Annotated in this window: 51 protein-coding genes and 4 tRNA genes (1 of these 55 running past the window's edge); 26 read left to right on the top strand and 29 right to left on the bottom strand. The window is 74.8% G+C overall.

Translation table 11 applies throughout. The features are described from left to right. Positions 1–108: 108 nt before the first annotated feature. The 4 genes from K5O09_RS06820 to K5O09_RS06805 form a co-directional block, all read right to left on the bottom strand. The gene (locus K5O09_RS06820; protein WP_222172018.1) at positions 109–813 is read right to left on the bottom strand and encodes a response regulator; all 705 of its coding nucleotides are present in this window, start codon (positions 811–813) and stop codon (positions 109–111) included. Next, positions 810–3,416 (bottom strand): DUF4118 domain-containing protein, encoded by a 2,607-nt coding sequence (locus K5O09_RS06815; protein WP_222172017.1) that lies wholly within the window; start codon positions 3,414–3,416, stop codon positions 810–812. Before K5O09_RS06815 ends, K5O09_RS06820 begins: the two co-directional genes overlap by 4 nt. A gap of 174 nt (positions 3,417–3,590) precedes the next feature. After that, the gene (locus tag K5O09_RS06810; protein WP_222172016.1) at positions 3,591–6,179 is read right to left on the bottom strand and encodes a hypothetical protein; all 2,589 of its coding nucleotides are present in this window, start codon (positions 6,177–6,179) and stop codon (positions 3,591–3,593) included. Between the two features lie 162 nt (positions 6,180–6,341). After that, positions 6,342–7,364 carry a hypothetical protein gene (locus K5O09_RS06805; RefSeq protein ID WP_222172015.1) on the bottom strand — a complete coding sequence of 341 codons (1,023 nt, stop codon included), beginning with the start codon at positions 7,362–7,364 and terminating at the stop codon, positions 6,342–6,344. Between the two features lie 562 nt (positions 7,365–7,926). On the opposite strand from K5O09_RS06805, the gene K5O09_RS06800 reads away from it, so the two are divergent. From K5O09_RS06800 to K5O09_RS06780, 5 genes are all read left to right on the top strand, one after another. Further along, positions 7,927–8,568, top strand: coding sequence for a hypothetical protein (locus tag K5O09_RS06800; RefSeq protein ID WP_222172014.1), 642 nt, complete (start codon positions 7,927–7,929; stop codon positions 8,566–8,568). Positions 8,569–8,646: 78 nt separating this feature from the next. Then, the gene (locus K5O09_RS06795; RefSeq protein ID WP_222172013.1) at positions 8,647–9,330 is read left to right on the top strand and encodes a hypothetical protein; all 684 of its coding nucleotides are present in this window, start codon (positions 8,647–8,649) and stop codon (positions 9,328–9,330) included. A 103-nt stretch (positions 9,331–9,433) separates the two neighbouring features. Continuing rightward, positions 9,434–10,888, top strand: a complete 1,455-nt coding sequence (locus K5O09_RS06790; protein ID WP_222172012.1) for a hypothetical protein — start codon at positions 9,434–9,436, stop codon at positions 10,886–10,888. After that, on the top strand, positions 10,885–11,595 hold the full coding sequence (locus tag K5O09_RS06785; RefSeq protein ID WP_222172011.1) for a hypothetical protein: 711 nt from the start codon (positions 10,885–10,887) through the stop codon (positions 11,593–11,595). The genes K5O09_RS06790 and K5O09_RS06785 overlap by 4 nt, the downstream gene beginning before the upstream one ends. Next, positions 11,592–12,182, top strand: coding sequence for a signal peptidase I (locus K5O09_RS06780; protein WP_222172010.1), 591 nt, complete (start codon positions 11,592–11,594; stop codon positions 12,180–12,182). Before K5O09_RS06785 ends, K5O09_RS06780 begins: the two co-directional genes overlap by 4 nt. A gap of 67 nt (positions 12,183–12,249) precedes the next feature. Here K5O09_RS06780 and K5O09_RS06775 read toward each other — a convergent pair. After that, a tRNA-Asn gene (locus K5O09_RS06775) sits at positions 12,250–12,322 on the bottom strand. Positions 12,323–12,376: 54 nt separating this feature from the next. Then, positions 12,377–12,880: a hypothetical protein gene (locus K5O09_RS06770; RefSeq protein ID WP_255596309.1), complete on the bottom strand. Its 504-nt coding sequence runs from the start codon at positions 12,878–12,880 to the stop codon at positions 12,377–12,379. 62 nt (positions 12,881–12,942) lie between these two features. Between K5O09_RS06770 and K5O09_RS06765 the strand changes: the two genes are divergently transcribed. Together K5O09_RS06765 and K5O09_RS06760 are read left to right on the top strand one after the other, a co-directional pair. Next, positions 12,943–13,016, top strand: a tRNA-Ile gene (locus K5O09_RS06765). A 264-nt stretch (positions 13,017–13,280) separates the two neighbouring features. Further along, positions 13,281–14,804: a peptide MFS transporter gene (locus tag K5O09_RS06760; protein WP_222172008.1), complete on the top strand. Its 1,524-nt coding sequence runs from the start codon at positions 13,281–13,283 to the stop codon at positions 14,802–14,804. Between the two features lie 71 nt (positions 14,805–14,875). Here the strand turns inward: K5O09_RS06760 and K5O09_RS06755 are convergent, their stop codons facing one another. The 9 genes from K5O09_RS06755 to K5O09_RS06715 form a co-directional block, all read right to left on the bottom strand. Next, complete coding sequence (locus K5O09_RS06755; protein ID WP_222172007.1) at positions 14,876–15,640, bottom strand: SDR family oxidoreductase; 765 nt, start codon at positions 15,638–15,640, stop codon at positions 14,876–14,878. A gap of 246 nt (positions 15,641–15,886) precedes the next feature. Next, complete coding sequence (locus K5O09_RS06750) at positions 15,887–17,203, bottom strand: aspartate aminotransferase family protein (RefSeq protein WP_222172006.1); 1,317 nt, start codon at positions 17,201–17,203, stop codon at positions 15,887–15,889. 292 nt (positions 17,204–17,495) lie between these two features. Next, positions 17,496–18,662 carry an ABC transporter substrate-binding protein gene (locus tag K5O09_RS06745; protein ID WP_222172005.1) on the bottom strand — a complete coding sequence of 389 codons (1,167 nt, stop codon included), beginning with the start codon at positions 18,660–18,662 and terminating at the stop codon, positions 17,496–17,498. A 116-nt stretch (positions 18,663–18,778) separates the two neighbouring features. Then, positions 18,779–19,549 (bottom strand): ABC transporter permease, encoded by a 771-nt coding sequence (locus K5O09_RS06740; protein WP_222172004.1) that lies wholly within the window; start codon positions 19,547–19,549, stop codon positions 18,779–18,781. Continuing rightward, positions 19,546–20,400, bottom strand: a complete 855-nt coding sequence (locus tag K5O09_RS06735; RefSeq protein ID WP_222172003.1) for an ABC transporter ATP-binding protein — start codon at positions 20,398–20,400, stop codon at positions 19,546–19,548. Before K5O09_RS06735 ends, K5O09_RS06740 begins: the two co-directional genes overlap by 4 nt. Further along, on the bottom strand, positions 20,397–21,344 hold the full coding sequence (locus K5O09_RS06730) for an ABC transporter permease (protein ID WP_222172002.1): 948 nt from the start codon (positions 21,342–21,344) through the stop codon (positions 20,397–20,399). Before K5O09_RS06730 ends, K5O09_RS06735 begins: the two co-directional genes overlap by 4 nt. Continuing rightward, entirely contained in the window at positions 21,341–22,372 is a 1,032-nt protein-coding gene (locus K5O09_RS06725) for a TIGR03842 family LLM class F420-dependent oxidoreductase (protein WP_222172001.1), read from the bottom strand. The genes K5O09_RS06730 and K5O09_RS06725 overlap by 4 nt, the downstream gene beginning before the upstream one ends. Positions 22,373–22,401: 29 nt before the next feature. Then, on the bottom strand, positions 22,402–23,835 hold the full coding sequence (gene hydA / locus K5O09_RS06720; RefSeq protein ID WP_222172000.1) for a dihydropyrimidinase: 1,434 nt from the start codon (positions 23,833–23,835) through the stop codon (positions 22,402–22,404). Positions 23,836–23,866: 31 nt separating this feature from the next. Beyond that, positions 23,867–24,715, bottom strand: coding sequence for a nitrilase-related carbon-nitrogen hydrolase (locus tag K5O09_RS06715; protein WP_222171999.1), 849 nt, complete (start codon positions 24,713–24,715; stop codon positions 23,867–23,869). Between the two features lie 216 nt (positions 24,716–24,931). On the opposite strand from K5O09_RS06715, the gene K5O09_RS06710 reads away from it, so the two are divergent. The 5 genes from K5O09_RS06710 to cofD all read left to right on the top strand — a co-directional run bounded on the left by K5O09_RS06710 (position 24,932) and on the right by cofD (position 30,722). After that, a complete protein-coding gene (locus K5O09_RS06710) occupies positions 24,932–26,329 on the top strand; it encodes a PLP-dependent aminotransferase family protein (protein WP_222171998.1) in 1,398 nt (465 codons plus the stop codon). A 473-nt stretch (positions 26,330–26,802) separates the two neighbouring features. Continuing rightward, a complete protein-coding gene (locus K5O09_RS06705) occupies positions 26,803–27,816 on the top strand; it encodes a putative F420-0 ABC transporter substrate-binding protein (protein WP_222171997.1) in 1,014 nt (337 codons plus the stop codon). Between the two features lie 103 nt (positions 27,817–27,919). Further along, positions 27,920–28,942, top strand: coding sequence for a putative F420-0 ABC transporter permease subunit (locus K5O09_RS06700; RefSeq protein ID WP_255596308.1), 1,023 nt, complete (start codon positions 27,920–27,922; stop codon positions 28,940–28,942). After that, positions 28,933–29,742 carry a putative F420-0 ABC transporter ATP-binding protein gene (locus K5O09_RS06695; RefSeq protein WP_222171995.1) on the top strand — a complete coding sequence of 270 codons (810 nt, stop codon included), beginning with the start codon at positions 28,933–28,935 and terminating at the stop codon, positions 29,740–29,742. The genes K5O09_RS06700 and K5O09_RS06695 overlap by 10 nt, the downstream gene beginning before the upstream one ends. After that, positions 29,739–30,722: a 2-phospho-L-lactate transferase gene (cofD, locus tag K5O09_RS06690; RefSeq protein ID WP_222171994.1), complete on the top strand. Its 984-nt coding sequence runs from the start codon at positions 29,739–29,741 to the stop codon at positions 30,720–30,722. The genes K5O09_RS06695 and cofD overlap by 4 nt, the downstream gene beginning before the upstream one ends. Before the next feature lie 59 nt (positions 30,723–30,781). On the opposite strand, the gene cofC is transcribed toward cofD, so the two are convergent. Further along, positions 30,782–31,462 carry a 2-phospho-L-lactate guanylyltransferase gene (gene cofC, locus K5O09_RS06685; RefSeq protein WP_222171993.1) on the bottom strand — a complete coding sequence of 227 codons (681 nt, stop codon included), beginning with the start codon at positions 31,460–31,462 and terminating at the stop codon, positions 30,782–30,784. Positions 31,463–31,558: 96 nt separating this feature from the next. After that, on the bottom strand, positions 31,559–31,924 hold the full coding sequence (locus tag K5O09_RS06680) for an iron chaperone (protein ID WP_222171992.1): 366 nt from the start codon (positions 31,922–31,924) through the stop codon (positions 31,559–31,561). 187 nt (positions 31,925–32,111) lie between these two features. Between K5O09_RS06680 and K5O09_RS06675 the strand changes: the two genes are divergently transcribed. The 4 genes from K5O09_RS06675 (at position 32,112) to K5O09_RS06660 (ending at position 34,499) form a co-directional block, all read left to right on the top strand. After that, the gene (locus K5O09_RS06675) at positions 32,112–32,330 is read left to right on the top strand and encodes a hypothetical protein (protein WP_222171991.1); all 219 of its coding nucleotides are present in this window, start codon (positions 32,112–32,114) and stop codon (positions 32,328–32,330) included. 83 nt (positions 32,331–32,413) lie between these two features. Continuing rightward, the gene (locus K5O09_RS06670; protein WP_222171990.1) at positions 32,414–32,986 is read left to right on the top strand and encodes an HhH-GPD-type base excision DNA repair protein; all 573 of its coding nucleotides are present in this window, start codon (positions 32,414–32,416) and stop codon (positions 32,984–32,986) included. A 255-nt stretch (positions 32,987–33,241) separates the two neighbouring features. Further along, complete coding sequence (locus tag K5O09_RS06665; protein WP_222171989.1) at positions 33,242–33,613, top strand: YbjQ family protein; 372 nt, start codon at positions 33,242–33,244, stop codon at positions 33,611–33,613. Positions 33,614–33,665: 52 nt separating this feature from the next. Then, a complete protein-coding gene (locus K5O09_RS06660; RefSeq protein ID WP_255596178.1) occupies positions 33,666–34,499 on the top strand; it encodes a cyclopropane-fatty-acyl-phospholipid synthase family protein in 834 nt (277 codons plus the stop codon). 124 nt (positions 34,500–34,623) lie between these two features. Here the strand turns inward: K5O09_RS06660 and K5O09_RS06655 are convergent, their stop codons facing one another. The 3 genes from K5O09_RS06655 to K5O09_RS06645 all read right to left on the bottom strand — a co-directional run bounded on the left by K5O09_RS06655 (position 34,624) and on the right by K5O09_RS06645 (position 37,417). Then, positions 34,624–35,439 carry a coenzyme F420-0:L-glutamate ligase gene (locus tag K5O09_RS06655; RefSeq protein WP_222171988.1) on the bottom strand — a complete coding sequence of 272 codons (816 nt, stop codon included), beginning with the start codon at positions 35,437–35,439 and terminating at the stop codon, positions 34,624–34,626. A 2-nt stretch (positions 35,440–35,441) separates the two neighbouring features. After that, positions 35,442–36,461 carry a TIGR03557 family F420-dependent LLM class oxidoreductase gene (locus K5O09_RS06650; protein ID WP_255596177.1) on the bottom strand — a complete coding sequence of 340 codons (1,020 nt, stop codon included), beginning with the start codon at positions 36,459–36,461 and terminating at the stop codon, positions 35,442–35,444. A gap of 107 nt (positions 36,462–36,568) precedes the next feature. Beyond that, positions 36,569–37,417 (bottom strand): LysR family transcriptional regulator, encoded by an 849-nt coding sequence (locus K5O09_RS06645; protein ID WP_222171987.1) that lies wholly within the window; start codon positions 37,415–37,417, stop codon positions 36,569–36,571. A 190-nt stretch (positions 37,418–37,607) separates the two neighbouring features. On the opposite strand from K5O09_RS06645, the gene K5O09_RS06640 reads away from it, so the two are divergent. The 6 genes from K5O09_RS06640 to K5O09_RS06615 all read left to right on the top strand — a co-directional run bounded on the left by K5O09_RS06640 (position 37,608) and on the right by K5O09_RS06615 (position 46,538). Next, complete coding sequence (locus tag K5O09_RS06640) at positions 37,608–39,071, top strand: MFS transporter (protein ID WP_255596176.1); 1,464 nt, start codon at positions 37,608–37,610, stop codon at positions 39,069–39,071. Positions 39,072–39,294: 223 nt separating this feature from the next. Continuing rightward, positions 39,295–42,000: a valine--tRNA ligase gene (gene valS / locus K5O09_RS06635; RefSeq protein WP_222171986.1), complete on the top strand. Its 2,706-nt coding sequence runs from the start codon at positions 39,295–39,297 to the stop codon at positions 41,998–42,000. 183 nt (positions 42,001–42,183) lie between these two features. Continuing rightward, positions 42,184–42,999: a transporter substrate-binding domain-containing protein gene (locus tag K5O09_RS06630; protein ID WP_222171985.1), complete on the top strand. Its 816-nt coding sequence runs from the start codon at positions 42,184–42,186 to the stop codon at positions 42,997–42,999. 1 nt (position 43,000) lies between these two features. Then, the gene (locus tag K5O09_RS06625; RefSeq protein WP_255596175.1) at positions 43,001–43,843 is read left to right on the top strand and encodes an amino acid ABC transporter permease; all 843 of its coding nucleotides are present in this window, start codon (positions 43,001–43,003) and stop codon (positions 43,841–43,843) included. Further along, positions 43,840–44,613, top strand: a complete 774-nt coding sequence (locus K5O09_RS06620; protein ID WP_222171984.1) for an amino acid ABC transporter ATP-binding protein — start codon at positions 43,840–43,842, stop codon at positions 44,611–44,613. The genes K5O09_RS06625 and K5O09_RS06620 overlap by 4 nt, the downstream gene beginning before the upstream one ends. A gap of 113 nt (positions 44,614–44,726) precedes the next feature. After that, the gene (locus tag K5O09_RS06615; protein ID WP_222171983.1) at positions 44,727–46,538 is read left to right on the top strand and encodes a long-chain fatty acid--CoA ligase; all 1,812 of its coding nucleotides are present in this window, start codon (positions 44,727–44,729) and stop codon (positions 46,536–46,538) included. A 49-nt stretch (positions 46,539–46,587) separates the two neighbouring features. Here the strand turns inward: K5O09_RS06615 and K5O09_RS06610 are convergent, their stop codons facing one another. The 7 genes from K5O09_RS06610 to K5O09_RS06580 form a co-directional block, all read right to left on the bottom strand. After that, a complete protein-coding gene (locus K5O09_RS06610) occupies positions 46,588–47,790 on the bottom strand; it encodes a hypothetical protein (protein ID WP_222171982.1) in 1,203 nt (400 codons plus the stop codon). A 167-nt stretch (positions 47,791–47,957) separates the two neighbouring features. Continuing rightward, positions 47,958–48,293, bottom strand: a complete 336-nt coding sequence (locus tag K5O09_RS06605) for a chorismate mutase (protein WP_222171981.1) — start codon at positions 48,291–48,293, stop codon at positions 47,958–47,960. A gap of 31 nt (positions 48,294–48,324) precedes the next feature. Beyond that, a complete protein-coding gene (gene clpX, locus K5O09_RS06600) occupies positions 48,325–49,611 on the bottom strand; it encodes an ATP-dependent Clp protease ATP-binding subunit ClpX (protein ID WP_222171980.1) in 1,287 nt (428 codons plus the stop codon). A 262-nt stretch (positions 49,612–49,873) separates the two neighbouring features. After that, positions 49,874–50,578, bottom strand: coding sequence for an ATP-dependent Clp protease proteolytic subunit (locus K5O09_RS06595; RefSeq protein ID WP_304518607.1), 705 nt, complete (start codon positions 50,576–50,578; stop codon positions 49,874–49,876). A gap of 40 nt (positions 50,579–50,618) precedes the next feature. Further along, a complete protein-coding gene (locus K5O09_RS06590; RefSeq protein WP_222171979.1) occupies positions 50,619–51,239 on the bottom strand; it encodes an ATP-dependent Clp protease proteolytic subunit in 621 nt (206 codons plus the stop codon). Positions 51,240–51,535: 296 nt separating this feature from the next. Continuing rightward, positions 51,536–52,903, bottom strand: coding sequence for a trigger factor (tig, locus tag K5O09_RS06585; RefSeq protein ID WP_222172639.1), 1,368 nt, complete (start codon positions 52,901–52,903; stop codon positions 51,536–51,538). A gap of 237 nt (positions 52,904–53,140) precedes the next feature. Continuing rightward, a complete protein-coding gene (locus K5O09_RS06580) occupies positions 53,141–53,602 on the bottom strand; it encodes a hypothetical protein (RefSeq protein ID WP_222172638.1) in 462 nt (153 codons plus the stop codon). A 171-nt stretch (positions 53,603–53,773) separates the two neighbouring features. On the opposite strand from K5O09_RS06580, the gene K5O09_RS06575 reads away from it, so the two are divergent. Then, the gene (locus tag K5O09_RS06575; RefSeq protein ID WP_222171978.1) at positions 53,774–55,192 is read left to right on the top strand and encodes an MFS transporter; all 1,419 of its coding nucleotides are present in this window, start codon (positions 53,774–53,776) and stop codon (positions 55,190–55,192) included. A gap of 31 nt (positions 55,193–55,223) precedes the next feature. On the opposite strand, the gene K5O09_RS06570 is transcribed toward K5O09_RS06575, so the two are convergent. Both K5O09_RS06570 and K5O09_RS06565 read right to left on the bottom strand, forming a co-directional pair. After that, positions 55,224–55,799: a hypothetical protein gene (locus K5O09_RS06570; protein WP_222171977.1), complete on the bottom strand. Its 576-nt coding sequence runs from the start codon at positions 55,797–55,799 to the stop codon at positions 55,224–55,226. A gap of 58 nt (positions 55,800–55,857) precedes the next feature. Beyond that, positions 55,858–55,931, bottom strand: a tRNA-Pro gene (locus K5O09_RS06565). A gap of 76 nt (positions 55,932–56,007) precedes the next feature. On the opposite strand from K5O09_RS06565, the gene K5O09_RS06560 reads away from it, so the two are divergent. The 3 genes from K5O09_RS06560 to K5O09_RS06550 all read left to right on the top strand — a co-directional run. Continuing rightward, a tRNA-Gly gene (locus tag K5O09_RS06560) sits at positions 56,008–56,078 on the top strand. A 49-nt stretch (positions 56,079–56,127) separates the two neighbouring features. After that, a complete protein-coding gene (locus tag K5O09_RS06555; protein ID WP_222171976.1) occupies positions 56,128–56,847 on the top strand; it encodes an MSMEG_4193 family putative phosphomutase in 720 nt (239 codons plus the stop codon). A gap of 9 nt (positions 56,848–56,856) precedes the next feature. Further along, on the top strand, positions 56,857–57,374 hold the 5' portion of the coding sequence (locus tag K5O09_RS06550) for a DUF3090 domain-containing protein (protein WP_222171975.1). 34 nt of this gene lie beyond the right edge of the window; 518 of the gene's 552 nt are visible here — the first part of the coding sequence; the start codon lies at positions 56,857–56,859; its stop codon lies off the right edge, out of view.

Below are 57,374 nucleotides of genomic sequence, written 5' to 3'. Positions count from 1 at the left end.
AACGGGCAGAACTATACAGAAACCGGACAGATCGGCAAGTACCGCCCGAGTTCGGACAGTCGCCGCAGGTCACGCACGGGTGCGTTCACATGCTGGATGCCCCGCAGGTCAGGCCGACCCGCCCGAGGGGTCGAACCGGTACCCCATCCCGGGCTCCGTCAGCAGGTACCGCGGGGCGGACGGGTCCGGCTCCAGCTTCTTGCGCAGCTGCGACAGGTACAGCCGCAGGTACCCGGTGTCCGTGACGTGCTCCGAGCCCCAGATCTCGCGCAGCAGCGACTGCCGCGTCACGAGCCGCCCGGCGTTGCGCACCAGGATCTCCAGGATCCGCCACTCCGTCGGCGTCAGCCGCACCGGCTCCGGCGGGCTGCCGTCCCGGGTGGCGGTCGTCGCGGTCAGGTCGATCGTCACGGGCCCCAGGCGGACGAGCGGCTCCGCGTCGGCGCCCGGAGCGGCCGTCGCCCGCCGCGTGAGGGCGCGGATGCGGGCCAGCAGCTCGTCGACACCGAACGGCTTCGTCACGTAGTCGTCGGCGCCCGCATCCAGGGCCTCGACCTTGTCGGCCGACCCCGTGCGGCCCGACAGCACGAGGATCGGCGCGCTCGTCCAGCCCCGCAGCCCGGCGATCACCTCCACCCCGTCCAACCGGGGCATGCCGAGGTCCAGCAGGTACAGATCCGGCTTGTGCTCGATGGCCTGGTTGAGCGCGCTCGTGCCGTCCGTGGCCGTGAGGATCTCGTAGCCCCGGGCGCGCAGCGTGATGCGCAGCGCGCGCAGGATCTGCGGGTCGTCGTCGGCGATGAGGATCTTCACGCGGTGCCCTCCTGCGCGGTACGGGCGTCGAGCGCGGCAGCCTGCCGCAGCGCGATCACCATGGTCAGTCCGCCACCGGGCGTGTCCTCCGGGACGAGCGTGCCGCCCATCCCCTCGGCGAACCCCCGCGACAGCGCGAGGCCGAGCCCCAGCCCGGTGGTGTTGTCGGTGTCACCCAGGCGCTGGAAGGGCACGAACAGGTCGGCCCTCCGGTCGGCCGGCACGCCCGGCCCGTGGTCGACGACCCGGACCTCGACCCGGTCGGCGAACGCGCTGGTCTGCACCCGGACCGGCGTTCCCCGCGGGCTGACGTGCACGGCGTTCGCCAGCACGTTCACCAGCACCCGGCGCAGCAGCGCCGGATCCGCCGACACCGCGGGCAGCGCAGGGTCCAGCTCGAGGTGCACCGCCTCGGGGCCCAGGGCGAGCTCGTCGAGCGCGGCCAGCACCACGTCGTCCACGTCCGTCGGCCGGCACTCCACGCCCAGCGCGCCCGCCTGCAGCCGGCTCGCGTCCAGCAGGTCCGTCACCAGGCCCGTCAACGTCGCCAGGCTCTCCTCCGCCGTCGCCAGCAGCTCGTCCCGGTCCGCGGGTGACCAGTCGACGTCACGCGCGCGCAGGCTGCCGACCGCGGTGGTCGCCGCGGTCAGCGGACGGCGCAGGTCGTGGCTGACGGCCGAGAGCAGGGCGCTGCGCACCTGGTCCGTCTCGCGGAGCGGGCCGATCGCGTCAGCCGTGCGGCTCAGACGCTGGTGCTCCAGGGCCGCGGCGATCTGCGTGACGACGACACCGAGCAGGCGGTTGCCCGCGCCGTCGACGTCGGGGACGACGGCATTGGTGCGACCCGGTACCGCGGAGCCGCTGCGGGCGGGCACGTCCGCGGCACGCGCCGCGCCGGGGTCGAGCGCCCCACCCGGGTCGAGGTCCAGCACCGTGTGGTCGTCCACCGCCAGGTGCGGCGACCCGGGACGCACCGTCCCGGACTGCGCGAGCACGTCCTCCCCGGACCGCAGCCGGACCCCGGCCAGCCCGAACGCCTCCTGCGCGCGCTCGACGAGCGCCCGCAGGGTGTCCTGCCCCCGCAGCACGCCCCCGGCGACGGTCGCGAGCAGCTCGGACTCCGCGCGGGCCCGCTGCGCGACGCGGGTCCGGCGCGCCGCGAGGTCCACCACCGCGCTGACCATGACGCCGTTCGCGACGTAGAGCACCAGCGCGATCGCGTGCACCGGCTCGCTGACCGTGATCGTGTGCGTCGGTTCGACGAACAGGTAGTTGAGCGTCAACCCGGACAGCAGCGCGGTGAACAGCGCCGGCCACAGCCCGCCGACCAGCGCCGTCACCACGACCAGCAGCTGGTAGGCCAGGACGTCGCTCGCCAGAGACGCGTCGCTGCGGCCCGCGACGAGCCCGACCGTCAGCAGCGGTCCGAGCACCACCGACACGGCGAAGCCGAGCGCGCGGCGGCGCGCCGTCAGGGCCCCCGAGAACGCGCCGGCCACACGCGGCAGCGGCAGGCGCCGACCGGCTGCGGCGTGGTTGACGAGGTGCACGTCGATCGCGCCGGCGCGCCGGATCACCGTCGAGCCGGTCCCGGGACCGGTGAGCGCCGCCTTGAGCCAGCTCCGGCGGCTCAGCCCGATGACGAGCTGGGTGGCGTCGTTCGCGCGGGCGAACTGGACGAGCGCGGTCGCGACGTCCTCGCCGACCACCTGGTGGAACGTCCCACCGAGCTGCTCGGTGAGCGCGGCCTGCTCCGCGAGCGCGCCGGGGTCCCCGTCCCGGAGCCCGGTCTGCGCGCTGACGTGCACGGCCAGCAGCTCCCCGCCGGCGGACCGCGCGGCGATCCGAGCGCCGCGCCGCAGCAGCGTCTCGCCCTCCGGGCCGCCGGTCAGCGCGACGACGACCCGCTCGCGCGCTTCCCACGGCGCGTCGATCGCGTGCTCGGCGCGGTACGTGCGCAGGGCCGAGTCGACCTCGTCGGCCAGCCACAGCAGTGCGAGCTCCCGCAGGGCCGTGAGATTGCCGAGCCGGAAGTAGTTCGACAGCGCCGCGTCGACCCTCTCGGCGGGGTACACGTTGCCTTCGGCCAGGCGGTCGCGCAGGGACTGCGGGGCGAGGTCCACGAGCTCGACGTCGTCCGCGGCCCGCAGCACCGCGTCCGGGACGGTCTCCCGCTGCGGGACGCCCGTGATGGTGCGCACCACGTCGTTGAGGGACTCGATGTGCTGGATGTTGACGGTGGTCACGACGTGGATCCCGGCGGCGAGCAGCTCGGAGACGTCCTGCCAGCGCTTGGCGTGGCGCGACCCGGGAGCGTTGGTGTGCGCGAGCTCGTCGACGAGTGCCACCTGCGGGCGGCGGGCCAGCACGGCGTCCAGGTCCATCTCGGACAGCCGCACGCCCCGGTGCTCGACGACGGTGCGCGGCACGACCTCGAGGCCACCGAGCAGGCCGGCCGTGGCAGCCCGCCCGTGCGTCTCGACGACCGCCACGACGACGTCCTTGCCGTCGGCGCGCATGTCGTGACCGGCCTCGAGCATCGCGTACGTCTTGCCGACGCCCGGGGCAGCGCCCAGCAGGACCCGCAACCGTCCCCGCGCCATCCGTCCGTCCTCCGGTCCTGCGCGCCGAGGGCGGGTGCGCGCCACGTGGCCGCGCGGGGCGCCCAGGTCCCCGCGGGGATCGTAGTCGCGTGACCGGTCGGAGGAGGCGGCAGGGGGCGTCGCGGTCACCGGCCGGCCCCTCGCAGGACAGCGGCGGGGCCGGCCGGACCGTCGTCAGGTCGCCGCGTCGACCGCGCGCCGGACGCGCGACCGGTGCACGAGCGCGAGCACCCCGCCCGCCACCAGCAGCAGCGCCGCGACACCCGAGGTCGCCAGGTCCGCCCCGGTCACGGCGAGCGGCGGAGGGCCGGCCGCGCCGGGCGCGGGCGGAGCTGCCGGCGTGGAGGTGGGGGTCGGCGCCGTGACGGTCAGCGTCTCGGACTCCTCACCGCACCGCCCGGCGGACAGCTCGGTCCCGTCGGGCGCCGTCGTGCGCTCCACGAACCCGTACGTGCCCGGTCCGGTCGTCCGGTAGCGGCCCGTCCGGTACTCGCCCGCCCCGTCGGACAGCGGCACCGTGGTCGTCCACACCGGGTCCCGGCACACGAGGTCGTCCCCCGGCCGCGCGTGGAAGAGGTCGACGGTCGTCAGCGCACCGTCCGGCACCGTCCCGGTCACCGTGAGGACGTCCCACACCTCGGTCCCGGCGGCCGGAGCCTCGTCCTCGGCGCGCGCGGTCGTCCGGACGGTCAGGTCCTCGGTGACCGTCGTCGTCTCCGCCGGAGCCCCGCACTCCCCGCGGTCCAGCCGGGTGCCGTCGGCGCGGACCAGCGTCTCGACCCAGTGGACGAGCCCCGGCCGCGCGGGCGCCGGCGCCTCACCCGAGTCGTAGTACCCCGCGCCACGGACCTCCACCGCCTCCGACGTCCACAGCAGCGTGCTCGCGTCGCAGACCGGGGCGGCTCCCGGGTCCTGCGGTCCGTACGCCTCGAACACGAGGTGGTCTCCGGGTGCGGTGGTGCCCGTCACCAGGGCGGTGTCGCGCATCATCCCTCCGGCGACCGCCGAGTCCTGGGCCCGCGTGACCGCCTGCGGGGGAACGACGACCTCCGGGTCCCCGGGGACGTAGAACACCTCACGCAGGTCGTCGAACGCGCTCACGAACGGCGCCACCCGGGAGTCGCCCGCGAACGCGTACACGAACACGAAGTAGTCGCCTCCCGGGTGGGTCGCCGTGGTCGGTGCGACGATCGGCCGGGCCGGGTCGTACCCCACGTCGTAGCGGCCGTCGACCGCCGCCACCGTGCCCTGCCAGTGCACCGGAGCGCCCACCGGGACCTCGGGCCCGTCGGGAAGCGCCGGCAGCGGCCCGTAGACGGTGACCGTCGCCTCGCCGAGGTCGGCACCCCACGGGCCGAGGCCGCCGAACGCGCCGTGGTCGGCGGGGTACCCCGAGACGGTGATCCGGTCGAACGCCCGGCCGCCCGGGGCCACGTTGAACTCGCGCGTCTGCGACTCGTGGCGCAGGTCGAACAGGTTCACGGCGGTCTCGGCCGCCTCGAAGAACGGCGCCCGGAAGTCCTCGCGGACGTGCTTCGCGAACTGGCCGGCGTCAGCCTTCCGGATCGTGACGACCGCCGTGTAGAAGCCGGCGCGGGTCGCCCTGACGCTCCCCGGTGTCGTCACCGTGCCCGGGCCGTCCGCGACGACCCGCACCGTCCCCGCCACGGGCGCACCCGCCGGGGGCTCGGCGGACTGCGGGAGCGGTGCGTCGAAGGGGCCGTACCAGGTCACCTCGGCGGGGACGTCCACGGGATCGCCGTCGACCTCCACCCACCAGTCCCCCGGCGCCGCGCTGAACGCGACGCGGTCCACGAGCGCGTCCCCGTCCGCCACGAGGGCGTCCTGGACCGTCGTGGTCGCCCGCGGCCGGAAGTCGTCGACCACGGGGAACGACGGCCCCGGCGCGACCACCTGCCGGGGGTCGCTCCCGGGGCGGTTGCCGTAGGTGAGCTGGTCCTGCCGGTCGCCCGCCAGGTCGAGGACCGTGATCGTCGTGCGCCACAGGTCTGCGAACTCGACGCGGTAGCCGACGTCGCCGGTGCCGGTCGCGGTCCACGCGAGCGTGACCGGGTCGGCGGTCGTGGTTCCCTCGTACGTCCGCGTCCCGCTCGCGTCGAGCACCGCAGGACCGCTCAGGGTGACCGTGAACGGTGCGCCGACGACAGGCTGCCCGGACGCCGACCGCAGGGCGATGCCGGTGATCGAGCCGGTGCGCCGGCCCCCGCCGGTCGCGGCGCCCGCATCGCCGGCGAACGGTCCGGCCGACGCCGCGGCCTCGGCCAGCAGCGCATCCGCCCGGTCCTTGACCTGCTGCGGCGTCGCCGCCGCGATGAGGGCACGAGCCGCTACCGCGTCGCCCCCCGCGAGGACGCCCGGCCGCTCGTGGCGCTGGTGCGCGGCGTACCCGATCGCCGCCTGTGTCAGGTCGTCGGCGTCGAACCGGTGCCGGGCCAGGAGCGCGGCGAGCACCGGGTCGTCGACGTGGTCGGTGCCCACCGGCACGTCGGCCGGGCCGGAGGCGAGGACGCGGCCCTGCAGGCAGTAGCCGTGCTCGTCCGAGACGGCCGTGCCCTCGAGCGGACCGAGACGGACAGGTCCGTGTCCGTCGGGGTGGATGACGATGCCGTGCGCCGGGACGGCGGCGGATGCCGCGGGAGGGACCGCCACGGTGGCGGCCGCGGCCAGCGCGGTGACGGCGAGGACGGCGCCGAGCAGCGCGGACGGCCGTCTCGGGGCGTGCCAGGATGGGCGTGCTTGCATGTCAGGTCTCCAGAAGAGCTGTCGAGCGGGCAGAGGGGTCCGGTGTGCCAGCACCGGGCCCCTCACGTACGGGGTCGGCGTTCGGGGATCAGGTCACGGCGCCTCCTCGCCGACGACGGCCCCCGACCCCGGACGCGCCCGGCCGGACGCGCCTGCGCCGCGTCAGCACTCCCACGACGCGCCGAACTCGTCGCCGCACCAGGCACCGCCCTCGGTCTCCACGACCGTCGTCCACCCCGGAGGCAGCTCGGGGGCGGCGCCGGAGAGCCCGGTCGGGGTGGTCGACGGCCCCGGGGACGCCGCGGACCCACCCGCGCCGCCGGCCGCCGGGCTCCCGCCGGGTCCGCGCCCGGGCGCAGATCTGGGACCGCTCCCGGTCGCACGGGCCGGGACCCGCGCCGCGCGCTCCGCCGCCTCGCGCTCCGCGGCACGACGGTCCTGCTCCGCCTGCCAGGCGCTCTCGGCCGTCCCGACCGCGGCTCGGGCCGCCGCGAGCCTGTCGACGTGCGAGCGCAGGACGGCGGTCTCCTCCCGCAGCACCGTCGCACGCGCCTCCGCCGCGTCGAGCACCGCCCGGGCACGTCCGCCGGTGCGCGGGGTGGGACGGGGGTCCAGCAGCCGCTCCGCGGACGCGCCGACGGCACGGGGACCCTGGGCGCCCGCCTGCCGCGCGGTGCCGGCCTCGTGGACCGCCGCCCGCAGGGCCGCTCGTGGGGCGTCGTCCAGCACCCTCCCCTCGGAGGCCACGAGCGCCGCCCCTGCCTCCGCGACGGCGGCGCCGAGGCTGGCGTGGACCGCCATGCGCTCGGCGGTCGCCGTGGCGAGCAGCCACCGGGCGTGCTCCTCCCGCACCACGGCGGTCGCGTCCGTCAGGGCCACGACGCGCGCACGCACGGCACCGGCCTGCCGCCCGGCCCGCTCCGCGCGCGCCTGGGGTGAGCCGTTCCCCGGCGGGTCCCACGTCGGTAGCCCGACCAGGAGCGCGCTCAGGTCGCGCCGCGCCCGCTGGTCGTTCACCCGCCCGGCCGACGCAGCGAGCGCCGCGCTGCCGTCACGTCGCGCGACGGTGAGCGAGGCAGCCGCCCGGTCGAGCTCCGCGAGGGCGGTCTCGACCCGGCGCGTCCGGACGACGTCCCAGCGCACGAGCACGACCGACGTGACGAGGGCCGCCGCGAGGAGGATCACCAGGGGCAGGAGGCCGCGGCGACGTCCCGACCGCGGCGACGACGCGCGGCGGTCCGGCGCAGTCCGGCAGGCGTCGCCCGGGTGGTCGACGTGGTCGACGTGGCCGGGGACGGCACGAGGGCCGGGAGAGTCCACGCGCCGGGACGGCACGGGGTGGGGTGCGCTCAAGGATCGCTCCGGTGTCGAGGTCGGGTGAGCGCGGCTGAGGTCCCGACAGTACCGACCGCCCCGGGTCCGTCCCAGCGCGGGCCTCCCGCCTGTGGACCACGGCGTCCCCGCACCGCACGGGAGGCGTGCCGCAGCCGTCCGGACGCGGGGCCGGGCCGTCCGCGGCAGCACCACGCAGTCCGGCACGGCACCACTGAGCACCCGCGCACGCCCCGCCCGGTCACCCCCGGCCCGGACGCCGGGCACCCCGCTGACCTGGGACGACGCGCTCAGCACCACGACACGGCCGACGACCTACCTACGCATGACGCGGGTCACACGGGGCCGCAGCGCCCCGGGAGGGCCTACTGGAGTCGACCCCGGAACGACCGGGACGGATCCCCAGGAGGACCCCATGACCGCACAGAGCACCGACGACCGCTCGCGCCGCCGCAAGGCCCTCGTGGCCTGGGGCGCCCTCGCAGGCGTCGCCGCCCTCGCGACCACCGCCGCGTTCACTGACGTGGCCCGTCTGCAGATCGGCAGCAACGGCCTCGGCGGCGCGGACAGCAGCTACAACATCCAGGTCGGTGCGACCGACGCCCAGGGACAGTTCGTCCCCGGGTGGCAGGAGGCGTCCGGCACGGCCGTGCCGATCGCGCTCGACGGCGCCGAGTCGCTGTTCCCGGGCTCCGGGCCGATCAGCGTCGACATCCCCGTCCGGAACGACTCCCCGACGTACCCGTCGACGCTCGCACTCGAGCTGGCGGACCTGCCCGGCGGCGGCGCGACCGACGCCGACTACCTGTCGAGCCTGCGGTTCGACGTGCACATGCCGTCCACCTCGCGCGAGGCGGAGGAGGTCAGCGCGACCCGCCTGACGTTCGGCGAGCTGTCCCACCTCGTCCTGAACCAGCTGGCGCCGGGCGAGGAGAGCAGCGTGACGCTCTCCGTCAGCCTGCTGACGCAGGCCGAGTCGGGCGCCGCGTTCGACGACAACTCCCTGTCCGGGAAGGGCGCCTACCTGCAGGCGTCGCTGAACGGCTCGTCCATCTGACACCCGCCCTCCGGCGGCCGGGGCGCCAGTCCCGGCCGCCGGTGCGGCCCCCGCACCCACGCCCCAGGAGGAGGACAGATGCGCACCACGGCCCGTCGCCGCACCACGACCCCCGCGCTCTCCGACCCCTCCCGCCCGTCGCCCGCCACCGCACGTCCCGCCGGCCCCGCCCGGCACCGTGCACCCGGCCCCGCACGACGGCCCCGCCGCGCGCTGCTCGCTCTCGGCGGCCTCGCGGGCGTCGTCGTGCTGGCCACCGGGACGACCATCACGCACGCGGCGTTCACCGACACCGCGGAGGCCGACCTCGGCACCGTGGGCGGCGCGTACGACATCGCGCTCGTCGACGGCTCCGGCGCGACCGTGCAGGGCGACGACCACCCGCTCGTGGTGGACACCGTCGTGCCGGGCCCCGACGGGGCGACGGCGATCGAAGTGGACGTGGTGACCACGACCGCCGCGACCGGCACCGTGACGCTGACCGTCGAGAACGCCCGCACCGCCCCGCTGCCGACCGACCCGGGGGTTCCCGGTCCCGGTGCCGACCCGTACGACGTCGCCCGGTTCACCGTGTCGGTGGACGGCCAGGTCGTGGCGTCTGAGCCCGCCGACGGCCTCGGGCCCCTCACGCTCACCGGCTTCGAGACCGGCGTCCCCCGCCGTGTCCAGGTCGCCGCGACGCTCGACCCCGCGCTCGGCAACCCCTACTACTCCGGCCGGGCGATGGTCCTCGGCCTCCGGTTCGACGGGACGACCGGCTGACCTGCCGCCGCCGCGCACCCAGCGGCCGCACCGTCCCGCGCACGGCCCCACGCACCACCCCGGCCCACACGCCCGACCGCCCCGCACGCCCGAAGGAGGACCCGTGACCCACCGCCGCATCCGCCGCGCCCTGGCCGCCGTCGCCGGTCTCGCCGTCGTCGTGCCCGCCGTCGCCGTCGGCACCACCACCGCTGCCTACACCGACCGCGCCGAGGCCGTCACCGAGGTGTTCCGGTCCCCGACGACCCGCTTCGTCCCGCAGCAGACGTTCCTCGCCGGCACCGCGACCGCGCTCCAGGACGACGGCACCGTCGCCGTCTGGGGCTACCGCGGCGGCGGCCTCGCCGGTACCGGCGTCGCGAGCGTCGACTCCGCGGCCCCCGTGAGCCTCGTGACCCTGCCCTCCGACGGGCACCCCGACGGCGCGCGCCGCGCGGTGAAGCTCGCCGGCGTGAGCCTGGACAACTACTTCGCCGCGGACGCCGCCTACACGGGCCTGGCCGCGCTCTCCGACGACGGCCGGGTGTACACGTGGGGCGGGAACCAGGCGGCGCACGTCATGGGCCGCACCGGCAGCGCCGTGCCGTTCACGAAGCCGGGGCAGGTCGCGATCCCGGGCACCGTGGTGGACCTGGTGTCCTCGGCGTCCGTGTTCATGGCGCTGACCTCGACGGGCGATCTGTACACCTGGGGCTACCCGCAGGGGCGCGGCGTGACCGGTCAGGGCTCCCTGACGGCGTCCTCGGCCGCGCCCGCCCGCATCCTCACCGGCGTGCACTCGATCGGCGCCGGCGTGTGGAACGGGTGGGCCGTCCGCGGCAACACCGTCCCCGGCGACCCGTCGACGGGCGTGCTGTGGTGGGGCTGGGCCAACGGCGCGGGGGCGTACGCCGGCTCGCCGTCGGGCGACGACGTCCGGGTCAGCCACGGGACCCCGACGCAGTCGGTCGCGCTGTCGCAGCACACCACCAGCGGCTGCGAGGCCGTCGGCGTGGTCGCCGGGTCGCCGCAGGACACGTGCGGCATCCGGTCGCTGACCGGGCACTACTACGGCAGCCAGGCCGTGCTGGCCGACGGCACCCTGCTCACGTGGGGCAACTACCTCGAGTGGGGCACCGCCAGGGCCGACGGCGGCGTGGTCGCCAACAACCGACCCACCGCCGTCACGCTGGCCCCCGGCGTCACCGCCGTGCAGGTCGCCGCGACCGAGGACTACGTGCTCGTCCGCGGCAGCGACAGCCTCGTGTACGTCTGGGGCCGGTACTCCTACGCCTGGGGCCCGCACCCGACGACCGGCGCGACCTCCGCGGCCAACATCCGCGTCCCCACCCGCATCAGCGCGCTCGGCCCCGTCGAGCACGTCGTGGGGTTCGGGTACTCCGGGGCGGCGCTGCGCGGCGACGGCACGATCGTGCTGTGGGGCGGCACCACCCAGGGCGGCAGCCACAACACGTTCCACCTGGTGCGGGACGGCTTCGCGTCCGCCCGGCCGACCACGGCCACGTCGCACGGCCTGACCGAGCTGGTCATGCCGGGCACCGAGCGGGCCGCCGCATGAGCCGCCACGTCGCCCCCCGCCGGCGGGACCTCCGCACCACCCGCCACGCGCGGTCCCGCCGGCGCACCAGCCTCGTCGCGCTCGTCGGCACGACGGTCGTCACGGCGGCCGTGCTCGGCACCACCGCGCTCACGGCCGCGTCGTACACCGACGAGGCGCACCTGGGCCTCGGGACGGCGGGCGTCGGCTCGGCCCAGCCGTTCGACGTCGTGCTGCTCGCGGCCGACGGGACGGTCCACCAGGCCGCCCCGGGGACGCCGCTGCCGCTGGACCTGCCCGATCACGACCAGCTCGTGCCCGGGCGCACCGTCGATGCGACGCTCCGGGTCGCGAACAACCACCCCGACATCGCCTCCGCGGTCTCCGCCACGCTCGCCGCGGAGCCCGTGCCGGGTACGCCGGACATCACCCCGTTCCTGCGGGTGACGGTGCTGGCCGAGGACGGGACCGTGCTGCTCGGCTCCGGCGCCGACCGGCCCCAGGACGGCGCCCGGCCGGGTACCCCCGCCGACCTCGGCACGCTCGCCCCCCGTGGCGCCGAGCCGCTGCCGGACGCCGGCGCGTGGCTCGACGCGGCGCCCGGCTCCGTCACCAGCCTGACCATCCGGGTGCACCTGCTGGACGACCCCGCCACCGAGGCCCTCAACGGGGCCCAGGCCCACCTGACCGCCCGTCTCGACGCCACGTCCACCGAGGAGGACGCGTGACCACCGCCGCCATCACCCCCGCCACCCTGCCGACCCGCCGTGCGCGGCGCGCGACCGCCGCGGACCGCCGCCCGGGCCTCGCCGCCCGACTGGCGGTGCGCGCCCAGCGCCTGCTGCTGAACGTCGCCGCCGTCGTCGGCGCGCTGAGCCTGCTCGCCGTCGCCGCCTGCCTCGCGCTCGGCGTCCGGCCCGCGGTCGTCGTCTCCGGCTCGATGGCCCCCGGCATCCCCGTGGGTGCCGTCACCCTCGCACGCTCCGTCCCCGCTGACTCGGTGGCCGTCGGCGACGTCGTCACCGTCCCCCGCACCGACGGCCGGGGCCTCGTCACCCACCGCGTCATCGAGACGACCCCCCTGGCCGGCGGCGTCGCCGGCGCCACCGAGCTGCGGCTGCAGGGCGACGCGAACACCGAGCCCGACGCCCAGCCGTACGCCGTCGCGGAGGTCGGGCAGGTGCTCGGGTCGGTGCCGCACGTCGGGTACGCGGTCGTCGCGCTGCAGGAGAACCTGGTGGCCGTCGTGGCCGGACTGCTCACGCTGACCGTGCTCGTGACGTTCCCGGCACGGGCGGCGGCGCGGCGCCGCTGACACGCCGACCCGCGTGCCCGTCGACGCAGAAGACCCCCGCCAGCGGCTCGCTGACGGGGGTCGGGTGCTCCCTCGACTGGACTCGAACCAGTAACCGTCCGATTAACAGTCGGATGCTCTGCCAATTGAGCTACGAGGGATCGCGCGGGAAGAACTCTAGCAGCCCGCCGGGGGTGGTCCGGCCACCGCGCGGCTCAGCCCCGCAGACCTGCCTCGGCCCGCACCCGGGCCTCCGCAGCCTCGAGCAGCGCCGCGACACCGGGGTCGTGCAGGTCGACGCGCCCGGTGCCGATGACCTGCGTGAACAGCTCGTCCCCGTCGCCCCGGCGCAACGCCACCCGCACGGGGCCGGCGCCCGGCACGGTGAGCGTCTCCACGTGGACCACCGAGGACTGCACACGCTCCCGGAACGTCTGCGCGAACGACACGGGCAGCGGCGGCGTCAGCTCCAGCTCCTCGACCGAGCCGGTCACCCAGTGCACCGTGATCGCGGCCGGCTCCGGCGCGAACGAGGCACGGTCCACGTCCGACCACGGGTGCCGCGCGACGTCCTGCGCCCCGAGCACGTGCAGCGCGCGACGCGTCGCCACCAGCCACCGGCCGCCCGATGCCTCCGCCCACGCCAGGACCTTGTCGCCGGGCGGCAGGTCCAGGGACCGGCGGACGTCGTCGGGGAGCGCGCGGCGGCGCGAGAACATCGGCACGGGCACACACCGTAGTCCGCGCCGCTGTGAGCGGCCGGTACCCTGGCCGCCAACCGGGGCCAGTAGCTCAGCCGGTCAGAGCAGCGGACTCATAATCCGTCGGTCGTGGGTTCAAGCCCCACCTGGCCCACCCCCGGCTGCGTCCGGCCCACGCCCGGTCGCCTGCGCCCGCCTCGGCGCGGCCCCGCTGGCGCGCCCGTGACCTGCGTCACCGTCCGCGCGGCCGATCACCGCAGATGCCACGGACGGCTCCGCACCGGGGACCTTCGTCTTGCCGCCCCTCCCGACGTGGCCACATCCTGGACGGCGGGTCCCGCCGGAGCGGCGCGAGCCCCGGGGCCAGGGGTCGCGGGACCTGCGCCCGTCCGGCACGACGAGTGCAGGAGACGACACCATGACCACCCCCTCGACCCCGCAGGGGCGCGCGGCCGGCGAGCTGGCGGGCGACCGCGCGTTCTTCGGCCACCCGCGCGGGCTGATGACGCTGTTCACCACGGAGCTGTGGGAGCGGTTCAGCTACTACGGGATGCGCGCCATCCTGCTGTACTACCTGACGGACGCGGTCGCGGACGGCGGCCTCGGCATCGGTGAGCGCACCGGCCTGGCCCTCGTGTCGATCTACGGCACCAGCGTCTACCTGCTGTCGGTCATCGGCGGCTGGCTGGCGGACCGCCTGATCGGTTCACGCCGCGCCACGCTGATCGGCGGGATCGTCATCGCTGCGGGCCACGTCTCGCTGGCGCTGCCCGCGGCGACGATGTCGTACCTCGGCATCGCCCTCGTCGCGCTCGGGACGGGGCTGCTGAAGCCGAACGTGTCGAGCATGGTCGGCGACCTGTACGCCCGCGACGACGACCGCCGCGACTCCGCGTTCTCGATCTTCTACATGGGCATCAACATCGGGTCGTTCAGCGCACCGTTCCTGGTCGGGGCGGCGCGGGCGTGGGGCGGCTACCACGCCGGGTTCCTCGTCGCCGCGGTGGGCATGGCGATCGCGCTGGTGTTCTTCGTCGCGGGCGGCAGGTACCTGGGCCGTGCGGGAGGCAGCGCGCCGAACCCGGTCCGCCCGGAGGAGCACGCGAAGCTGCTGCGCGGACTCGGCGTCATCGTGCTGGCGGTCGTCGCCGTGGCCGCGGTCGCGGCGCTGGTGTCCGGCGGGTTCAACCTGGACACGTTCATCGACACGATGTCGTACCTGGCGTTCCTCGCGCCGGTCGCCTACTTCGTCGCCATGTACCGGTCACCGAAGGTGACGGACGCCGAGCGGCCCCGCGTCGTGGCCTACATCCCGCTGTTCGTCGCGGCGATGCTGTTCTGGATGATCTTCGAGCAGGCGGCCACGACGCTCGCGGCGTTCGCGCAGAACCGCACCGAGCTGTCGTTCTTCGGCTTCACGATCAGCCCCGAGTTCTTCCAGTCGGTCAACCCGCTGTCGATCATCCTGCTCGCGCCGGTGTTCGCGTGGATCTGGACGAAGACGCACGACCGGCCCCCCACCGCCACGAAGTTCGCGATGGGCCTGGGGCTGGCGGCGGTGTCGTTCCTCGTGATGTCCGCGGCGTCGGCGGTCATCGGCGACGGCAAGGCACCCGCGTGGGTGCTGGTGCTCGTCTACGTCGTCCAGACGCTCGGCGAGCTGTGCCTGTCGCCCGTCGGCCTGGCCGCCACCACGCTGCTCGCGCCGCGGGCGTTCCGCACGCAGGCCATGGCGGTGTGGTTCCTCGCGCCCGCCGCGGGGCAGGCGATCACCGCCCAGCTCATCAAGGCCACCGAGGGCACGTCCGACACGGCGTACTTCGGCGGGATCGGCGGCGTCGCCCTCGTGTTCGCCCTCCTGCTGCTCGCGCTGTCCCCGTGGGTGACGCGGCACATCCGGCGGGCGGACGAGCTCGAGCGTGCCGGGGCGCCGGGGGCGTGACCCGGACGGGCGGTCCGGCGGGTGGCTGACTCCCGCCGGGCCGCCCTGTCGGCGCCCGGGCTCGCGCGCGCTCAGGCGTCGCGGGCGATCTGCGTGTTGCTGACCTGCGCGCGCGGCCGGACCACGAGCGTGTCGATGTTGACGTGGTGCGGCCGCGTGAGGGCGAACGCGATCACGTCGGCGACGTCCTCCGCGAGCAGCGGCTGGTAGCCCTCGTACACCTTCGCGGCGCGCGAGGCGTCGCCGGCGAACCGCACGAGCGAGAACTCCTCGGTCGCGACGTTGCCCGGGGCGATGTCGATGACGCGCACCGGCTCGCCGATGAGCTCCAGGCGCAGCGTCGTCGTGAGCATCCGCTCAGCGTGCTTGACGCCGGTGTAGCCCGCACCGCCCTCGTACGGGGCGATCGCGGCGGTCGACGTCACGACGAGCACGTCGCCGCGTCCGCTGGCCTTCAGCGCCGGGAGCAGCGCCTTCGTCACCCGGAGCGTGCCGAGCACGTTGAGGTCGTACATCCGGCGCCAGCCCTCGACGTCGGCGTCCGCCACCCGGTCCAGGCCGAGCGCGCCGCCGGCGTTGTTCACCAGCGACGTGAGGCCGCCGGTCGCCTCGACGTGCGCGACGAGCCGGGCGACGTCCTCGTCGGAGGTGAGGTCCGCGGGGAACGCCTCCGCGCCCGTCTCCTCCGCGAGGGCGGCGAGCCGGTCGGCACGGCGCGCCACGGCGACGACCTCCCAGCCCTCGGCGCGCAGCCGGCGGACGGTCGCGGCACCGATCCCGCTGGACGCGCCGGTGACGACGGCGCGGAGGGTGGTGCGGGCGGTGGTGCTGGACATGCGGCGGTTCCTTCCGTGGAGGCGACGACGACTGTACCGAGCCCCCTGCCCGCCCCGGGAGCCGCCGACCTGACGAGCCAGGCGCCGCCCCTCCCCCTCCCCCTTCCCCCGGCGAGGTCGGCAGTTGCAGGCGAGGTCGGCAGTCCCGGGTGCCGAACTCGCACCGGAGGTGCCGAACTCGCGGGCGGGGCGGGCGGGGCGGGGTGGGGCGGGGCGGGGTCGGGCGGGGCGGGGTGTGGGGTGGGGCTAGAGGGTGGCGTCCAGGGCGGTAAGGGCGGCGTCGTAGATCGCGAGGGCGCGGGCGACCTCGGTGTCCGTGACGACGCACGGCGGGACGACGTGGATGCGGTTGTCCTGGACGAACGGGAGCATGCCGCCGGCGAGCAGCGCGGACTTCACGGCGCCCATCGCCGCCGCGGGCACGGGCTCCCGGGTGGCGCGGTCGGTGACGAGCTCCAGGGCCCAGAACACGCCGGTCCCGCGGACCTCGCCGACGCAGGGATGCGCGTCCGCGAGCGCCCGCAGGCCGGGCCCGAGCACGTCCGCGCCGATGCGGGCGGCGTTCTCGACGATCTTCTCGTCCTCCATCGCCTCGATCGTCGCGACGACGGCGGCCATCGCGAGCGGGTGGCCGGAGTACGTGAGGCCCCCGGGGAAGACGCGGTCGTCGAAGACGGCGGCCACGGGGTCGGAGATCACCACGCCGCCGGCCGGCACGTAGCCGGAGTTGACCCCCTTCGCGAACGTGATGAGGTCCGGCACCACGTCGTGCTGCTCGAACGCGAACCACGAGCCGGTGCGGCCGAACCCCGCCATGACCTCGTCGAGGATCAGCAGGATGCCGTGCCGGTCCGCGATCTCCCGCACACCGGCGAGGTACCCGGGCGGTGGCACGAGCACGCCGCCGGTGCCGACGACCGTCTCGAGCAGGATCGCCGCGATCGACCCCGGGCCTTCCGACGCGACCACCCGCTCGAGGTGGTGCAGCGCGCGCTCGCACTCCTGCTCCGGGGTGCTCGCCCAGAAATCCGACCGGTACAGGTACGGCCCGAAGACGTGGACGTGACCGCGGGCGTACTCGTTGGGCACCCGCCGCCAGTCGCCGGTCGCGACGACGGCCGCGCCGGTGTTGCCGTGGTACGAGCGGTAGAACGACAGGATCTTGTCCCGCCCGGTGGCCTGCCGGGCCATGCGGATCGCGTTCTCGTTGGCGTCCGCGCCCGCGTTCGTGAAGAAGACCTTCGAGAAGCCCTCCGGTGCGTGCCGCAGGATCGCCTCCGCGGCCCGGCCGCGCGGCAGGACGGCGTGCGCCGGGGCGATCGTCGCGAGCCGGCCCGCCTGCTCGGCGATCGCAGCCGTCACGCGCGGGTGCTGGTGGCCGATGTTGGTGTTGACGAGCTGGCTGCTGAAGTCGAGCATCGTGCGGCCGTCGGCCAGGTGCACCTCGCACCCGGACGCCCCGTCCACCACGAGGGGCGACAGCGAGCCCTGCGCGGACCAGGAGTGGAACACATGCGCGCGGTCGAGCTCGAGCGCGAGCCGGCCGTCGGCGTCGAGAGTCATGGCTGCGGTGGCCTTTCGTGGGGTGCGTTCCGGTGAGCGGCGGCGAGAATCCAGGACACGCCGAGCGGAGAGCCCGGCGCCCGGCGTGTCCTGGATTCTCGGCGACGGGCTGGGTGCGGGTGCGTGTGCGGGTGGGTGCGGATGCGGTTGGGTGCGTGAGCGGGTGGGTGCGGGAGCGGGTGCGGCTGGGCGCGGGTGAGTGGGTGCGAGGGGCACGGGTGCGGGTGCGCGGAACACGGGCGCGAGCGGCCCCGGGCCGCGGACGCGGGGTCCGCGGCCCGGGGCGGGCCGGTCAGTTCCCGCCGGGCTGCAGCTCGACCTCGATGGGCTCGAAGTCCGCGCCCTCGACGTCGACGCCCTCGGCGGTGAGCTCGTCCAGCGCCTGCTGCACGTACTCGTTCGACCACGCGGTCTCCGGCGGGTCGGCCGTGATGATCGTCGCGCCCGTCTCGTTGGACGTCTGCTTGGCCATCTCGACGGTCGCGTCCCACGCGTCGGCGTCGATCATGCCGATGCCGCCCGACGTGGACGGCCAGATGAGCTCGTTGACCTCGTTCGTCATCCAGAGCTGGTGGCTGGTGCCGAGCGTCGAGCCGGCCGCGGTGACGATGTCGGCGGCCTCCTGGGCGTTGTCGCGGGCGAACACCCAGCCCTTGAGGGACGCCTTGATGAACTTCACCGTGGTCTCGGCGTAGTCCGGGTCGTCGGCGAGCCGGCCCGCGTCCGCCCAGATGGCGTCCTGGAGCATGGCGGTGCCCTCGTCGTTCCAGTCGATGACGGAGAAGTCCTCGGGCGTGTAGAGCTCGCCGGTCTCGGGGTTCTCGGTCTCGAGCAGCTGGGCGTACTCGTTGTACGTCATGGCCTGCGCGGCGTCGATGTCGCCCGCGAGGAACGCGTTCATGTCGAACGCCTGCTGGACGATCTCGAAGTCGGTGACCCCGGCCTTGTTCAGCCCGGCGAACAGCTCCCACTCGTTGCCGTAGCCCCAGGACCCGATCGTCTTGCCCTCGAGGTCGGCGACGGAGTCGATGCCGGCGTCGGCGAACGAGACCTGCAACGTCGCGGAGCGCTCGAAGATCTGCGCGACGTCGGTGATGTCAGCGCCCTGCTCGATGGAGCCGAGCACCTTCGGGACCCACGCGATGGCGTAGTCGACCTCCCCGTTGGCGAGCGCGTCCTGCGGGACGATGTCGCCGCCGCTCGGGATGATCTCGACGTCGAGGCCCTCGTCCTCGTAGTACCCCTGGTCCAGCGCGGCGTAGTAGCCGGAGAACTGGGCCTGAGTCAGCCACTGGAGCTGCAGCTTCACCGGCGTGAGCTCGCCGGACGCCGACGTCTCGTCGCCGCCGGACCCGGCCGTGTCGTCGTCGGACCCGCTCGAGCACGCGGTGAGCGCGAGCGCCGCCGCGAGCCCGAGCGCGCCGGCCCCTGCCCACGCGCGACTCCTGGAGTTCCTCATGTCATCCCCTTCCGTCCTGCCTCTGACCTGCGTGACTGGCCCTCCTGACGTCGTCGGCAGGAAGGGGTTGGCCGGCCCGCGGACCCCCGGCCGCGGGACGTGTGGTGGCGGGCGCCTCAGGTGGTGCGCGCCCCGCGGCTCCCCCGTCGCTCGACGGCGAGGGTGACCCCGTAGAACAGCAGCCCGACGACGACGCCGCCGAGCACGTACGCCCACGCGCGGGCGTAGTTGGACCCGGCGGCCGCGGTCGTGATGAACGACCCGATGCCGCTACGCGGGCCGCCGAAGTACTCGGCGACGATCGCGGAGATGACCGCGAGCGAGGACGCCATCCGCAGGCCGGTGAACACGAACGGCAGGGCCGTCGGGATCGTGACCGCCCGCACCGCCTGCCGCGGGGTGGCGGCGTAGGCCCGCATGAGGTCCCGGTGCACGGGCCGCACCTGGCGCAGTCCGCGCAGCGTCGTGACGAACACGGGCACCGCGACGGCGATCGCCACGACGATCTGCCGGCCGGTCTCCACCGACGCGCCGTACATCGTGTACAGCACCGGGGCGAGCGCGACGATCGGCACGACCGCGAGCGCCGCGACGACCGGGTTCAGCAGGGCGTCGACGGTGCGCACGGCCGACGCGAGCACGGCCGCCGCGATCGCGACGACCGCGCCGAGCACGAGGCCGACGAGCGCGTTGGTGCCGGTGACGAGCGCCGCGGACGCGATGGCCGGCAGGTACGTCGTGAGCTCCCCCGCGATGGCCGTCGGGCTGGGCAGCAGGAACGCCGGGACCTCCCCGACGACGACCACCGCCTGCCACGCCGCGAGCAGCGCGACGGCGAGCAGCACGGGCGCGGCGCGGTGCAGCGCGCGCGACCAGCCGCCGCTCACCGGGTCTCCACCCCGCGGCTCGGGACGGTGCCCGCGCCGCCGTGCAGGGCCTCGCGCACCGCTGTCACCGCCGCGAAGTACGCCTCGTCCTCGCGCAGGTCGTCCCCGCGCTCCCCCGACCGCCCGAGCCGCACGTCGACGATGCCCGCGATCCGCCCCGGGCGGGCGGACATCACCACGACCCGGTCGGACAGGAACACGGCCTCGGGGATCGAGTGGGTGACGAACACGACGGCCGCCCGCGTCTCGGCGCAGATCCGCACGAGCTCGGACTGCAGCCGCTCGCGGGTCATCTCGTCCAGCGCGCCGAACGGCTCGTCCATGAGCAGCAGGCTGGGCCGCTCGGCGAGCGCCCGGGCGATCGCGACGCGCTGCTGCATGCCGCCGGAGAGCTGGTCCGGGAAGTGGTCCGCGAAGTCGGCGAGGCCGACCAGCGCGAGCATCTCGTCCGCGCGCTCCCGCCGGGCCGCGCGCCCGACGCCGTGCAGCGACAGCGGCAGCTCGATGTTGGCCCGCACGGTCCGCCACGGCAGCATGCCCGCCTGCTGGAACGCGATGCCGTAGTCGTGCCCGAGCCGCGCCTGCTCCGCGGTCCGGCCGAACACGCTGATCGTGCCGCCGGTCGGCCGGTCGAGGTCCGCGACGAGGCGCAGCAGCGTCGACTTGCCGCAGCCGGACGGCCCGATGAGAGAGACGAACTCCCCCGCGCCCACGGTCAGGTCGACGTGCTCGAGCGCCACCACCGCGGCCCGGTCGCCGCCCGACGCGAACACCCGCGACACCCCGCTGACCTGCACCGCCGGCGCGGTCGTCGGCGCCGCACCCGGGGACGTCACCGCCGGGGCGGTCACGCGGCCACCTCCGCCCGGTGGAACCGGCCCAGGCCGGTGCCGAGCAGGGCGACCGCCCCGGAGGCGACCAGGCCGAGCAGCACGGCGCCGAAGATGGGCGCCCACGGCTTGGCGGGGTCGCTGCTGGCGAAGTTGGCGAACTCGAGGATCATGCGTCCGATACCTCCGGGCATCCCGGTCGAGACCTCCGCGACGACGACGCCGAGCACGGCGCTCGTGGCCGCCAGGCGGAGGGCGGGCAGCAGGTGCGGCACGCTCGCGGGCAGCCGCAGGCGCACGAGCTCCTGGGTCCACGAGGTGGCGTAGGCCGCGAACAGGTCGCGGTGCAGGGCGTCCGGGGAGGTCAGGCCGCGCAGCGCGCCGACCGCCACCGGGAAGAACGCCAGGTAGGAGGCGATGACCGCCACCGACATCCAGGGCTCCCAGGTGAACCCGAGCTCGAGCTTGGACCCCCAGCCCTTGACCAGCGGCGCGAGGGCGATGAGCGGGACGGTCTGGCTCAGCACGACCAGCGGCAGCACGGCCGACCGGGCGATGCGGAACCGCGCCATGAGCAGGGCGAGCAGCAGGCCGACGACGACCCCGATGACCCAGGACACGGCCGCGATCCGCAGGCTCGTGCCCCCGGCGCGGAGCACCGCCAGCCACAGCGGGTCGGCTCCCGGCTGGGCGGTGAGCGGCTCGCCCAGGCGGGCGAGCATGTCGGTGACGTGCGGCATCGCGAGGTCCGTGGTGCGCGGCAGCACCAGGCGCTCCCCGATGCTCCAGCCGGTGTCCGGGACCACGGCCTTGACCAGCTCCCAGACCGCGGCGAGGAGCACGAGCGCCACGAGGCCGAGGGCGACCGGCCGCAGCGCGCGCACGGGACGCGGCCACGCCCGCCGGGCGCGGGGCGCCGGTGCGGCCGCCGCGGTCACCACCGCCGCGTCGACGCCGGCCGTCATGCCGTCGCCACCACGTGCTCGGCCATCGCCGGGATGACGCGCTCGCCGTACATCCGCAGCGTCTCGTCCTTGTTGTCGTGCTGCAGGTACCCCGCGAACTGCGTGACGCCGAGCTCGCGCAGCGCCTGCAGCTTCTCGACGTGCTCGCGCGGGCTGCCGAGCAGGCAGAACCGCTCGACGATCTCGTCCGGGACGAACTGCGTGTGCGAGTTCCCCGCGCGGCCGTGCTCGTTGTAGTCGTAGCCCTGCCGGCCGGCGATGTAGTCGGTCAGCGCCTTCGGCACGGACGACCCCTGGCCGTACTTCGCCACGATGTCCGCGACGTGGTTGCCGACCATGCCCCCGAACCACCGGCACTGCTCGCGCATGTGCGCGCGGGCCGCCGGGGAGTCGCCGTCGCCGACGTACATGGGGGCCGCGACGCAGAACGTGATGGCGTCGGGGTCGCGCCCCGCCGCCTCCGCGGAGTCCCGCACGGTGCGGATCATCCACGCCGCGATGTCCGGGTCCGCGAGCTGCAGGATGAACCCGTCCCCGACCTCGCCGGTGAGCTTCAGCGCGAGCGGGCCGTACGCGGCCACCCACACCTCCAGCTCGGACCCCGTCGACCACGGGAACTGGACCGTGCGGCCGTTGTGCTCGACGGCGCGGGAGTTGGCGAGCTCCCGGATCACGTGGATGGACTCGCGCAGCGTCGCGAGGTTCGACGGCTTGCCGGCCAGCGTGCGGACCGCCGAGTCGCCGCGGCCGATCCCGCACACGGTGCGGTTGCCGTACATCTCGTTCAGCGTGGCGAACGACGACGCGAGCACCGTCCAGTCCCGGGTGGCCGGGTTCGTGACCATCGGGCCGACCTTGACCTTGCGGGTCGCGGCCAGGATCTGCGAGAACACCACGAACGGCTCCTGCCACAGCAGGTGCGAGTCGAAGGTCCACACGTAGTCGAACCCGTGCGTCTCCGCCTGGCGGGCCAGGTCCACCACGCGCGACGCGGGCGGGTCGTTCTGCATGACGACGCCGAACTCCATGCCGGGCCTCCTTCCTGCGGTGGGGACGGTCAGATGAGGTACTGCGACAGGCCGCGCTTGACGTACTGCCCGTGGCCCACGCGGCCCAGGAACGCGCCGCCGTCGACGACGACCTCGCCGCGGGACAGCACCGTGTCGACGTGGCCGTCGACCTCGAAGCCCTCCCAGGCGGAGTAGTCCATGGCCATGTGGTGGGTCTTCCCGACGCCGATGGAGGTGTGGCCGTCCGGGTCGTAGACCACGACGTCCGCGTCCGCGCCGGGTGCGAGGACGCCCTTGCGCCCGTACATGCCGAACATCCGCGCGGGCGTGGTGCAGCAGATCTCCACCCAGCGCTCCAGCGAGATCTCGCCGGTGACGACGCCCTGGTAGAGCAGGTCCATCCGGTGCTCGACGGAGCCGATGCCGTTGGGGATCTTCGAGAAGTCCCCGATCCCCATCTCCTTCTGGTCCTTCATGCAGAACGGGCAGTGGTCGGTCGACACGAGCTGCAGGTCGTTGGTCCGCAGGCTGTTCCACATCTGGTGCTGGTGGCCCTCGTGCTTCGAGCGCAGCGGCGTGGAGCACACCCACTTGGCGCCCTCGAAGTCGCCCCACTCCTTGCCCTGCGCCGCGAGGTGGTCCTCCAGCGACAGGTACAGGTACTGCGGGCAGGTCTCGCCGAACACGTTCTGGCCGCGGTCGCGCGCCTGGGCGATCTGCTCGGCCGCCTGCTTCGCCGACACGTGGACGACGTACAGCGGCGCGCCCGTCAGGTCGGCCAGCATGATCGCCCGGTGGGTGGCCTCCTCCTCGGCCTGCCACGGCCGGGACACCCCGTGGTAGTACGGCGTGGTCTCGCCGCGGGCCAGGTGCTGCTGCACGAGGGTGTCGATGACCGAGCCGTTCTCCGCGTGCATCATGATCATCGCGCCGTTGTCCGACGCCTTCTGCATGGCCCGCACGATCTGGCCGTCGTCCGACAGGAACACGCCCTTGTAGGCCATGAACAGCTTGAAGCTGGTCACGCCCTCGGCGATCAGCTCGTCCATCGCGTGCAGCGACGAGTCCTGGACGTCGGACAGGATCTGGTGGAACGCGTAGTCCACCGCGCAGCTCCCGGCCGCCTTGGCGTGCCACAGCGCGTACTGGTCGAGCGGGTTCTCGTGCGGGTACTGCACGACGAAGTCGACGATCGTGGTGGTGCCGCCCCAGGCCGCCGCCGTCGTGCCGGTGGCGAACGTGTCGGAGGCGAACGTGCCGCCGAACGGCATCTCCATGTGCGTGTGCGCGTCGATGCCGCCGGGGATCACGTACTTGCCGGTCGCGTCGATCACGCGGTCGACCGTCGCGGTCAGGTCGACGCCGAGCGCCGTCGAGCCGGGCTGCAGCAGCGCGACGATCGTCTCGCCGTCGATGAGCACGTCCGCGGCGCCGCGCCCCGTCGCGTTGACGACGGTGCCGCCGGTGATGAGGGTCTTCATGCGGGCTCCTCGCAGGTCCGGGCGCAGCGGGTCAGGGCGCGACGACGGGGCCGTAGGCGTCCGGCCGGCGGTCACGGAAGAACTGCCAGCGCTCGCGCGTCGTGCGGATCTGGTCCAGGTCGAGGTCGCGGATCAGCAGCTGGTTCTCCGACGTCGACCCGACCTCGCCGACGTAGTTGCCGTCCGGGCCGACCGCGTACGACGAGCCGTAGAAGTTGACCGCGTCGTCGCCGTACTCGTTGTCCTCGAGCCCGACGCGGTTGTTCGCGATGACGAAGTAGCCGTTGGCGATGGCCGCGGCCGGCTGCTCGACCTCCCACAGCTTGTTGGAGATGCCGGGGGCGGTGGCGTTCGGGTTGAACACGATCTCGGCGCCGTTCAGCGCGAGCACCCGCCAGCCCTCCGGGAAGTGCCGGTCGTAGCAGATGTTCACGCCGATCCTGCCGACCGCCGTCTCGAACACCGGGTACCCGAGGTTGCCGGGACGGAAGTAGAACTTCTCCCAGAACTTCGGCAGGTGCGGGATGTGGTGCTTGCGGTAGGTGCCCAGCAGCGTGCCGTCCGCGTCGATGACCGCAGCCGTGTTGTACAGGACGCCCGGCTGGTCCTCCTCGTAGATCGGCAGCACGATGACGATGCCGAGCTCCTTGGCCAGCGCGCTGAACCGCTCGGTGGTCGGGCCGGGGATCGTCTCGGCGTACTCGTAGTACCTCGTGTCCTGCGTGATCCCGAAGTACGGGCCGTAGAACAGCTCCTGGAACCCGATGACCTGGGCGCCCTCGGCCGCGGCCTTGCGCGTCCAGTCCTCGTGGAGCTGGATCATCGACTCCTTGTCGCCCGTCCAGGTGGCCTGGGTGAAGGCGACGCGCACGACTGCCATGTGAAACCTCCGCTGGATCGTCCGGAGCCGGGGGGCTGCCGCGTCTGCGCGCCGGCTGCTCGGCCCCGATGGGAATGTGACTGTGGGGGTTGAACATTTCCGCGGCGTTTCTGCCCGTTTCGGCGCCGAGAACGCGTATGACGGGGCGGTAAACACTGCGCCGCGGGCCCCGTCACCGGTGCGCTGGGCGCCCGCGCGGGGGGCACGATGACCGCCATGGACGTGGCCCAGCACGTGGAGGACCGCAGTCCCCGGGGGATCGCCGCCGCCGTCTCGCGGCTGGTGCGCAGCGGCGAGCTGCGCCCCGGCGACCGCCTGCCCACGGTCCGGCGGCTCGCGGCGGACCTCGGGGTCAGCCCCGCGACGGTGTCCGGCGCGTGGCAGGCGCTCGCCGCCGTCGGGCTGGTGACGTCGCGCGGGCGGGCGGGCACGGTCGTGCTCCCGGAGCCGGCCGCGTGGCTGCCGCCGCGGTACCGCGACATGGCCGCCGGAGGGCGCGGCCCGGCCGACCCCACCGCGTCGGCGGCCGCGCGCCCGGCGGTGCGGCTCGACCTGTCGACCGGCACGCCCGACCCGGACCTGCTGCCCCCGCTGGAGCGGGCGCTCGGGCGGGTCGCCGCCGCCACCCCCGCCGCCGGCACGGGCACCTACCTGGGCGCCCCCGTGGTCGAGCCGCTCGAACGCCTGGTGCGCGCCTCGTGGCCGTTCACACCGCAGCGCGTCACGGTCGTGGACGGCGCGGTCGACGCGATGAGCCGCACGCTCGAGCAGCTCGCCGGGTTCGGGGACCGCGTCATCGTGGAGGACCCGTCGTTCCCGCCGGTCTTCGACCTGTGCGACCAGCTCGGCCTGGAGCGCGTCCCCGTCCCGCTCGACCGGCACGGCCTGCGTCCCGACGCCCTGGAGGCCGCGCTGCGCACCGGCGCCGAGGTCGTCGTCCTGCAGCCGCGGGCGCACAACCCGACCGGCGTCTCCATGACCTCGACGCGCGCCCGGGAGCTCGCGGCCGTCATCCGCCGGCACCTCGCCGCCACGCCGGGCGCCGACGTGCACGTGATCGAGGACGACCACTCCGGGGAGATCGCGTCGTCCGCGGACGTGTCGCTCGGCACGTCGCTGCCCGACCGGGTCGTGCACGTGCGGTCGTACTCCAAGTCGCACGGCCCGGACCTGCGGATCGCGGCCGTCGGCGGACCCGCGGGCGTGCTCGACCGGGTCGTCGCGCGCCGGATGCTCGGCCCCGGCTGGACCAGCCGGCTGCTGCAGCGGCTGCTCGCGGACCTGCTCGTCGACGGCGAGGCGCTCGCGGCGGTCGCCCAGGCCCGGCGGATCTACTACGCGCGGCAGCGGGCGCTCACGACGGCGCTCGCCGGCCACGGCCTGGAGGTGCAGCCCGGCGACGGGATCAACCTCTGGGTGCCCGTCGCCGACGAGGCCACCGCGCTGGTCCGGCTGGAGGCCGCCGGGATCAAGGTCGCGCGCGGCCGGCCGTTCCGGGCGGTACCCCCGCCGGACGGACCCGGGCATGTGCGGGTCACGGTCGGCGCCCTGGCGGGCGGGCCGGACGTGGTCGCCCGCGCGGCCCGAGCCCTCGCGCTGGCCGCGGCCCCCTGACCCGCCCGCCCGCCCGTCCGCCCACGCCTCCGCCCATCGAGATTGCGATAGATGCGGGGTTCGACGGCCCGAACCGCGCATCTACTGCAACTTCGACGACGGTCAGGGCCCGGGACGGGTCGGGCTGGGCAGGACGCGCGCCTGGGCGGGACGGGCGGGACGCGGGGGCTGAGCAGGACGGGGCCGGGTGGGGCGCGCGGGTGGAGCGGGCGTAGGGTGGGCCCCGGACCAGGCCGGACGTTGGCCTGGATGTCGCCGCCCGCGCATGGGCGGCGCAGCCACCGGGCGCGACGTGCACCCTCCCCCGACCCGCCGCGGCGGACCCCCGGTCCCGCGCGGGCCGTCCAGCGTCCACCGTCGGACCGCGGCACCCCGCCGTCCGGCCCGCGAGCGCCGGCGCCGGCCGCCGCGGGCCGCACCGCGACGTCGCCGCGGGCCGACCGCGCGACGTCACCGCACCCCCAGGAGCCCCTGTGCGCAGCACCCGCCGTCTCGTCCTCGCCGTCCCCGCGGCCGCCCTGGCCCTGGCCCTCGCGGCGTGCGCCGGCAACCCGGCCGAACCGGGCGTGTCCCCCGGCGGCCCGTCCTCCTCGTCGTCGACCGGCGCCGCCTTCACCCCCGTCACGCTCGACAACTGCGGCACCGAGGTCACCGTCGACACCCCGCCGGAGCGCGTCGTCGCCATCAAGTCCACGTCGATCGAGACGATGCTGGCGCTCGGGCTGCAGGACCGCCTGGTCGGCACCGCGTTCGCCGACGGCCCCGTCCCCGACGAGTGGGCGGACGCCTACGACGCCGTCCCGGTGCTCTCCGACAAGGTCCCCGGCCAGGAGGCGCTGCTGGAGGTGCAGCCCGACTTCGTCTACGCGGGCTGGGAGTCGAACTTCTCCGACGACGGCGCCGGCGAGCGCTCCGCCCTGCAGGGCCTCGGCATCGGCACCTACGTGTCGCCCGCCGCCTGCAAGGAGCAGGGCTACATGCCGGACCCGCTGACGTTCGACGGGCTGTTCGACGAGCAGCGGGAGATCGCCTCGGTGTTCGGCGTGACGGACCGCGCGGAGGACCTCATCGCCCAGGAGCAGGAGCTGCTCGACTCCGTCACGCCCCCGGCGGAGGAGACGACGGCGCTCTGGTACTCCTCGGGCACCGACACCCCGTACGTCGGGGCGGGCATCGGCGCCCCGCAGATGATGCTGGACGCGGCGGGGCTGACGAACATCTTCGCGGACGTCCACGACACCTGGACGTCGGCCGGCTGGGAGCAGGTCGTCGCCGCCGACCCAGACGTCATCGTGCTGGTCGACGCGACGTGGAACACCGCCGCGTCGAAGATCGAGCTGCTGGAGTCCAACCCGGCGACCTCCCAGCTGACCGCCGTCCGGGAGCACCGCTACCTGACGCTGCCGTTCCCCGCGGCGGAGGCGGGCGTGCGCAACGCCCAGGCCGTCGTGAGCCTGTCCGAGCAGCTCGCGGACCTGGAGGGCTGACCCGGCCGTGACCGTCGACCGCCGCCCGGCACGCGCCGCGCCCGCCCCACCCGCCTCCGGGCCGGGCCGGTCCGCCGCGCCGCCGACCGGCCGGGCCCGGCGCCTGCCGCTGCTGCCGGTGCTCGGCGTCGGCCTGCTGCTGCTCGTGGCGACGGTGCTGGTGTGCGTCACGATCGGGCCGGCGGACATCGCGGTGCCGGACGTCGCCCGGAGCATCGCCGGGCACCTCGGGCTCAGCCCGGCCGCGGGCGCGGACGGCGGCGTGCCGGTGCTGACGGACGCGATCGTGTGGGACCTGCGGCTGCCGCGCGTCCTCACGGGGGCGGCGGTCGGCGCCGGGCTGGCGCTGGCGGGCGCGGTCATGCAGTCGCTGACCCGCAACCCGCTGGCCGACCCCTACCTGCTCGGCCTGTCGTCGGGGGCCTCGCTCGGCGCGGTGGCGGTGCTGGTGGTCGGAGTGGGTCTGCTGCTGCCGGTCGCGGCGTTCGCGGGGGCGCTCGCCGCGCTGGTCGCGACGCTGAGCCTGGCGCGCGTCGGTGGCGTGCTGACGCCGGGGCGCGCGGTGCTGGCCGGCCTCGCGGTGTCGCAGCTCGCGGCCGCGGGGACGTCGTTCGTCATCTTCTGGTCGGCGACCGGCGACTCCTACCGGGAGATCCTCAACTGGCTGCTGGGGTCGCTGGCAGGGTCGACGTGGCAGTCGGTCACGATCGCCGGCGTGGCGCTGCTCGCGGTCGGGACCGTGCTGGTCGCGTCGGCGATCCGGCTGGACGCGTTCGCGTTCGGCGACACGGCGGCTGCGGCGCTCGGCATCGACGTCGACCGCACCCGGTGGACCCTGATGACGCTCGTCGCGCTGCTGACCGGCGCGATGGTCGCGGTCAGCGGGTCCATCGGGTTCGTCGGGCTGGTGCTGCCGCACGCGGTGTCGGCGCTGACCGGGCCCGCGCACCGCCGGCTGCTGCCGGTCGCCGCCGTCACGGGCGCGATCTTCCTGGTGTGGGCCGACACGGGCGCGCGGACGCTGTTCGACCCGCGCGAGCTGCCGGTCGGCATCGTGACCGCGCTGATCGGGGTGCCGGTCTTCGCGGTGCTGCTGCGACGCGGGAGGGGCAGCGCGTGGACGTGAGCATCGCGGGCGTCGGCGTCCGGCTGGGCGGCCGCTGGGTGGTGGACGGCGTGGACGCCACTCCCCCGCCCGGGGCGCTGACCGGCCTGCTCGGCCCCAACGGCGCGGGCAAGACGACCCTGCTGCGTCTCGTCGCCGGGCTGCTGGACCCCGAGGCCGGCGCCGTGCTGGTCGACGACGCGCCGGTGCATGCCCTCGGCCGTCGGGAGCGCGCGCGCCGCATCGCGCTGCTGGAGCAGGAGTCGTCGTCGACGGTGCCGCTGGCCGTGCGGGAGGTCGTCGCGCTCGGCCGCATCCCCTACCGCACGCTGTGGGGCGCGGACGCCGACGAGCAGGCCGTCGACCGGGCGCTGGCCGCCGCGGACGCCGCGCACCTGGCGGACCGGCCGTGGTCGGCGCTGTCGGGCGGCGAGCGGCAGCGGGTGCACATCGCGCGGGCGCTGGCCCAGGAGCCCGACCTGCTGCTGCTCGACGAGCCCACCAACCACCTGGACGTCAGCGCGCAGCTGTCGCTGCTGGCGTTCGTCCGCGACCTCGGCCGGACCACCGTGGCCGCCCTGCACGACCTCAACCTGGCGGCCGCCTACTGCGCGCACGTCCTCGTGCTCGCGGAGGGCCGGCTGGTCGCGGCCGGCGACCCCCGCGACGTGCTCACCGCGGACCTGGTGCGCCGGGTGTACGGCGTCGACGCCGAGGTGATGACCCACCCGCGCACGGGCCGCCCCGTCATCGCGTTCGGCGACGCGGGCCCCGACACCCCCGCCGAGCGCCCGCTCGCCCCCGTCGAAGGAGCCCGATGAAGGTCACCGTCCTGTCCGGCGGCGTCGGGGGCGCCCGGTTCACCCGGGGGCTGCTGGCCCTGCTCGACGACGACGCCGACGTCACCGTCGTCGCGAACACCGGCGACGACATGTGGCTGCACGGCGTGCGGGTCTGCCCCGACCTCGACACGCTCATGTACACCCTGGGCGGCGCCGTCCACGAGGAGCAGGGCTGGGGCCGGCGCGACGAGTCGTCACGCGTGTCGGCGGACCTCGCCGCCTACGACGTCGGCTGGGAGTGGTTCACGCTCGGCGACCTGGACCTCGCGACGCACCTCGCCCGCACGCAGTGGCTGCGCGAGGGGCTGACGCTGTCGCAGGCGACGGAGCGGCTGTGCCGGCGCTGGGGCCTGGCCGCGCAGGGTGTCCGGCTGCTGCCCATGGCCGACGAGCCGGTGGAGACGCACGTCCGCGTCGCGGGCGGCGACCTGCTGCACTTCGAGGAGTGGTGGGTGCGGCACCGGGCCGCGCTGCCGGCGACCGCGTTCGTCCAGGTGGGCCTCGAGTCCGCGGCGCCGGCGCCCGGCGTGCTGGAGGCGGTGCGGGACGCGGACGTCGTCGTCGTGCCGCCGTCGAACCCCGTGGTCTCGGTCGGCACGATCCTCGCCGTCCCGGGCGTCCGCGACGCGCTGGCGACGACGCCGGCGCCGGTCGTCGGGGTGTCGCCGATCATCGGCGGTGCGCCGGTGCGCGGCATGGCGGCCGAGTGCCTCGCGACGATCGGCGTCGACGCGACCGCGGAGGCCGTCGCCCGGCACTACGGCTTGCGGGGCGGTGCGCTCGGAGCCGATGGGACGCCCGGGGTGCTCGACGCCTGGCTGCTCGACACGGCGGACGAGGACGCGGTCGGGCGGCTCCGGGCGAGCGGCTGGCGGGCAGCCGCCGCGGACACCCTCATGCGGGACGTGCCGGCGACCGCCCGGATCGCCGCCGCCGCGCTGGCGCTGGTCGGGCGCTGACGCGGTGACCCCCGCCGGGACCGGACGCCGCGCGACCGCCCGGTGACCTGCAGCGCCGCTCAGTCCAGCGGCAGCGGCGCCAGGCGGCGCAGCAGCGCGCCCGTCCGGCCCTCGACGCCGCGCGCGGCCAGCGCCGCGAGGTCGGCCGGCACGTCGACGTCGTGGCGCAGGGCGGACCCCGCCGGCACGTCGAGCACCACGTGCCCGGCCGCGGCGTGCGCGGCGGCCGACCCGCCGCCGAACCGCGGCTCCACCCCGGCGCCCGGGGCCGCTGTGAGCAGCGTCGTCCCCGTGCCGTCCGCGTCCGGCAGCACCGCGAGGGGGTGGGCCTCGGCGTCCCCGAGCACGGCGTCCAGCTCGGCGGGGTCGAGCCCCGGCAGGTCGCCCAGGAGCACGCCGGCGTGCGCCGTCGGCGCCTCGGCGCGCGCGGCGGCCACCCCTGCGGCGACGGCCCGGTTCAGCGCGTGCCAGCCGCCGGGCGGGTCGGCGGCACCGGCCGCCGGCTCGGGCAGCACCCGGACCCGCCGCAGCGCGCCGGCCGCGGCGGTGACCTCGGGGTCCGCGGTGACGACCACCACCCGGGCGACGCGTGGCGCCGCGAGCACGGCGTCCACCGTGTCGAGCGCCATCGCCCGCACCAGGGCCGCGCGGGCGCCGGGCTCCAGGACGTCCGCGAGGCGCGACTTGCCGCGGCGCGCGTCCTTCACGGGCACGACGACCACCCACCGACCGACCAGCACGCAGGCACCCTACGCGCCCGCGGCGCCGCCACCGTCCGGAGGCTCCGACGGCGACCCGCGCCGGTCGGGACGGCCTGACCGGACGCCCGGGCGGGCTCAGCCCCGCGGCCGGTCCAGCGCCGCGTCGATCTCGGCCCGCCGCCCCCGCACGAGCGCGTCCACCGCACCGTCCGGTAGCGGCCGGTCGACCGTGAACCGGATCCCGCCCTTGGTCGCGTCGAACCCGTCGAGCGTCGCCAGCACCGCCGCCGTGACCTCCGCGCTGAACGGGTACGCCGTGCAGCCGCGCGACCCGGTCACCACCGCGATCAGGGGCCGCCCGCGGTACCGGTAGGCCGCCAACCCGTAGGACCGGCCCTCCTCGACCTCCGGGACCGCCGCGCGGACCCGGTCGAGCAGCCGCCCGACCACCTCGCGCTCGGCACCCTCCAGCGTCGCCAGGTACTCCGTCACCTCGCCCACCCGTCGCTCCCTCCGTCGGTGCGTCCCGACGATCCTCCTCGTCGGAGCCGCCGCTGCCCAGCAGGTGCCCACCCGCCTCGCCGTGCGACGCGTCTCACCCGGACGGGCGCTGCACCGCCCGCGACGCCGGCCGATGGGAGAGGCGGAAGCGCACGCACCGGGCGGGCACGCGACGGGAGGTGGGGACGTGGGCCGACGCCAGCGCGCGATGTCCGTGCTCACCCTCGCCGGCTGCCTGGCGGGCATCGTCGCGATCCCCCTGGGGTGGGGTGCGCACGAGCCGCCGCGGTTCTGCCGCACGGCCGCCGAGTGCCCGGACCTGCACTGGCCCGCCGGCACCGTCGTCCCCGCGTCCGGCGGCGCGCTGCCGGACGACGCGGACGCCGCCGCGGCGACACGACCCTGACGCGCCCGGCCTCCGGACCCGTCGCCACCGGGCGCGGGCACCGCAGCCACGGCCCCGTCCGACCCAGGTGCGACGATGAGCGCATGACGCTCTGGCTCACCGGCGACCCCGAGGCGGACCGCCTGCTCGACGCGGACCCGTTCGCGCTCCTGACCGGCATGCTCCTCGACCAGCAGGTCACGATGGAGTCGGCCTTCGCCGGCCCGGCGAAGATCGCCGCACGCATGGGCGGCTTCGACGTCCACCGCATCGCGGAGGCCGACCCCGACGAGTTCGCCGCGCTGTGCGCCACGCCGCCGGCGGTGCACCGGTTCCCCGGGTCGATGGCGGGGCGCATCCAGGCGGTCGCGCGGGCCGTCGTGGACGCGTACGACGGCGACGTCACCCGGCTGTGGACCGACGGCGACCCTGACGGCGCCACGGTGCTGAAGCGCCTGACGGCGTTGCCGGGCTTCGGCGACCAGAAGGCCCGCATATTCCTGGCCCTGCTCGGCAAGCAGCGCGGTGTCGAACCGACGGGCTGGCGGGAAGCCGCCGGCGCGTACGGGGACGACGTGCCGCGCTCGATCGCGGACGTGCGCGACCAGGTCACGCTCGGGAAGGTCCGCGAGACGAAGAAGGCCGCGAAGGCAGCCGCGCGCGCAGCCCGGGCGTGAGCGACGGCGCGGGGTCGGGCGGCCCGCGCCCTCGAGATCGGCTGGTCGTCGAGACCGCCCGCGCGTCCCGCTGCCACGGCCTCCGCGAGGCCTCGCGCTGATCGGATCCGTTCGGGTGCGCGTCCCACCGCGCAGGGGTGCGATCGGATCCGTTCGGGCAGACGGACCACCCCGGGCCTCGCGCCCGGCGTGCTGGCGACCCGGCAGCCCCGCGTGCCGGCGCGACCTGCCCGGCCCGCGTGGCAGCATCGGAGCATGATCGTGGTGACGAGCAACGAGATCCCCGGCTACCGCATCCAGGCCGTGCTGGGCGAGGTCATGGGCCTGACGGTCCGGTCGACGAACATCGGCCAGAGCTTCACGGCCGGGTTCCGGTCGATCGGCGGCGGCGAGATCCCCGAGTTCACGAAGATCATGTACGACAGCCGCCACGAGGTGATGCGGCGCATGACGGAGGAGGCGGCGCAGCGCGGCGCGAACGCGATCGTCGCGATGCGGTTCGACACCGACTCCATCGGGCAGTTCTCCGAGGTGTGCGCCTACGGCACCGCGGTGATCGCCGAGCCGATCCCGGCCGGTGAGCCGGGCGCGACCGGCCAGTCGGCGCAGATCGCCGCGCAGGGCTGACCCGGCCCGAATCCCGTGGCGCGGTGGGCGCCGGGTCCGCCACGCTGACCCCGTGCCGACCGACCTCGCCGCCGCGACCGCCCGCCCGGAGCCCTTCGCCCCGGGTGACGGCCCGTTCTGGGACGACCCGTACATCGCGACGCAGCTGCTCGCGGCCCACCTGGACCCGTCGCACGACGCCGCGAGCCGCCGCCCCGCGGAGCTCGACCGCACGGTCGCGCACCTCACCGCGCTGGGGCTCGCCCGTCCCGGCGCGCGCGTGCTGGACCTGGGGTGCGGCCCCGGCCTGATCGCGCAGCGCCTGGCCGCCCTCGGGTGCCGGGTGACGGGCGTGGACCTCAGCGCCGGCTCCCTGGCCCACGCGCGCCGCGCGGCCGACGCCGCGGGCCTGGAGATCGAGTACCGGCAGCAGGACTTCCGGACGCTCGACGAGCCCGGTCGGTTCGACCTGGTGCTCCAGGCGTACGGGGAGCTCTCGACGTTCCCCGACGACGTCCGCGACGACGTGCTGGGCCGGGCCCGCGCCGCGCTGGCCCCGGGCGGGGCGCTGGTGCTCGACGTCTCCACCCCCGCGCAGGCGGGCACCGGCCCGCAGGACGAGTGGGCCGTCGCGGACGGCGGGCTCTGGCGTCCCGGGCGGCACCTCGTCCTGGCGCGCACGCACCGCTACCCCGGAGACGTGCGGTGCCGGCAGTACACCGTCGCGACCGGGGCCGACGACGTCACGACGTACCGCATGTGGTTCCGCGACTACGTCCCGCAGACGCTCACCCCGGTGCTCGCCGGCGCCGGCCTGCGGGTCGACGCGCACTGGGCGTCGCTGTCCGGCGATCCCTGGCACGCGGACGCGGAGTGGCTGGCGGTGCTCGCGCGACCGGCGGGGTGACCGGGCACCACCGACAGGACGTCCCACGCCCCGGCGGACGCCTGGGGTCGCTCGACACCGAGACCGTGTCCGCCCTCGACGACGCGCTGCTGCTCCACCTCGCGCTCGCCTGACGCCGCGCGCGTCAGCGCTCCGTCGCGTCCTTCCAGCCGCGGGCGTAGGCCTCGGCGGTGCCCTCGGCGAACATGTCGTCCGGCCCGACCCGCACGAGCGCCCGCGCACCCGGCCCGTCCTCGTCCGTGACCGCGTGGGCCATCCCCCGCACGACCGCGACCGGCCGGCCGGTGGCCTTGCCCTTGACCAGCTCGGCGGCCGCGGCGATCTCGTCCGCGAGCGCCGCGACGCTGACCTGCAGGGTGCGGCCGTGCGTGTCGGTGGTGCCGCGCAGGTCCTCCAGCACGCGCACGCCGGCGGCGCCGATCGCGATGTCGGTCTGCCCCTGCCGCCACGGCCGCCCGGCGGTGTCGGTCACGAGCACGCCCAGCCGCACGCCGAACCGCTCCGCCAGCGCGGAGCGCAGCACGCGGGCGGTGGCGTCGGGGTCCTCCGGGAGCAGCAGCACCGTGCCCTCGTCGGTGTTCGACGCGTCGACGCCGGCCGCCGCCATGACGAGACCGAGCCGGTTCTCCACGATCCGCGTGACGCCGCCGGGGTGCTCGCGGGTCGCGACGACGCGCACCGTCTCGGCGGTGATCGCCGCCTCGCGGTCGGCGGCCCGCACGACGCGCCCCTCGGCCTTGGACACGATCTTGCTGGTCACGACCACGACGTCCCCGTCCGCGAGCGCCGTCGCGGGCCGGGCGGCCGCGTCCCCCGCGAGCGCGTCGCCCAGCAGCGTCGCCAGGTCGTCCCCGGGACGCACCTCACCGATCCCGGGAACCGCCCAGGCGGTGAGGACGTCCGCGGCGGACGACCGGACGTCGTCGGGCGCACCGGGCACGGTCAGCGCACCAGCTTCGGGAGCACGTCGCGCCCGAACACGTCGATCCACTCGCGCTGGTTGCGGCCCACGTTGTGCAGGTAGACGCGGTCGAAGCCGAGGTCGACGTACTTCTGGATCTCCGCGCGGTGCACGTCGGGGTCGGCGGAGATGACCATGCGGCCCTCGAAGTCCTCCGGGCGCACCAGCTTGGCCATCTGGGCGAAGTCGAACGGCGAGCGGATGTCACCCTTGGGGAACTTCATGCCGCCGTTCGGCCACTCGACCATGGCGTTCTCCATCGCCTGCTCGTCGGTCTCCGCCCACGACAGGTGGAGCTGCAGCACCTTCGGCAGGTCCTCGGGGTCCCGGCCGGACTCCCGCACGCCCTCGTCGAACTTGCCGAACAGCCCGCTGATCTTCTCCAGCGGGGCCCCGACGGTGATCAGACCGTCCGCGTGGCGGCCCGCCCGCTTGGCGGTGACGGGCCCCGCGGTCGCGACGAGGATCTCCGGCGGGACCTCCGGCATCGTCCACAGCCGCGTCGACTCGAGCTTGTAGAACTGCCCGGCGTGCTTCACGTCCTTGCCGGCCAGCGACGCCGAGAACAGCTTCTTGATGATGTCGATCGCCTCGAACATCCGGTTGATGCGCTCCGGCGCCTCCGGCCAGTACTGCGCCGTGATGTGCTCGTTCAGCGCCTCGCCGGACCCCAGGCCCAGCCAGTGCCGTCCCGGGTACATCGCCGCGAGCGTCGCCGACGCCTGCGCCACCATCGCCGGGTGCCACCGGAACGTCGGCGCGGTGACGCCCGGCCCCATGTCGCCGGTCGTGCGCTCGCCGAGCGCGGCCAGCACGTTCCAGACGAACGCGGAGTGCCCCTGCTGCGGGACCCACGGCTGGAAGTGGTCGGCGGCCATCGTCCCGAGGAACCCCTGGGACTCGGCGTACGCGGACAGCTCCACGGCCTCCGTCGGATGGAACTGCTCCAGCATCGCCGCGTACCCCACCTGCAGGCCGTCGGCCACCACACCCTGTGCCACGAACGCTCTCCCTCGTGCCGGTCCGCCCGCGCTGCCACGGGTCCTCGTCGAGCCTAACCAGCGTCGATGACGGCAGTATTTCCGGCGACCCGGAGCGGCCGGCGCGGTCAGCGCGGTGCGTGCCCGAGGATCGCCGACGTGAGCGCCTCGATCGGCTCCCGCGGCGACCGCGGGTTCGCGACGAGGGTGATGTCGACGTCGCCGAGGTCCGGCAGGCCCAGCGCCGCCGCGGGGAGCTGCACCAGGTCGTCCGGCAGCAGGCTCTGCGGCAGCACCGCGATGCCGAGTCCGGCCCGCAGCGCGGCGAGCACGCCGTTGACCTCGACGACCTTGCACGTGGTCCGCCAGGGGCGTCCCGCCTCGGTGAGCGCCCGGACGGCGGCCTGCCGGGTGAGCGAGGCACCCTGGTAGGTGATGAGCGGCACGGGGGCGTCGGCCTCGACCGCCGTGCCCGGGACCGCCACCCACACGAGCCGGTCCCGGCGCACGAGCTGGCCGTCGGACTGCCCGGTCGCCTCCTTGATGTAGACGAGGTCGAGCTGGCCCGCGTGCAGCCGGCGGTGCAGGGTGCCGCTCTGCGCCACGGTGAGCTCCAGGTTGATCCGCGGGTGCAGGCGCCGGAAGTCGCGCAGCACGCGCGGGAGCTGGGCGAGCGCCAGGTCGTCCGCCGCGCCGAACCGCAGCCGGCCGTGCATCGCCGACCCGGTGAAGTAGCGCGTCGCCTCGTCGTGCGCCGCGAGGATCGTCCGGGCGAACGTCGCCATCGCCTGCCCGTCGTCGGTCAGCTGCACGCCGCGGGTGTCGCGGTCGAGCAGCCGGCGGCCCGCGGCGTCCTCGAGCTTGCGGACGTGCTGGCTGACCGTGGGCTGCGACAGGGACAGCCGGGCTGCGGCGCGCGTGAAGTTCAACGTCTCGGAAACGGCGAGGAAAGTGCGGAGCTGGTCGGGGTCAAACACGGCTGCCCTCCCGGTCTCAGGCGGTGCCGCTGACCTGCGGCGCCACCACCACATCATCACAGAACGTGATCACAGTCATTCCCGTCATCACCTCTGAAAATCGACCCTCCGGACGTAGGCTGGAGCCACCCCGACGCGTCCGCAACGCTTCCGCACCCACACCGCCGCACCACCTCAGCTAGGAACACCTGTGCCCTCGGCCCGCCGCCCGTCCTCGTCCCCGACCCGCACCCGCCGCCCCTCCCCCCGCGCCGGCCGCGCACCGCAGGCCGACCGCACCGCCCCCGCGTCCTCCGCGACCTCCAGCCGGCCCCGCCGGACCCTGCACCGGCCGCGCCTCGCCCTGCACCGTCGGCCCGTTCCCGTCGCCGTCGACGGCCCGCGCCCCCGCAACGCCACGCTCGCCGCGCTCGGCGTCCGGAACTTCCGGCTCTACGTCTCCTCGCAGGTGCTCACCAACACCTGCGGCTGGGCGGCCCGCGTCGCCCAGGACTGGCTCGTGCTGACCCTGACCGGCTCGGCCGCGCTGGTGGGGCTGACGGTGACGCTGCAGTTCGTCCCGATGCTGCTGCTCGGCCTGGTCGGCGGGGTCGTCGCCGACCGCTACCCCCGGCGCCGCGTGCTCATGGTCACCCAGTCGGTGTTCGGCCTGTCCACGCTGGCCGTGGGCGTGCTCGCGCTGTCCGGTCACGTCCAGGCGTGGCACGTGCTCGTCGCCGCGTTCGTCAGCGGTCTCGCGACCGTGTTCGACAACCCCGCGCGTCAGGCGTTCGTGCACGAGGTCGCCGGCCCGCAGCACCTGCGGCAGGCGATCAGCGTCAACTCCGCGGTGTTCCAGCTCGGCGGGCTGGTCGGCCCGGCGGTCGCCGGCGGGCTCATCAGCGCGGTCGGCGAGGGCTGGACGTTCCTGCTCAACGCCGTCGCGTGCCTCGTCGCCGTCGCACTGCTCGCCGTGATGCGCACCTCCGAGCTCACGGCCGCCCCGGTGGTCGCACGCGCCAAGGGCCAGCTCCGCGAGGGCCTCGCGTACGTCCGCCGGACGCCGCGCATCCTGTGGTCGGTCGTGCTCGTCGGCTTCGTGGCCGTCACCGGCGTCAACATGGCCACCGTGCTCGCCGCGTACACCGACCAGGTGTTCCACACCGACGCCGGTGGCTACGCGCTGCTGACGTCGATGCTCGCGGTCGGTGCGCTCACCGGCGCGCTGCTGTCCACCCGACGCCGAGGCAGCCGCATCACCCACCTCGTCGTGCTCGCGGGGGCCGTCGGCGTGCTGCAGCTGCTCGCGGCCGCCGCGCCGAGCCGGCCGGTGTTCGTCGCCGTGCTCATCGCGATGGGCGTCGCCACGCTGCTGTACCTCACGGGCTCGAACACCCTGGTGCAGACGACGGTCGCCCCGCACGTCCGCGGCCGCGTCATGGCGCTGTACGTCCTGGTGCTGCTCGGCGCGCAGGCCGTGTCCGGGACGCTCATCGGCTGGGTGTGCGAGCACCTCGGCGCGCGGGCCGGCATGGTCGCGTGCGGCGTCGGGCCGCTGCTCGGCGCGGTCGTCGTCGGCCTCGCCCTGGCCCGGCGCAGCGAGGGCGGCACCCGCGCGACGTTCCACCGCTTCACCCACCGCCCGACCCCGGCCCCGGCCCCGGCCGCCGCCTAACACCCCCACCCCCCGCGCCCCGCGCCCCGCCCCTCCCCCTCCCCGCGAGTTCGGCAGTCCGCGTGCGAGTTCGGCAGTCCGAGCTGCCGAACTCGACTGGGAGTGCCGAACTCGCGGGACGCGGAGCGGCGGACGCGGCGCGGAGCGGCGGGGCGCGGCCGTCCGCGCGGGGCCGCGGCGGGGCGGTCGGGCGGGGTGTTCGGATCTGGGAAGATGGGTGACCATGACCGATCTGTCCCCCGCCTCGACCGCCGCCGACCCCTCGACGACCGCCGCCGCGGCCGTACGCGCGGTCCGCGAGGTACCGGACCGGGTGTCCCTCGACGGCGTCGAGGCCCGCTGGGACGGCGCCTGGACGGAGCAGGGCACGTACGCGTTCGACCGGTCCGCGACGCGCGAGCAGGTGTTCTCGATCGACACGCCGCCGCCGACGGTCTCCGGCTCCCTGCACGTCGGCCACGTCTTCTCGTACACGCACACCGACGTCGTCGCGCGGTTCCGCCGGATGCGGGGCGCCGAGGTGTTCTACCCGATGGGCTGGGACGACAACGGCCTGCCCACCGAGCGCCGCGTGCAGAACTACTTCGGCGTGCGCTGCGACCCGTCGCTGCCGTACGACCCGGACTTCGAGCCGCCGCACGTCGGCGGTGAGGGCAAGAGCGTCAAGGCCGCCGACCAGGTGCCGGTGAGCCGCCGCAACTTCGTCGAGCTGTGCGAGCGCCTGACCGTCGAGGACGAGCAGCAGTTCGAGGCGCTGTGGCGCCGCCTGGGCCTGTCCGTCGACTGGGGCATGACGTACCAGACGATCAGCGCCGAGGCCCGCGCGGTCGCGCAGCAGGCGTTCCTGCGGAACCTGTCGCGCGGCGAGGCGTACCAGGCCGAGGCCCCCGGGCTGTGGGACGTGACGTTCCAGACCGCGGTCGCGCAGGCCGAGCTGGAGGCCCGCCCGTACCCGGGCGCGTTCCACCGGGTGGCGTTCCACCGCGCGGGCGCCGAGCCGGTGCACATCGAGACCACCCGCCCCGAGCTCCTCCCGGCGTGCGTCGCGCTGATCGCCCACCCGGACGACGAGCGCTACCAGCACCTGTTCGGCACGACGGTGACCAGCCCGCTGTTCGGCGTCGAGGTGCCCGTGCTGGCGCACCCGGCCGCCGAGCCCGACAAGGGCGCCGGCATCGCGATGTGCTGCACGTTCGGCGACCTGACCGACGTGCAGTGGTGGCGCGAGCTGCAGCTCCCGACTCGCTCGGTGATCGGCCGTGACGGCCGGCTGCTGCGCGAGGTCCCGGAGTGGGTGACGTCGCCCGAGGGCCGCGCCCGCTACGAGGAGATCGCCGGCAAGACGACGTTCTCGGCGCGCGAGGCCGTCGTGGCCGGGCTGCGCGCGTCGGGCGACCTGGACGGCGAGCCGCAGAAGACCGACCGCATGGCGAACTTCTTCGAGAAGGGCGACAAGCCGCTCGAGATCGTCACGTCCCGCCAGTGGTACATCCGCAACGGCGGCCGCGACGAGTCGCTGCGTGCCGAGCTGCTGCAGCGCGGCCAGGAGCTCGGGTTCCACCCGGACTTCATGCGCGTGCGGTACGAGAACTGGGTCGGCGGCCTCAACGGCGACTGGCTGATCTCGCGCCAGCGGTTCTTCGGCGTGCCGTTCCCCGTCTGGTACGCGCTGGACGCGGACGGCGAGCCGGACTACGACCACCCGCTGCTGCCGTCGGAGGACCAGCTCCCGGTCGACCCGTCCTCGGACGTCCCCGCCGGCTACACGGCGGAGCAGCGGGGCGTGCCGGGCGGCTTCGTCGGCGACCCGGACATCATGGATACGTGGGCGACGTCGTCGCTGACCCCGCAGATCGCGGGCGGCTGGCGCTCCGACCCGGACCTGTTCGCTCGGGTGTTCCCGATGGACCTGCGCCCCCAGGGCCAGGACATCATCCGGACCTGGCTGTTCTCGACGGTGGTCCGCTCGCACCTGGAGCACGGCTCGCTGCCGTGGGCGGACGCGGCGATCAGCGGCTGGATCCTCGACCCCGACCGCAAGAAGATGTCGAAGTCCAAGGGCAACGTCGTCACCCCGATGGGCCTGCTCGAGGAGCACGGCTCCGACGCGGTCCGCTACTGGGCGGCGAGCGCCCGCCTGGGCACGGACGCGGCGTTCGAGGTCGGCCAGATGAAGATCGGCCGCCGCCTGGCCATCAAGGTGCTGAACGCGTCCAAGTTCGCGCTGTCGTTCGGCCCCGCCGAGCAGGGCGCGTCCGCGCTGGACGCCTCCCTCGTGACGGACCCGCTGGACCGGGCGATGCTCGCGGGGCTGGCGGATGTGGTGGACCGCGCGACGGCCGCGCTGGAGGCGTACGACCACACGCGTGCGCTGGAGCTCACGGAGACGTTCTTCTGGACGTTCTGCGACGACTACCTGGAGCTGGTCAAGGACCGCGCGTACGGAGCGGGCGCGGGCGCGGCGGACGTGACGCCGGAGACGGCGTCGGCGCGTGCCGCGCTGAGCCTCGCGCTCGACGTGATGCTGCGGCTGTTCGCCCCGGTGCTGCCGTTCGCGACCGAGGAGGTCTGGTCGTGGTGGCGCGAGGGCTCGGTGCACCGCGCGCCGTGGCCGGTCGCGGAGCCGCTGCGCGCGGCAGCGGGCGACGGCGACCCGGCGGTCGTCGGCGCGGCGGGTGCCGCCCTGGCGGCGCTGCGCAAGGTGAAGTCCGAGGCGAAGGTCTCGATGCGCACGGAGATCCTGCGGGCGCGCCTCGAGGTCCCGGCCTCGCTGCTGCCGGGCGTGCAGGTGGCGCTGGGGGACGTCCGCGCGGCGGGCCGCGTGACCGGCCCGCTCGACGTGGTCGAGGTCCCGGACTCCGCCGACGCGGCGGTCGTCGCCCGGGACGCCGAGCTCCTGCCGCCGGAGCCGAAGCAGCCCACGGCCTGAGAGCCCCCGGGCGCTGCCCGGGCGGACGACCACCTCGGGCGCCGCCGGGGCGGCCGGCGCGGTCGCCCCGGCGGCGCCTGGGGCCCCTGGGTGGGACTCTGGTCCCGGGACGACGCGTTGTGCATACGTATCGTCTGCGACGTATAGTCTTGCGGCCGGTTTTCCACACGAGGAGTAGTTCCGATGCGCACCCGTCATCTCGCCGCCCTGCCCGCCGCCGTCGCCGCGGCCCTCCTGCTCGCCGCGTGCGGCGGCGGGGACTCCGAGGGCTCCGGCGACGCCACCGAGGGCGGTGTCGACCTGGTGCAGGCCGGGACGCTCACCGTCTGCACCAACCCGCCGTTCGAGCCCTTCGAGTTCGAGGAGGACGGCACCGTCGTCGGCCTCGACATGGACATCGTCGGGGAGGTCGCGAAGGACCTGGGCGTCACGCTGACCCCGCGCGTGTCCCCGTTCGAGGGCATCCAGTCCGGCGCCGACCTGAACAGCGGCAACTGCGACGTGGTCGCCTCCGGCATCACGATCACCGAGGAGCGCCAGGGGAAGTTCGACTTCTCGGAGCCGTACTTCGACGCCGACCAGGGCCTGCTGGTCCCGGAGGGCTCGGACCTCAGCACCGTCGAGGACCTCGAGGGCAAGCAGATCGCCGTGCAGCAGGCGACGACGGGCGAGGCCTGGGTCACCGACAACGGGCTCACCCCGATCCAGTTCCAGGACCTCGGGCTGCAGATCCAGGCGCTCAAGACCGGCCAGGTCGACGCCGCCGTCAACGACATCGCCGTGCTCGGCCCGTTCGTCTCCGAGGGCTTCGAGGTCGCGGCGACGTTCCCGACCGGCGAGCAGTACGGCATCGGCGTGAAGAAGGGCAACACCGCCCTGCTCGACGCCGTGAACGCCACGCTCGACCGCATCCGCGAGGACGGCACGTACGACGCGATCTACACCGACCGGATCGGCGTCGCGCCGTCGGGCGACGCGTCGGCCTCCGCGGGCAGCTGAGGTGACGACCACGCCCGCACCGGCACCGGGGCAGATCTCCTCGCCCCGGCGCCGGTGGAGCCCGCGCCGCCGCGCCCGCGTGGTGCGCGGCGTCCAGTACGCCGTGGCCGTGGCGGTCCTGGCCGCCGTCGCGCTGGCGGTCGACTGGTCGGCCGTCGGGGACAACTTCTTCAACTGGGAGACCGTGCGGCAGATCGCCCCGACGATCCCGCAGGCGTTCCTCAACACGGTGCAGTACACGCTCGCGGGGTTCGCGGTGGGCCTGTCGCTCGGGACCGCCCTCGCGCTCATGCGCCTGTCCTCCGTGCGGGTCTACCGCTGGGTCGCCACGGCCTACATCGAGTTCTTCCGCGGCATCCCGGCGCTGCTCGTCGTCATCTCGTTCGGGTACGCCGTGCCGCTGGCCTTCGGCATCCAGCTCGGGTCGGTGACGCTCAAGGCCGCGCTGGCGCTCGGCATGGTGTCGGCCGCGTACATCGCCGAGACGCTGCGCGCCGGCCTGCAGGCGGTGCCGCGCGGGCAGGTCGAGGCGGCGCGGTCGCTCGGCATGTCGCACGGGCGGACCCTGCGCAGCGTCGTCGTGCCGCAGGCGTTCCGCATCGTGCTGCCGCCCATGACGAACGAGTTCATCCTGCTGACGAAGGACACCTCGCTGGTGTTCCTGCTCGGCCTGGCGACGGACCAGTTCGACCTCACGCGCATCGGGCAGAACGCCCTCAACACCGCCCAGGGCGGGCTCACGCCGCTGTTCCTCATCGGCGCCTGCTACCTGCTCATCACCCTGCCGCTCGGGCAGCTCGCCCGGTACCTGGAGAAGCGCACCGGCGCGAGGAGCCGCTCATGACCACCGACTCCCCCGTCGTCCGCATCGCCGGGCTGCACAAGTCCTTCGGCGAGCGCGAAGTGCTCACCGGCATCGACCTGGACGTCCACGCCGGCGAGGTGGTGTGCGTCATCGGGCCGTCCGGCTCCGGCAAGTCGACGCTGCTGCGCTGCGTGAACCTCCTGGAGCAGCCCACGGCCGGCCGCATCGACGTGCTGGGCGTCGACGTCACCGACCCCGACGTCGACATCGACCGGGTCCGGACGCACGTCGGCATGGTGTTCCAGCAGTTCAACCTGTTCAGCCACAAGACGGTGCTGGAGAACTGCACGATGGCGCAGCGGCAGGTGCTCCGGCGCCCCGCGGCCGAGGCCGAGCGCATCGCCCGGGCGAACCTCGAGCGGGTCGGTCTCGGCGACCGCGCCGACGCCCACCCCGCGCAGCTCTCGGGCGGCCAGCAGCAGCGGGTGGCGATCGCCCGGGCGCTGTCCATGGACCCGCAGCTCATGCTGTTCGACGAGCCCACGTCCGCGCTGGACCCGGAGCTGGTCGGCGACGTGCTGGCGGTGATGCGGGACCTCGCCGACGGCGGCATGACGATGATGGTCGTCACGCACGAGATGGCGTTCGCCCGCGAGGTCGGCGACCGGGTGGTGTTCATGGACGGCGGCGTCGTCGTCGAGCAGGGCCCGGCGGACCAGGTCATCGGCGCCCCCACGGAGCCGCGGACGCAGGCGTTCCTGCAGCGGGTGCTCGACCCGACGCACGCGAGCGGCTCCGGCGCGGCCTGAGCGGACCGGGTGTGCCGGGGCCGGGCTGCCGCGCCGATAGCATGACGGACCGGCCGGACGTCGCGGTGGACCGCGGCGACCTCGTGGCCCCCACCCGTCGACCAGGAGCACCGATGCGCGAGTTCAGCGCCGACACCCCCGTCCCGCACGACCCCGCCCTGAACGTCCCGGGGCTGCTGCTGCGGCGCCTCGAGCGCGGGGCGTCGAGCGTCGTCATCGAGCGGTCCACCGGGCTGGGTGGGTCCTGGGCACCCGTCACCGTGGCGGAGTTCGTCTCGGAGGTCACGGCGCTGGCCAAGGGACTGGTCGCGCGCGGGCTCGAGCCGGGCGACCGTGTGGCGATCATGTCCCGCACCCGCTACGAGTGGACCCTGACCGACTTCGCCGTGTGGTTCGCGGGCGGCGTGGGCGTGCCGGTGTACGAGACCTCGTCCGCCGAGCAGGTCGAGTGGATCCTGTCGAACTCCGGGGCGTCGCTCGCCGTCGTCGAGTCCGCCGCGCACGCCGCCGTCGTCGGCCAGGTCCGCAACGCCGTGCCGGCACTGCGGGACGTCTTCGTCATCGACGAAGGCGGCCTCGCGCAGCTCGTCGCGGGCGGTTCCGACGTGGCCGACGCGGAGATCGAGCGCCGCCGCTCCCTCGCGAGCGCGGACGACCTCGCGACCATCATCTACACCTCCGGCACCACCGGCCGCCCGAAGGGCGTCGAGCTGTCGCACGGCAACTTCGTCGACAACGCCCGCAACGGCGTCGCCGCGCTCGCCGAGGTCTGCGCCACCCCGGGCTCGCGCACCCTGCTGTTCATGCCGCTGGCGCACGTGTTCGCGCGGTTCATCCAGATGGTCGCGATCGAGGCGGGCTCCCCGCTCGGCCACACGCCGGACACCCGGAACCTGCTCGCCGACTTCGCGTCGTTCCGTCCGACGTACATCCTCGCGGTACCGCGGGTGTTCGAGAAGGTCTACAACTCCGCGGAGCAGAAGGCCGGCCACGGGTTCCGGCTCAAGATGTTCCGCTGGGCGGCGAAGGTCTCCATCACCTACTCGCGCGCCCTCGACACGCCGGCCGGCCCGTCCGCGCAGCTCCGCGCGGCCCACACCGTGGCGACGGCGCTCGTGCTGCGCAAGCTCAAGGACGCCATGGGTGGCGCGCTGCGGTACGCCATCTCGGGCGGCGCGCCGCTCGGCGAGCGCCTCGGCCACTACTACCGCGGGCTCGGCCTCGTGGTGCTGGAGGGCTACGGGCTGACCGAGACGACGGCGCCCTCCAGCGTGAACCGGCCCGGGCTCATCAAGATCGGCACCGTCGGCCCCGCGTACCCGGGCACGTCACTGCGCGTCGACGACGAGGGCAACGTGTACGCCAAGGGTCCGCACGTGTTCCGCGGGTACCACGACAACGCCGAGGCCACGGCGGAGGTGCTGCGGGACGGCTGGTTCGCGACGGGCGACATCGGCATGCTCGACGACGACGGCTACCTGCGGCTGACCGGGCGGGCCAAGGAGCTCATCGTCACCGCGGGCGGCAAGAACGTCGCGCCCGCCGTGCTGGAGGACCGGTTCCGCGGCCACCCGCTGGTCAGCCAGGTCGTCGTCGTCGGGGACGGACGGCCCTTCATCGGCGCCCTCGTCACGCTGGACGCCGACATGCTCCCGGGCTGGCTGTCCATGCACGGCCTGCCCCCGATGGACGTCCGCGCCGCCGCCCGGCACCCCCAGGTGCTCGCCGCGCTCGACCGCGCCGCCGCCCGGGCCAACGAGGCCGTCTCCCGCGCCGAGTCCATCCGCAAGGTGCGGGTGCTCGACGGCGACTTCACGGAGGCCAACGGCTACCTCACGCCGTCGCTCAAGGTGAAGCGCGCCCTCGTGCTGAAGGACTTCGCCGCGGACGTCGAGGAGCTGTACGTGGACACGCGCGCGAAGTGAGCCGCGAGGGCGGCGTCCGACCCCTGCCGGCCACCGCCCTCGCGTGCGGTCACACCACCCGGTGCAGCCGGCGCTGGTCCTCTGACGACGCGGGCACCGACTCGCTCGGCGTGGAGTCGTCGTTCCACCGCAGCACCGCGCCGACGCCGTCGACCAGCTCCACCTGGCCGTCGAGCGCGATCGTCAGGCCCGCGTCCTGCCCGAGCGCGGCACGCAGCAGCGCGACGTCCGCCGGCATGCGCCGGATGCCCGACGTCACGCCGATGCCCTCCAGGTCGGCCTCGCGCGACGCGATCTGCAGCGGCTCCGGGCCGACCCAGAGGTGCCGCTCCGCCAGCGACGAGCCGGGCAGCGTGACGTCCTCGTGCAGTACGAGCTCCCGCACCTGGCCGCGCTGCAGCACCGTCACCACGTCGTCCACGGACGTCACTGCCGCTCCCCCGCGCCCCAGCTCCGAGCGGTAGCGGTCCAGGGTGTCCTCCCGCCGCCGCTGCCGGAACGCCTCGAGCGCCTCCGCGACGCGCTGGTGGAACACCTCCTGCTTGACCCCGTCGGCGCGCGAGCCGCCCGGCACCTCCACGACGAGGTCCCGCGTGCGCGGCGCGACGGCGTGGCAGAGCAGCGACACCGCCCGGACGTCGCCCGTCACCAGCACGATCTCCGGCTTCTTCTCGACCACCTGGCGGTCCAGGTCGGCCGCGACGGTCTCGGCGTTGCGCTCCCAGGAGTCCTCGGCGCGCATCTGCACGCGCCGGCTCTTCCAGCCGTCGCCCGTCTCCTTGACCTTGCGCAGCTCGTCGTGGTTGCCCTCGACCGTCTCCTTCTGCGCCGCCTTCAGGCCCGACCCGTCGGACCACGTGAGGTCCGCGCCCTGCCGGTCCACCTCGACCAGCAGGAACCGGGTCGCCTGGTCGGCGGCGCGCACGGCCGGCAGCAGCACCGGCACGTCGTCGAGCACCGCCGTCGACTGCGCCGGCGACTCCTTGAGCACGCGGTCCACGACGACGCCCTCGGCGTCCGCGATCACCACGCGCCCGTGCGGCCCGGCGACCCCGGTCGGACGGGTCACCCGACCCTCGATGTCGTCGAGCACGGCGACGGCCGCACCCGAGCGCTCGAGCTCCTTGCGCAACGCCCGCCAGCGGCCCGCGACCTCCTCATCCCCGGACGCGTCCGCGCGGGTGGCGTCCAGGTGGACCGTCACGAACGGGGCGGGACGGCCGAGCAGGGGCTTGAGCCAGTGCAGTTCCACGAGCGACCTCCGAGGGTTCGGGTGGGTCGGTCCACCGGCGGGGCGCCTGCCGGGCCGCACCGGCCGACCGGTCCTGACCCCTCCCACCCTCTGACAGCCGGGCCGCTCGCGCCACCCCTCGGGCGACCCGCGTCCGCACCGGCCACCGCCGCTGGAGCGCGGCCGCCTCAGAACGTGTCGGACGCCGTGCGCTGCCCGTCCGGGCCGGCGGCGATCGCCTCGTGGTGCCGGATGACCTCCTCGACGATGAACGCGAGGAACTTCTCCGCGAACACCGGGTCGAGGTCGGCTTCCCGGGCGAGGTCCCGCAGGCGGGCGACCTGCTGCGCCTCACGCCCGGGGTCGGACGCGGGCAGCCCCAGACGGGCCTTGAGGACGCCGACCTGCTGGGTGGCCTTGAACCGCTCGGCGAGCAGGTGGATCAGCGCGGCGTCGATGTTGTCGATGCTGCCGCGCAGCCGCGCGAGCTCGGGGGGCGGGGTGCTGGAGGCCGGTGTCGTCACGCCCCCGATCGTAGGGGGCGCGCTGTCGACCTCAGGCGCTCTTCTCGCGGGGCGTGCGCTTGGCCGGGACCTGACGCGGCACCAGGGTGGGGTTGACGTTCTCCAGCACGACCTCGCGGTTCACCACGACGCGCTCGACGTCGTCGCGGCTCGGCACCTCGAACATCACCTGCTGGAGGACCTCCTCCATGATGGCGCGCAGGCCGCGGGCACCGGTGCCCCGCAGCAGCGCCTGGTCCGCGATCGCGTCCACGGCGTCGTCGGTGAACTCGAGCTGCACCCCGTCGATCTCGAACATCCGCTGGTACTGCTTCACCAGGGCGTTGCGCGGCTCGGTGAGGATCTGCACGAGCGCGCCCCTGTCCAGCGGCGAGACCGTCGTGATGACCGGGACGCGGCCGATGAACTCGGGGATCAGCCCGAACTTCAGCAGGTCCTCCGGCATGACGTCGCCGTACACGTCGCGGTCGTCCGCGGTGTGCAGCGGGGCCCCGAAGCCGATCCCCCGGCGCCCGGCGCGCGACGTGATGATCTCGTCCAGCCCGGCGAACGCACCCGCCACGATGAACAGCACGTTCGTCGTGTCGATCTGGATGAACTCCTGGTGCGGGTGCTTGCGGCCGCCCTGCGGCGGGACCGACGCCGTCGTGCCCTCGAGGATCTTCAGCAGCGCCTGCTGCACGCCCTCGCCGGACACGTCCCGCGTGATCGACGGGTTCTCGCTCTTGCGGGCGATCTTGTCGATCTCGTCGATGTAGATGATCCCGGTCTCGGCCTTCTTCACGTCGAAGTCGGCGGCCTGGATGAGCTTGAGCAGGATGTTCTCGACGTCCTCGCCGACGTAGCCCGCCTCCGTGAGGGCCGTGGCGTCCGCGATCGCGAACGGGACGTTGAGCATCCGGGCGAGGGTCTGCGCGAGGTACGTCTTGCCGCAGCCCGTCGGTCCGATCAGCAGGATGTTCGACTTCGCGATCTCGACGGAGTCCTCGGCCTGGGCGGTCCCCACCGTCGGGGTCGCCTCGCCTGCCTGGATCCGCTTGTAGTGGTTGTAGACGGCGACGGCCAGCGACCGCTTCGCGGCGTCCTGACCCACGACGTACTGCTCGAGGAACGCGAAGATCTCCTTCGGCTTGGGGAGCTCCACCATGCCGATCTCGGTGGCCTCCGCCCGCTCCTCCTCCATGATCTCGTTGCAGAGCTCGATGCACTCGTCGCAGATGTAGACGCCCGGACCCGCGATGAGCTTCTTCACCTGCTTCTGCGACTTGCCGCAGAACGAGCACTTGAGAAGGTCCGCGCCGTCCCCGATGCGAGCCACGTGCGTCCCCTTCCCTCGGTTGCGACCGGTGCGGTCGCGTCGTCCTGCGTGTCGTGGTGCGTCTGGCCGTGCCCCGTGCGTGCCGCCGGCCGTCACGGCACCGGCTGCGTCACCGCCATCCGACCATTGCACACCACGGCGGGCGCGGTGTCTCCCCTGCGCGCATCCGGGTCTCGGGCGTGTCGCGCCGACGCCCCCGGGCGGGGTGGCCCGCAGGCCCGCCCCGCCCCGGCTCAGCCGGGTGGGACGGGCCTGCGGGAGGTCACGGCTCGACGGTCGTGGCGGTGACGCCCTTGCGGCTCGCCAGCACCTGGTCGACGATCCCGTACTCGTGCGCCTGCGCGGCGGTGAGGATCTTGTCGCGCTCGATGTCCTGGCGGACCTTCTCCAGCGGCTGGCCGGTGTGGTGCGCGATGGTCTCCTCGAGCCACTCGCGCATCCGGATCAGCTCGTTCGCGTGGATCTCGATGTCGGAGGCCTGGGCGTAGCCGCCGCCCTCCATCGCGGGCTGGTGGATCAGGACGCGGGCGTTCGGCAGCGCGAGCCGCTTGCCCGGCGTGCCGGCCGCCAGCAGCACGGCCGCGGCGGAGGCCGCCTGGCCGAGGCACACCGTCTGGATCTGCGGCTTGATGTACTGCATCGTGTCGTAGATCGCGGTCAGCGCGGTGAACGAGCCGCCGGGCGAGTTGATGTACAGCGTGATGACGCCGTCCGGGTCCGTGGACTCCAGGACCAGGAGCTGGGCCATGATGTCGTCCGCGGAGGCGTCGTCCACCTGCACGCCGAGGAAGATGATGCGGTCCTCGAACAGCTTGGTGTACGGGTCCTGCCGCTTGAAGCCGTACGCGGTGCGCTCCTCGAACTGGGGCAGCACGTAGCGGGACGACGGCGCCAGGGCGGGCGCGGTGCCGCCCCAGCCGCCGGCGAGGCGCCCGGCGCGGGCGATGAACTGCGACTCGGTGCTCACGGGTTCTCCTTCTGCGGGGTCTGTCGGTCGGCGGGGCGCGTCAGGAGGCGGTGCCGCCGCCGCCGGTGACGGCGCCCGCGTGGGTCACGACCTTGTCGACGAACCCGTACTCGAGCGCCTCGGGGGCGGTGAACCAGCGGTCGCGGTCCGAGTCGGCGGTGATCTGCTCGACCGTCTTGCCGGTCTGCTCGGCGATCAGCTCGGCCAGCACGGTCTTCATGTGCAGGATGAGCTGGGCGTTGATGCGGACGTCCGTCGCGGTGCCCCCGATGCCGCCGGACGGCTGGTGCATCATCACTCGGGCGTGCGGGGTGGCGTAGCGCTTGCCCTTCGCGCCGGACGACAGCAGGAACTGCCCCATCGACGCGGCCATGCCCATCGCGACCGTCGCCACGTCCGGCTGGATGTACTGCATGGTGTCGTAGATCGCCATGCCGGCCGTGATCGAGCCGCCGGGCGAGTTGATGTACAGGAAGATGTCCTTCTCGGGGTCCTCCGCCGCGAGCAGCATCATCTGCGCGCAGATGGCGTTCGCGTTCTCGTCGCGGACCTCCGAGCCGAGCCAGATGATCCGCTCCTTGAGGAGCCGGTTGTAGATGGAGTCGTTGAGGCCGAGTCCCCCGGACTCGGCCCGGGCGATCGCCGGCGTCTGGTCGTTCACGAAGGCTCCCTCGTCAGGCTTGGTTGCTTGCGCCCGACCCTAACGCCCGCCCAGGTGCCCGTTCGTCCCGCTGACGCCCCGTTTCGCTGTCGGCGCACCCTCCGCGCGCCCGCCGTCGCCTCCCGCTCGCCCCCCCGCCGAGCTCGGCACTCCCGGTGCGAGTTCGGCAGTCGCAGGTGCCGAACTCGCCTCGGACTGCCGAACTCGCGGGACAGGGTCGGAGCGGAGCGGGGCGGTGGGATGCAGAGGGGCCCCGCACCGGTGCGGTGCGGGGCCCCTCAGGGTCGTGCGGGTGCTCAGGCCTTGGCGTCGGCCTCGGCGGCCTCCGGCTCGGTGGCCTCGGGCTGGTCGGTCTCGGCGGCCTCCTGGGCGGCGTCGTCCTCGTCCGAGCCGATGTACTCGGACAGGTCGACCGCGGCACCGGAGCCGTCGACGACGGCCACGTGACGCAGCGCGACGGCCAGCGCCTTGGAGCGCGCGACCTCGGCGACCATAGCCGGGATCTGGCCCTGCTGGTCGATGGTCTGGATGAACGTGTTCGGGTCCATGCCGTACTGGCGGGACGCGCTCACCAGGTAGTCGACGAGCTCGCCCTGGTTGACCTTGACCTCGAGCTTCTCGGCCAGGGTGTCCAGGAGGATCTGGTTGCGCAGCGCGGTCTGCGCCTGCTCGGTCACCTCGGCGCGGTGCGTGTCGTCCTCCAGGCGGCCCTCGGACTCGAGGTGGCGGTGCACCTCGGCCTCGACGGCACCCTGCGGGACGGGGATCTCGATCTGCTCGAGCAGCTGCTCCAGCAGCAGGTCCCGCGCCTGGACCGCCTGGTTCTGGCCCTTGATGCGGCCGGCCTGCTCACGGAGGTCCGCGAGGAGCTCGTCGATGGTGTCGAACTCGGACGCCATCTGCGCGAAGTCGTCGTCCGCCTCGGGCAGCTCGCGCTCCTTGACGGAGGTCGCGGTGACGGTGACCTCGGCCTGCTCGCCGGCGTGCTCGCCGCCGACCAGCGTGGTCGAGAACGTGGTGGTCTCGCCGGCCGACAGCCCGGTGAGCGCCTCGTCGAGGCCCTCGAGCATGTTGCCCGAGCCGATCTGGTAGGAGACGCCGGAGACCGTGTCGACCTCCTCGCCGTCGATCTTGGCGACCAGGTCGATGACCGCGAAGTCCTTCTCGGCGGCCGGGCGGTCGACGCCGACCAGCGAGCCGAAGCGCTCACGCAGCGCGTCCAGGCGGCCCTGCACGTCCTCGTCGGTGATCGCCGAGTCGTCGACCGTCACGGACAGGCCGTCGATCTCGGGGATCTCGATCTCGGGGCGGACCTCGACCTCGGCCGTGAAGACCAGGTCGCCGTCGGTGTCGCCGGCCACCAGGCCGGGGACCTTCGTGACGTCGACCTCGGGCTGGCCGAGCGGGCGCAGCTTGTTCTCGCGGACGGCCTCGGCGTAGAAGCCGGACAGGCCCTCGTTGACGGCGTGCTCCATGACCGCCGGGCGGCCGACGCGCTGGTCGATGATCCGCGGCGGGACCTTGCCCTTGCGGAAGCCGGGGATGTTCACCTGCTCCGCGATGTGCGCGTAGGCGTGATCGATGCTCGGCTTGAGCTCGTCGTACGGAACCTCGACGGTCAGCCTGACCTTGGTGGGCTCCAGGGTCTCGACGGCGCTCTTCACTTCAGTGCTCTCCAACTGCTCGGACGGTCGGTGCCGGGGGTCCGGCGTGGGGCGCTCGGGCGCACCGGCGAGGCGGATCCTCGCTCCCCCGTGGGCGGCACGCTGCGGCGCGTGCGGGCATGACTGATCGCTCGCACCGGCCCGACGATCCTACGCCACGGGCCCGGACCGCCGCCAAAGCGGGGGCGCGCGGACGGCAGGCGCTCCCTGGCCGGACGCCTTCGCGACGCCCGGGCCTCAGCGCATGCGCCGGGCGTCCCGCCAGGTCCGCCACGCCCCCGTCGACCACAGCGCCCACGCCACGAGCCCCACCTGGAACGGCAGCCGGGCCGCGCGCTTGGCGTCCGAGTCGAGCCCGAAGGCGTCGGTGTGCGTGAGGTACTGCGACACGTTGCCCGGGAACACCGCGACGAAGAACGCTGCCGCCACCCAGCCCACGGCGGCCCGGTACCGCCGCGGGGCGACCGCGAGCGCCGCCCCGAGCGCGATCTCGACGACGCCCGAGCCGAGCACCACCGCGTCGTCGTCGACGGGGACCCAGCCCGGCACCTGCGCCTGGAACTCCTCGCGCGCGAACGTCAGGTGGCCCGTGCCCGCGAACGCCAGGGCCGCGCCCAGCGCGAGACGCCCCGCGGTGCGGAGGCGACCGCCGGGCGGGTCGGCGAGCAGGCGGGTGGGCTCGGCCGGGGTGCGGGACATCGGGACCTCCGAGGTGGGCGCGGGGTGTGCTCGCATCCCACCACGGTCCTGCGCCGGCCGCGCCCGGTCCGGCGCGGTCCTCGCGCGCCCGGGCCGTGCTCCGTAGGCTCGCTCGCGTCGCACCCGGGGGCACGGGTCGCCGGGGTCGTGCACGGGAGGGGGCTCGAGCCGATGACTGCGGACGACGCGCCGGCCGCCGCCCCGGCGCGGAGCCGTTCCGTGCTCACCCTCGCGGTGTCCCTCGTGCTCGTCGAGCTCCTCGCGGGGATGCAGCGCTACCTGTCCCAGACCGTGCTGCCGCTGGTCGCCGCGGACCTCGACGGGGCGCACCTGTACGGGCCGCTGGACGCCGCCGCGCAGGCGCCGATGTTCCTCACGATGCCCCTGGGCGCGTGGTTGCTGTCGCGGTTCTGCGTCGGGCGGCTGCTGGTGGTGCTGACCCTCGTGACGGTCGCCGGGGCGGTGCTGTGCGCGCTCGCGCCCTCCATGGTCGTGTTCATCGCCGGCACCGCCGTCCGGGCGGCGGCGGCGGGGGCGCTCGCGACCGTCGGCATGGGGGTCGTCGCCCGGGGTCTGCCGCCGCGGCACCGGCAGCTCGTGCTCGCCGCGATGTCGGGCGTGTGGCTCGTGTCGTCGGTGCTCGGCCCGGTCTACGCGGCCGGGGTCGCGACCACCCTGGGGTGGCGGTGGGCGATGGTGCTGTACCTGCCCGTGCTGCTGGTCGTGCGCCTCGTGGTCGCGCGGGCCGCGCCCGAGCGGCCGGAGTCCGTGCCGACCGAGCCCGCACCGTGGGGGTGGGCCCTGGTGCTCGCCGCCGGGTCCGCCGTGCTCGCGCTGCCCGTCGGCGCCTGGTGGCCGCTCGTCCTGCCCGCCGGCGCCGCGCTCATGGTCGGCGCCGCGGCGCGGATCCTGCCCGCGGGGACGCTCCGCGCGCGGTCCGGGCGCCGGGCGGGGCTGACCGCGCTGGGCGTGACGGCCGCCGTGTACTTCGGCGCGACGATGGTGCTGTCGGTGGTCGCGCACGACGCCCTGGGGCTCGGCACGCGTGACGTCGCCGTCGTGGTGGCCGCGCCGGGCCTGCTGTGGGCCGTCGCGGCGCTGTGGACCGGCTCGCACCCGGCGCCGACGGACGCGGCGTTCCGACGACGCGCGGCGCTCGCGTCCGGGAGCCTCGCCGCGGGCGTGCTCGTGCTGCTGCTGGCGGTGCTCGTGGCAGGCCCTGGCCGGGCGGGCGTCCTCGCGGCCCTCGTCGCCGGCGGCGGGCTGCTCGGAGCCGGCATGGGCATCGTCTACCCCGACCTGCTCGGGCGGTGCCTCACCCCGCCCGCCCGCGACGACGGCATCTCCGAGGACCGCGTGGCCGCCGCGGTCGTCCTCGCGGAGTCCGTCGGCATGGCCCTGGCGACCACCGCCGCGTACGCGTGGCTCGGGGGCGGCTCGGCGCTGCTGGCCGAGCCCGTCGACCGCGCCCGGGTGCTGTACGCGGTGCTGCTGGGGGTCTCGGTGGTGGTCGTGCGGCGGCTGCTCGCGGCGGCGCGGCCGGACGTCACGGGCACGGCGGCGGACGGCGCGGGACGGCGAGCGGCCTGAGCCACCACCGCCGCAGGTGCGACCGCCCGCGTCAGGCCTGCGTCAGCAGCGGCAGCGTGCGGGCCCACAGCGCGGGCTCCGCGCCGTCCTCGGGGAACGGGTCCGGCCGCGGGGGCCGCGGCGAGGACGAGGGGCCCGAGACGAGGTCGAGGTAGGCGGCGTCGTACTCCGGTGCGGGCTGCGCCCGGGGCACCCGCACCCGCGACGTGGCGGCCCGCCCCCGCACCCGCTCCAGCTCGCGGCGTGTGTCGTCGCGCAGCCACGCCGGCCCGCCCGCGGAGAACTCGAGGTCGGGCAGCGCGCTGCCCGGGTCCCGGAGGTGGTCGGCGACCAGCAGGCCGCGCACGTGGTGCAGCACCGCCCGGTCCTGCGGGCGCTCCACCCACACGTGCAGCGCCATGTCGCAGCAGTGCACGGCCGTCTTCGGCTGCTGGTCGAGCAGCGCGGCGCTGACGTCCGCCAGCCACGCCTCCGGCGTGTACGCGCCGCCGTCCAGCCGCCAGGCCATCGCGGTCCGGGACAGCGGGTACCAGTCGCCGGCGGCGAGGAGCGTCAGGCACTCCTCGCGCCACGACGCGGCGGGACGGCGTGCAACAGGATGGAGCACCTCGCCAGGCTACGGCCGCGCGCAGACGACCGGGCGACGCGACGCGTCGGCGTCTCGGTCGGGATGGACGGATTCGAACCGACGACCTTCCGCTCCCAAAGCGGACGCGCTACCAACCTGCGCCACATCCCGTCGCGGCGAGTCTAGTGGCGGGGACGGTGCCGCCGGAGCGGGTACCCTTGTCCGGCAGCCCGCACGCCGGGCCTGCGCGGATGTAGCTCAATGGTAGAGCCCCAGTCTTCCAAACTGGCTACGCGGGTTCGATTCCCGTCATCCGCTCCGACGCCCCCGACCCGCCGCAGGCGACCCCGCCGCCTAGGCTCGCGCCATGGCCACCGTCCTCCTCGTCCGCCACGGCCGCACCACCGCGAACGCCTCGGGTCTCCTCGCGGGCCGCACCGCCGGGATCCGCCTCGACCGGGTGGGCCGGGACCAGGCCGTCCGGACGGCGGAGCGGCTCGCCGCCGTCCCGCTGGTCGCGGTGGTGACGAGCCCCCTGGAGCGGTGCCGGCAGACGGCGCGCGCGGTCACGGACCGCCAGGCCGACGCCCCCACGGCCCGGGTCGACGCCCGCCTGACGGAGTGCGACTACGGCTCCTGGCAGGGCCGGACGCTGAAGGACCTGGCCGCCGAGCCGCTGTGGGCGACCGTCCAGACGCAGCCGAGCGCCGCGACGTTCCCGGGCGGCGAGTCGCTGGCCGCGATGCAGGCGCGGGCGGTCGCGGCGGTGCGGGAGCAGGACGCCGCCGTCGAGGCGGAGCACGGACCCGGGGCGGTGTGGGCGGCCGTCACGCACGGCGACATCGTCAAGGCGGTGCTCGCGGACGCGCTCGGGATGCACCTGGACCTGTTCCAGCGGCTGGCGGCGGGGCCCGCGTCGGTGTCGGTGGTGCGGTACGGACCGGCGCGGCCCGAGGTCGTCGCGGTGAACACCGACGCCGGGGACCTGTCGTGGCTGCGGGGCGCGGCGCCCGCCGGGGACGCGCCGGTCGGTGGCGGCGCCGGGCCCGCGGGTGCTCCCCGTGACGGTGTCGGACCGCGCTCCTAGCATGGGTGCATGCCGACCCTCGTCCACCTGCACGACTGGCCCGACCGCGCCGTGATCGGCACGGTCGGCCGTCCCGGTCAGCGCACGTTCTACCTGCAGGCCCGCACGGGGCGCCGCACCACGAGCGTCGCGATGGAGAAGGAGTGGGCCGCAGTCCTGGCGGACAAGATCGACCTCATCCTCGACGAGCTCATGACCGAGGACGGCAACCGCTACAGCGTCCCGGCGGAGGCCACCCCCGAGCTCGTCGACGAGGACCCGGTCGACCAGCCCGTCGAGGAGGACTTCCGGCTGGGCTCGATGCGGCTGAGCTGGGACGCTGCGACGGGTCAGGTCGTCGTCGAGGCGTTCCCTCTGGTGGAGGTCGAGTCGGAGGACGAGGCCGCCGCGCTCGAGGAGATCGAGCCGGAGGAGGCGATGATCCTGCGGATGCCGGTGGGCAGCGCGCGGGCGTTCGCCGAGCGGGCCCGCCGGGTCGTGCGGGCCGGCCGGCCTCTGTGCCCGCGGTGCGGCGAGCCGGTGGACCC

The sequence above is a fragment of the Cellulomonas sp. C5510 genome, from assembly GCF_019797765.1.
GTDB lineage: Bacteria > Actinomycetota > Actinomycetes > Actinomycetales > Cellulomonadaceae > Cellulomonas.
Note: the sequence above shows the minus strand (reverse complement) of the source record. Positions and strands in the feature narration are given on the sequence as shown.

Bases quoted from the DNA above. Each gene is read 5' to 3' on its own strand.
- K5O09_RS06615 (WP_222171983.1), top strand. From the start codon at position 44,727: ATGCGCGAGTTCAGCGCCGACACCCCCGTCCCGCACGACCCCGCCCTG.
- K5O09_RS06815 (WP_222172017.1), bottom strand. From the start codon at position 3,416: ATGGCGCGGGGACGGTTGCGGGTCCTGCTGGGCGCTGCCCCGGGCGTC.
- K5O09_RS06620 (WP_222171984.1), top strand. From the start codon at position 43,840: ATGACCACCGACTCCCCCGTCGTCCGCATCGCCGGGCTGCACAAGTCC.
- K5O09_RS06575 (WP_222171978.1), top strand. From the start codon at position 53,774: ATGACTGCGGACGACGCGCCGGCCGCCGCCCCGGCGCGGAGCCGTTCC.
- K5O09_RS06800 (WP_222172014.1), top strand. From the start codon at position 7,927: ATGACCGCACAGAGCACCGACGACCGCTCGCGCCGCCGCAAGGCCCTC.
- K5O09_RS06710 (WP_222171998.1), top strand. From the start codon at position 24,932: ATGGACGTGGCCCAGCACGTGGAGGACCGCAGTCCCCGGGGGATCGCC.
- K5O09_RS06750 (WP_222172006.1), bottom strand. From the start codon at position 17,203: ATGACTCTCGACGCCGACGGCCGGCTCGCGCTCGAGCTCGACCGCGCG.
- K5O09_RS06670 (WP_222171990.1), top strand. From the start codon at position 32,414: ATGACGCTCTGGCTCACCGGCGACCCCGAGGCGGACCGCCTGCTCGAC.
- K5O09_RS06810 (WP_222172016.1), bottom strand. From the start codon at position 6,179: ATGCAAGCACGCCCATCCTGGCACGCCCCGAGACGGCCGTCCGCGCTG.
- K5O09_RS06555 (WP_222171976.1), top strand. From the start codon at position 56,128: ATGGCCACCGTCCTCCTCGTCCGCCACGGCCGCACCACCGCGAACGCC.
- cofD (WP_222171994.1), top strand. From the start codon at position 29,739: ATGAAGGTCACCGTCCTGTCCGGCGGCGTCGGGGGCGCCCGGTTCACC.
- K5O09_RS06665 (WP_222171989.1), top strand. From the start codon at position 33,242: ATGATCGTGGTGACGAGCAACGAGATCCCCGGCTACCGCATCCAGGCC.
- K5O09_RS06745 (WP_222172005.1), bottom strand. From the start codon at position 18,662: ATGAGGAACTCCAGGAGTCGCGCGTGGGCAGGGGCCGGCGCGCTCGGG.
- K5O09_RS06730 (WP_222172002.1), bottom strand. From the start codon at position 21,344: ATGACGGCCGGCGTCGACGCGGCGGTGGTGACCGCGGCGGCCGCACCG.
- K5O09_RS06580 (WP_222172638.1), bottom strand. From the start codon at position 53,602: ATGTCCCGCACCCCGGCCGAGCCCACCCGCCTGCTCGCCGACCCGCCC.
- K5O09_RS06755 (WP_222172007.1), bottom strand. From the start codon at position 15,640: ATGTCCAGCACCACCGCCCGCACCACCCTCCGCGCCGTCGTCACCGGC.
- hydA (WP_222172000.1), bottom strand. From the start codon at position 23,835: ATGAAGACCCTCATCACCGGCGGCACCGTCGTCAACGCGACGGGGCGC.
- K5O09_RS06630 (WP_222171985.1), top strand. From the start codon at position 42,184: ATGCGCACCCGTCATCTCGCCGCCCTGCCCGCCGCCGTCGCCGCGGCC.
- K5O09_RS06715 (WP_222171999.1), bottom strand. From the start codon at position 24,715: ATGGCAGTCGTGCGCGTCGCCTTCACCCAGGCCACCTGGACGGGCGAC.
- K5O09_RS06770 (WP_255596309.1), bottom strand. From the start codon at position 12,880: ATGTTCTCGCGCCGCCGCGCGCTCCCCGACGACGTCCGCCGGTCCCTG.
- K5O09_RS06725 (WP_222172001.1), bottom strand. From the start codon at position 22,372: ATGGAGTTCGGCGTCGTCATGCAGAACGACCCGCCCGCGTCGCGCGTG.
- K5O09_RS06785 (WP_222172011.1), top strand. From the start codon at position 10,885: ATGAGCCGCCACGTCGCCCCCCGCCGGCGGGACCTCCGCACCACCCGC.
- valS (WP_222171986.1), top strand. From the start codon at position 39,295: ATGACCGATCTGTCCCCCGCCTCGACCGCCGCCGACCCCTCGACGACC.
- K5O09_RS06795 (WP_222172013.1), top strand. From the start codon at position 8,647: ATGCGCACCACGGCCCGTCGCCGCACCACGACCCCCGCGCTCTCCGAC.
- K5O09_RS06760 (WP_222172008.1), top strand. From the start codon at position 13,281: ATGACCACCCCCTCGACCCCGCAGGGGCGCGCGGCCGGCGAGCTGGCG.